Origin of the sequence: Pseudomonas sp. AD21 (genome assembly GCF_002878485.1) — a bacterium.
GTDB lineage: Bacteria > Pseudomonadota > Gammaproteobacteria > Pseudomonadales > Pseudomonadaceae > Aquipseudomonas.
The window spans coordinates 57265-114935 of record NZ_NQYG01000008.1; the positions used below are offsets into that span (position 1 = coordinate 57265).

The 57671-nt window shown below is 62.0% G+C and carries 38 protein-coding genes and 4 pseudogenes (2 of these 42 only partly in view); 12 read left to right on the forward strand and 30 right to left on the reverse strand.

Annotation, left to right across the window (positions count from 1 at the left end):
* The 5 genes from PseAD21_RS07250 to PseAD21_RS07275 all read left to right on the forward strand — a co-directional run.
* On the forward strand, positions 1-3091 hold the 3' portion of the coding sequence (locus tag PseAD21_RS07250; RefSeq protein WP_102355099.1) for an MdtB/MuxB family multidrug efflux RND transporter permease subunit. 11 nt of this gene lie to the left of the window's left edge; only the last 3091 of its 3102 coding nucleotides appear in the window; the start codon falls outside the window, past its left edge; it ends in the stop codon at positions 3089-3091.
* Positions 3092-3233: 142 nt separating this feature from the next.
* Entirely contained in the window at positions 3234-6341 is a 3108-nt protein-coding gene (locus PseAD21_RS07260; protein WP_102355100.1) for an efflux RND transporter permease subunit, read from the forward strand.
* On the forward strand, positions 6338-7807 hold the full coding sequence (locus tag PseAD21_RS07265; RefSeq protein WP_102355101.1) for an efflux transporter outer membrane subunit: 1470 nt from the start codon (positions 6338-6340) through the stop codon (positions 7805-7807). The genes PseAD21_RS07260 and PseAD21_RS07265 overlap by 4 nt, the downstream gene beginning before the upstream one ends.
* Before the next feature lie 306 nt (positions 7808-8113).
* Complete coding sequence (locus tag PseAD21_RS07270) at positions 8114-10192, forward strand: bifunctional diguanylate cyclase/phosphodiesterase (RefSeq protein WP_102355102.1); 2079 nt, start codon at positions 8114-8116, stop codon at positions 10190-10192.
* Between the two features lie 219 nt (positions 10193-10411).
* On the forward strand, positions 10412-11158 hold the full coding sequence (locus tag PseAD21_RS07275; protein ID WP_102355103.1) for an SDR family oxidoreductase: 747 nt from the start codon (positions 10412-10414) through the stop codon (positions 11156-11158).
* Positions 11159-11275: 117 nt separating this feature from the next.
* Here PseAD21_RS07275 and mapR read toward each other — a convergent pair whose 3' ends face one another.
* The 3 genes from mapR to PseAD21_RS07290 all read right to left on the reverse strand — a co-directional run bounded on the left by mapR (position 11276) and on the right by PseAD21_RS07290 (position 14834).
* Entirely contained in the window at positions 11276-12685 is a 1410-nt protein-coding gene (gene mapR / locus PseAD21_RS07280) for a GntR family transcriptional regulator MpaR (protein WP_102355104.1), read from the reverse strand.
* Positions 12686-12959: 274 nt separating this feature from the next.
* Positions 12960-14390: a cytochrome c oxidase accessory protein CcoG gene (ccoG, locus tag PseAD21_RS07285; RefSeq protein WP_102355186.1), complete on the reverse strand. Its 1431-nt coding sequence runs from the start codon at positions 14388-14390 to the stop codon at positions 12960-12962.
* A 195-nt stretch (positions 14391-14585) separates the two neighbouring features.
* Positions 14586-14834, reverse strand: coding sequence for a DUF3203 family protein (locus PseAD21_RS07290; RefSeq protein ID WP_102355105.1), 249 nt, complete (start codon positions 14832-14834; stop codon positions 14586-14588).
* A gap of 121 nt (positions 14835-14955) precedes the next feature.
* Between PseAD21_RS07290 and PseAD21_RS07295 the strand changes: the two genes are divergently transcribed.
* Positions 14956-15468 carry an MgtC/SapB family protein gene (locus PseAD21_RS07295; RefSeq protein ID WP_102355106.1) on the forward strand — a complete coding sequence of 171 codons (513 nt, stop codon included), beginning with the start codon at positions 14956-14958 and terminating at the stop codon, positions 15466-15468.
* A gap of 24 nt (positions 15469-15492) precedes the next feature.
* Here the strand turns inward: PseAD21_RS07295 and PseAD21_RS29735 are convergent, their stop codons facing one another.
* Positions 15493-15651, reverse strand: a complete 159-nt coding sequence (locus tag PseAD21_RS29735) for a hypothetical protein (protein WP_178082101.1) — start codon at positions 15649-15651, stop codon at positions 15493-15495.
* Between the two features lie 217 nt (positions 15652-15868).
* On the opposite strand from PseAD21_RS29735, the gene PseAD21_RS07300 reads away from it, so the two are divergent.
* From PseAD21_RS07300 to glgB, 3 genes are all read left to right on the forward strand, one after another.
* A complete protein-coding gene (locus PseAD21_RS07300) occupies positions 15869-17866 on the forward strand; it encodes an alpha-1,4-glucan--maltose-1-phosphate maltosyltransferase (protein ID WP_102355107.1) in 1998 nt (665 codons plus the stop codon).
* Positions 17867-17937: 71 nt separating this feature from the next.
* Positions 17938-21279, forward strand: coding sequence for a maltose alpha-D-glucosyltransferase (gene treS, locus PseAD21_RS07305; protein WP_102355108.1), 3342 nt, complete (start codon positions 17938-17940; stop codon positions 21277-21279).
* A gap of 2 nt (positions 21280-21281) precedes the next feature.
* On the forward strand, positions 21282-23513 hold the full coding sequence (gene glgB, locus PseAD21_RS07310) for a 1,4-alpha-glucan branching protein GlgB (protein WP_102355109.1): 2232 nt from the start codon (positions 21282-21284) through the stop codon (positions 23511-23513).
* Between the two features lie 193 nt (positions 23514-23706).
* Here the strand turns inward: glgB and PseAD21_RS07315 are convergent.
* Both PseAD21_RS07315 and PseAD21_RS07320 read right to left on the reverse strand, forming a co-directional pair.
* Positions 23707-26261, reverse strand: a pseudogene (locus PseAD21_RS07315) (autotransporter outer membrane beta-barrel domain-containing protein).
* Positions 26262-26455: 194 nt separating this feature from the next.
* A complete protein-coding gene (locus tag PseAD21_RS07320) occupies positions 26456-27238 on the reverse strand; it encodes an endonuclease/exonuclease/phosphatase family protein (RefSeq protein ID WP_102355187.1) in 783 nt (260 codons plus the stop codon).
* Positions 27239-27358: 120 nt separating this feature from the next.
* On the opposite strand from PseAD21_RS07320, the pseudogene PseAD21_RS29965 reads away from it, so the two are divergent.
* Positions 27359-27493 (forward strand): annotated as a pseudogene (locus PseAD21_RS29965) (DUF6124 family protein); the annotation flags it as partial.
* Positions 27494-27686: 193 nt separating this feature from the next.
* Here PseAD21_RS29965 and PseAD21_RS07330 read toward each other — a convergent pair.
* From PseAD21_RS07330 to PseAD21_RS30220, 17 genes and pseudogenes are all read right to left on the reverse strand, one after another.
* Positions 27687-28445: a PIG-L deacetylase family protein gene (locus tag PseAD21_RS07330; protein ID WP_102355111.1), complete on the reverse strand. Its 759-nt coding sequence runs from the start codon at positions 28443-28445 to the stop codon at positions 27687-27689.
* A 157-nt stretch (positions 28446-28602) separates the two neighbouring features.
* Complete coding sequence (locus PseAD21_RS07335; RefSeq protein WP_102355112.1) at positions 28603-29289, reverse strand: glycosyltransferase family 2 protein; 687 nt, start codon at positions 29287-29289, stop codon at positions 28603-28605.
* Entirely contained in the window at positions 29286-29885 is a 600-nt protein-coding gene (locus tag PseAD21_RS07340) for an SAM-dependent methyltransferase (protein ID WP_102355113.1), read from the reverse strand. The genes PseAD21_RS07335 and PseAD21_RS07340 overlap by 4 nt, the downstream gene beginning before the upstream one ends.
* The gene (locus tag PseAD21_RS07345) at positions 29882-30652 is read right to left on the reverse strand and encodes a PIG-L deacetylase family protein (protein WP_102355114.1); all 771 of its coding nucleotides are present in this window, start codon (positions 30650-30652) and stop codon (positions 29882-29884) included. The genes PseAD21_RS07340 and PseAD21_RS07345 overlap by 4 nt, the downstream gene beginning before the upstream one ends.
* The gene (locus PseAD21_RS07350; RefSeq protein ID WP_102355115.1) at positions 30649-31647 is read right to left on the reverse strand and encodes an acyl-CoA dehydrogenase family protein; all 999 of its coding nucleotides are present in this window, start codon (positions 31645-31647) and stop codon (positions 30649-30651) included. The genes PseAD21_RS07345 and PseAD21_RS07350 overlap by 4 nt, the downstream gene beginning before the upstream one ends.
* A 1-nt stretch (position 31648) precedes the next feature.
* A complete protein-coding gene (gene glgX, locus PseAD21_RS07355) occupies positions 31649-33808 on the reverse strand; it encodes a glycogen debranching protein GlgX (RefSeq protein WP_102355116.1) in 2160 nt (719 codons plus the stop codon).
* A 250-nt stretch (positions 33809-34058) separates the two neighbouring features.
* The gene (locus PseAD21_RS07360) at positions 34059-34394 is read right to left on the reverse strand and encodes a DUF2934 domain-containing protein (RefSeq protein WP_102355117.1); all 336 of its coding nucleotides are present in this window, start codon (positions 34392-34394) and stop codon (positions 34059-34061) included.
* 27 nt (positions 34395-34421) lie between these two features.
* Complete coding sequence (locus PseAD21_RS07365) at positions 34422-37190, reverse strand: malto-oligosyltrehalose synthase (protein ID WP_102355118.1); 2769 nt, start codon at positions 37188-37190, stop codon at positions 34422-34424.
* Positions 37187-39265 (reverse strand): 4-alpha-glucanotransferase, encoded by a 2079-nt coding sequence (gene malQ / locus PseAD21_RS07370; protein ID WP_102355119.1) that lies wholly within the window; start codon positions 39263-39265, stop codon positions 37187-37189. The genes PseAD21_RS07365 and malQ overlap by 4 nt, the downstream gene beginning before the upstream one ends.
* Entirely contained in the window at positions 39262-41064 is a 1803-nt protein-coding gene (treZ, locus tag PseAD21_RS07375) for a malto-oligosyltrehalose trehalohydrolase (RefSeq protein ID WP_102355120.1), read from the reverse strand. Before treZ ends, malQ begins: the two co-directional genes overlap by 4 nt.
* Positions 41065-41082: 18 nt before the next feature.
* Complete coding sequence (gene glgA, locus PseAD21_RS07380) at positions 41083-42669, reverse strand: glycogen synthase GlgA (RefSeq protein WP_102355121.1); 1587 nt, start codon at positions 42667-42669, stop codon at positions 41083-41085.
* 650 nt (positions 42670-43319) lie between these two features.
* Positions 43320-44273, reverse strand: coding sequence for a D-2-hydroxyacid dehydrogenase family protein (locus PseAD21_RS07385; RefSeq protein WP_102355122.1), 954 nt, complete (start codon positions 44271-44273; stop codon positions 43320-43322).
* Between the two features lie 13 nt (positions 44274-44286).
* Positions 44287-45339 (reverse strand): alpha/beta fold hydrolase, encoded by a 1053-nt coding sequence (locus PseAD21_RS07390; RefSeq protein WP_102355123.1) that lies wholly within the window; start codon positions 45337-45339, stop codon positions 44287-44289.
* Between the two features lie 86 nt (positions 45340-45425).
* A complete protein-coding gene (locus PseAD21_RS07395) occupies positions 45426-45860 on the reverse strand; it encodes a YqaA family protein (protein ID WP_102355124.1) in 435 nt (144 codons plus the stop codon).
* Positions 45860-46306, reverse strand: coding sequence for a DUF411 domain-containing protein (locus PseAD21_RS07400; RefSeq protein ID WP_102355125.1), 447 nt, complete (start codon positions 46304-46306; stop codon positions 45860-45862). Before PseAD21_RS07400 ends, PseAD21_RS07395 begins: the two co-directional genes overlap by 1 nt.
* A gap of 434 nt (positions 46307-46740) precedes the next feature.
* A pseudogene (locus tag PseAD21_RS30215) lies at positions 46741-47268 on the reverse strand (methyl-accepting chemotaxis protein); the annotation flags it as partial.
* A 333-nt stretch (positions 47269-47601) separates the two neighbouring features.
* Positions 47602-48732, reverse strand: a pseudogene (locus PseAD21_RS30220) (cache domain-containing protein); the annotation flags it as partial.
* Positions 48733-49112: 380 nt separating this feature from the next.
* Between PseAD21_RS30220 and PseAD21_RS07410 the strand changes: the two are divergent.
* Entirely contained in the window at positions 49113-49640 is a 528-nt protein-coding gene (locus tag PseAD21_RS07410; protein WP_102355127.1) for a hypothetical protein, read from the forward strand.
* A gap of 48 nt (positions 49641-49688) precedes the next feature.
* Here the strand turns inward: PseAD21_RS07410 and PseAD21_RS07415 are convergent, their stop codons facing one another.
* From PseAD21_RS07415 to PseAD21_RS29970, 6 genes are all read right to left on the reverse strand, one after another.
* Complete coding sequence (locus PseAD21_RS07415) at positions 49689-50615, reverse strand: GNAT family N-acetyltransferase (protein ID WP_102355188.1); 927 nt, start codon at positions 50613-50615, stop codon at positions 49689-49691.
* On the reverse strand, positions 50615-51904 hold the full coding sequence (locus tag PseAD21_RS07420; protein WP_102355128.1) for a phenylacetate--CoA ligase family protein: 1290 nt from the start codon (positions 51902-51904) through the stop codon (positions 50615-50617). Before PseAD21_RS07420 ends, PseAD21_RS07415 begins: the two co-directional genes overlap by 1 nt.
* 46 nt (positions 51905-51950) lie before the next feature.
* On the reverse strand, positions 51951-54353 hold the full coding sequence (locus PseAD21_RS07425; protein ID WP_102355129.1) for an aldehyde dehydrogenase family protein: 2403 nt from the start codon (positions 54351-54353) through the stop codon (positions 51951-51953).
* A 1-nt stretch (position 54354) separates the two neighbouring features.
* Complete coding sequence (locus PseAD21_RS07430; RefSeq protein ID WP_102355130.1) at positions 54355-55485, reverse strand: acyl-protein synthase; 1131 nt, start codon at positions 55483-55485, stop codon at positions 54355-54357.
* A 9-nt stretch (positions 55486-55494) separates the two neighbouring features.
* The gene (locus tag PseAD21_RS07435; RefSeq protein WP_102355131.1) at positions 55495-56751 is read right to left on the reverse strand and encodes an MdfA family multidrug efflux MFS transporter; all 1257 of its coding nucleotides are present in this window, start codon (positions 56749-56751) and stop codon (positions 55495-55497) included.
* Positions 56752-57013: 262 nt separating this feature from the next.
* Positions 57014-57148 (reverse strand): hypothetical protein, encoded by a 135-nt coding sequence (locus tag PseAD21_RS29970; protein WP_256588101.1) that lies wholly within the window; start codon positions 57146-57148, stop codon positions 57014-57016.
* A gap of 157 nt (positions 57149-57305) precedes the next feature.
* On the opposite strand from PseAD21_RS29970, the gene PseAD21_RS07440 reads away from it, so the two are divergent.
* The gene (locus PseAD21_RS07440; RefSeq protein WP_025109975.1) at positions 57306-57494 is read left to right on the forward strand and encodes a hypothetical protein; all 189 of its coding nucleotides are present in this window, start codon (positions 57306-57308) and stop codon (positions 57492-57494) included.
* 18 nt (positions 57495-57512) lie between these two features.
* Here the strand turns inward: PseAD21_RS07440 and PseAD21_RS07445 are convergent, their stop codons facing one another.
* On the reverse strand, positions 57513-57671 hold the final stretch of the coding sequence (locus tag PseAD21_RS07445) for a fe2+ zn2+ uptake regulation protein (RefSeq protein WP_102355132.1). The gene runs 219 nt beyond the window's last position; the window shows 159 of its 378 coding nt (coding positions 220-378); its start codon lies beyond the right edge, outside the window; the stop codon is at positions 57513-57515.

The window sequence follows — 57671 nt, forward strand, 5'->3', positions numbered from 1 at the left end:
GCGGCTGTTCATCCTCCGTCCGGTAGCCACCACCCTGAGCATGCTGGCCATTGTCCTGGCCGGTCTGATTGCCTATCGCCTGCTGCCGGTCTCGGCATTGCCGCAGGTCGATTACCCGACCATCCGCGTCATGACCCTGTATCCCGGCGCCAGTCCGGACGTGATGACCAGCGCCGTGACCGCACCCCTCGAACGCCAGTTCGGACAGATGCCGGGCCTGACGCAAATGGCCTCGACCAGTTCCGGCGGCGCTTCGGTGCTGACCCTGCGTTTCAGCCTCGACATCAACATGGACGTCGCCGAACAGCAGGTGCAGGCCGCGATCAACGCCGCGACCAACCTGCTGCCAACCGACTTGCCGGCGCCGCCGGTGTACAACAAGGTCAACCCGGCAGACACCCCGGTGCTGACCCTGGCGATCACCTCGAAAACCATGCTGCTGCCCAAGCTCAACGACCTGGTCGATACGCGCATGGCGCAGAAAATCGCCCAGATCAGCGGTGTCGGCATGGTCAGCATTGCCGGCGGTCAACGTCAGGCGGTGCGCATCAAGGTCAACCCGGAAGCGCTGGCCGCGAACAGCCTGAACCTGTCGGACGTGCGCACCTTGATCAGCGCCTCCAACGTCAACCAGCCGAAAGGCAACTTTGACGGCCCGACGCGGGTGTCGATGCTCGACGCCAACGATCAGCTGACCTCGCCCAAGGACTACGCCAACCTGATCCTCGCCTACAAGAACGGCGCGCCGTTGCGGCTCAAGGATGTCGCGGAGATCGTCGACGGTGCCGAGAACGAGCGTCTGGCGGCGTGGGCCAACCAGAATCAGGCGGTGCTGCTGAACATCCAGCGTCAGCCGGGTGCCAACGTGATCGAGGTGGTCGACCGCATCAAGGCGTTGCTGCCGAGCATCACCGACAACCTGCCGGCCGGCCTCGACGTCACCGTACTCACCGACCGCACTCAGACCATCCGCGCCTCGGTTACCGATGTGCAGCACGAACTGCTGATCGCCATTGCATTGGTGGTGATGGTGACGTTCCTGTTCCTGCGCCGCGCCAGTGCGACGATCATTCCGTCGGTGGCCGTGCCGCTGTCGCTGATCGGCACGTTCGGCGTGATGTATCTGGCCGGGTTCTCGGTCAATAACCTGACCCTGATGGCGCTGACCATTGCCACCGGTTTCGTGGTCGACGATGCGATCGTGATGCTGGAGAACATTGCGCGCTTCATCGAGGAGGGCGATAGCCCGATGCAGGCCGCGCTCAAGGGCGCCAAGCAGATCGGCTTCACCCTGATTTCCCTGACTCTGTCGCTGATCGCGGTACTGATTCCGCTGCTGTTCATGGCCGATGTGGTCGGGCGGCTGTTCCGCGAGTTCGCCATCACTCTGGCGGTGGCGATCCTGATTTCCCTGGTGGTCTCGCTGACGTTGACCCCGATGATGTGCGCGCGACTGCTCAAGCGTGAGCCGGAAGCCCACGAGCAGGGTCGTTTCTACCGGGCCAGCGGCGCCTTCATCGACTGGATGATCGCCGCCTACGGGCGCAAGTTGCAGTGGGTACTCAAGCACCAGCCGCTGACCCTGCTGGTGGCCATCGGTACGCTGGCGCTGACTGTGTTCCTGTACATGGTGGTACCCAAGGGTTTCTTCCCGGTGCAGGACACCGGGGTGATCCAGGGCATTTCCGAGGCGCCGCAGTCGATCTCCTTTGCCGCCATGGGCGAGCGTCAGCAGGCGCTGGCCAAGGTGATTCTGGAAGATCCAGCGGTGGAGAGCCTGTCGTCCTACATCGGCGTCGACGGCGACAACGCCACGCTCAACAGCGGGCGCTTGCTGATCAACCTCAAGCCTCACGGTCAGCGTGACCTGAGCGCCACCCAAGTGATCGCGCGTCTGCAGCCACAACTGGACAAACTGGTCGGCATCCGTCTGTTCATGCAGCCGGTGCAGGACCTGACTATTGAAGACCGGGTGAGCCGGACGCAGTACCAGTTCAGCATGTCCTCGCCGGACGCCGAATTGCTTGGCCAGTGGAGCGGGCGGCTGGTCGAGGCACTGGCCGAGCGTCCGGAACTGACCGACGTTGCCAGTGACTTGCAGGACAAGGGCCTGCAGGTCTATCTGGTGATCGACCGCGACGCGGCCTCGCGTCTGGGCGTTTCGGTGCAGAACATCACCGACGCGCTGTACGACGCCTTCGGTCAGCGGCAGATTTCGACCATTTACACCCAGGCCAGCCAGTACCGTGTGGTGCTGCAGGCGCAGGCCGGGGAGAAGATCGGGCCGGCAGCGCTGGACCAGATTCACGTCAAGACCACGGACGGCGCGCAGGTGCGTCTGTCGAGTCTGGCCCACGTCGAGGAGCGTCAGGCGCAACTGGCGATCACTCACATCGGTCAGTTCCCGGCGGTGATGATGTCGTTCAACCTCGCACCCGGTGTGGCGTTGGGGCACGCGGTGGACATCATCGATCAGGTGCAGAAGGACATCGGCATGCCGATTGGCGTTCAGACCCAGTTCCAGGGCGCGGCCGAAGCGTTCCAGGCCTCGCTGTCGAGCACCTTGCTGCTGATTCTGGCGGCGGTGGTGACCATGTACATCGTGCTCGGCGTGCTCTACGAGAGTTATATCCACCCGATCACCATCCTCTCGACCTTGCCGTCGGCGGCGGTCGGCGCCTTGCTGGCCTTGCTGCTCAGCGGCAATGACCTGGGCATGATCGCGATCATCGGCATCATCCTGCTGATCGGTATCGTCAAGAAGAACGCGATCATGATGATCGACTTCGCCCTCGACGCCGAGCGCACCCAGGGCATGGCGCCGGAACAGGCGATCTATCAGGCGGCTCTGCTGCGCTTCCGGCCGATCCTGATGACCACCCTGGCCGCGTTGTTCGGTGCGGTGCCGCTGATGCTGGCTACCGGTTCCGGCGCTGAATTGCGTCAACCGCTGGGTCTGGTGATGGTCGGCGGGCTGCTGGTGAGCCAGGTGTTGACCCTGTTCACCACGCCGGTGATCTACCTGTATTTCGACCGCTTGGGTCGGCGCTTCGGCAAGACCAATGCCGACCGCGAAGAGGTGTCGGTATGACTGCCCTGACACATAACCCCTGTAGGAGTGAGCCTGCTCGCGATGAGGCCGGCACATTCAATATCAGTGGGGGCAGACACACCGCTATCGCGAGCAGGCTCACTCCTACAGGGGAGTGCGGTGAAGTCGGGGACTGCGGTCAATGAACCTCTCCGGTCCTTTCATCAAGCGCCCGGTCGCGACGATGCTTCTGAGCCTGGCGATCATGCTGCTGGGTGGCGTCAGCTTCGGTCTGTTGCCGGTGTCGCCGCTGCCGCAAATGGATTTCCCGGTGATCGTGGTCCAGGCCAGCCTGCCCGGTGCCAGTCCCGAGGTGATGGCGTCCACGGTCGCCACGCCGCTGGAACGTTCGTTCGGCGCGATCGCCGGCGTCAACACCATGAGCAGCCGCTCCAGCCAGGGCTCGACCCGGGTCATTCTGCAGTTTGACCTCGACCGCGACATCAACGGCGCGGCGCGTGAGGTGCAGGCGGCGATCAACGCGTCGCGCAACCTGCTGCCAAGCGGGATGCGCAGCATGCCGACCTACAAGAAGGTCAACCCGTCGCAGGCGCCGATCATGGTGCTGTCGCTGACCTCGGACGTGCTGGAAAAAGGCCAGCTCTACGACCTCGCCTCGACCATCCTGTCCCAGAGCCTGTCCCAGGTGCAGGGCGTGGGTGAAGTGCAGATCGGCGGCAGTTCGCTGCCGGCGGTACGCATCGAACTCGAACCGCAGGCGCTGAATCAGTACGGCGTCGCGCTCGACGATGTGCGCAAGACCATTGCCGGGGCCAACGTGCGCCGGCCCAAGGGTTCGGTCGAAGACGGCGAGCGCCTGTGGCAGATCCAGGCCAACGACCAGTTGGAAAAGGCCAAGGATTACGAATCGCTGATCATCCATTACAACAACGGCGCGGCCCTGCGGCTGAAGGACGTAGCCAAGGTCAGCGACGGCGTCGAAGACCGTTACAACAGCGGCTTCTTCAACGATGACGCGGCGGTGCTGCTGGTGATCAACCGCCAGGCCGGCGCCAACATCATCGAGACGGTCAACGAGATCAAGGCCCAGTTGCCAGCCCTGCAAGCGGTGCTGCCGGCCAGTGTGAAGCTGAACCTGGCGATGGACCGTTCGCCAGTGATCAAGGCTACGCTGCACGAAGCGGAAATGACCCTGCTGATTGCCGTGGCGCTGGTGATTCTGGTGGTGTTCCTGTTTCTCGGTAACTTCCGTGCCTCGCTGATTCCGACGCTGGCGGTACCGGTGTCGCTGGTGGGCACCTTCGCGGTGATGTACCTGTATGGCTTCTCGCTGAACAACCTGTCGCTGATGGCGCTGATTCTGGCCACCGGACTGGTGGTGGACGATGCCATCGTGGTGCTGGAGAACATTTCCCGGCACATCGACGACGGCGTCAAACCGATGAAGGCTGCCTATCTCGGGGCCAAGGAAGTCGGTTTCACCTTGCTCTCGATGAACGTTTCGCTGGTGGCGGTGTTCCTGTCGATCCTGTTCATGGGCGGGATTGTCGAGAGCCTGTTCCGCGAATTCTCCATCACCCTGGCGGCGGCGATCGTGGTCTCGCTGGTGGTCTCGCTGACCCTGACGCCGATGCTCTGCGCGCGCTGGCTCAAGCCGCACACGCCGGGCCAGGAAAACCGCCTGCAACGCTGGAGCCGCAAGACCAACGACTGGATGGTCGGCAAATACGCCAGCAGCCTCGACTGGGTGCTGCGTCATCGGCGTCTGACCCTGCTCAGCCTGATCATCACGGTCGGCGTCAACGTCGCGCTGTATGTGGTGGTGCCCAAGACGTTCATGCCGCAGCAGGACACCGGCCAGTTGATCGGTTTCGTGCGCGGTGATGACGGCCTGTCGTTCAGCGTGATGCAGCCGAAAATGGAAACCTTCCGCCGCGCCGTGCTCAAGGACGAAGCGGTCGAGAGTGTGGCCGGCTTCATTGGCGGCACCAACGGCACCAACAACGCGTTCATGCTGGTGCGCCTGAAACCGATCAAGGAACGCAACCTGTCGGCGCAGAAGGTCATCGAACGCCTGCGCAAGGAAATGCCCAAGGTACCCGGTGCCCAACTGATGTTGATGGCGGACCAGGACCTGCAATTTGGCGGTGGCCGCGAACAGACCACCTCGCAATACAGCTATATCCTGCAAAGCGGCGATCTGGGGGCGTTGCGCGAGTGGTATCCGAAAGTCGTCACTGCCTTGCGCGCTTTGCCTGAGCTGACAGCCATCGATGCCCGCGAAGGGCGCGGTGCACAGCAAGTAACGCTGGTTGTCGACCGCGATCAGGCCAAGCGCCTCGGGGTCGACATGAACATGGTCACGGCGGTGTTGAACAACGCCTACAGCCAGCGGCAGATCTCGACTATCTACGACAGCCTCAACCAATACCAGGTGGTGATGGAGGTCAATCCGAAGTACGCGCAGGATCCGGTAACGCTCAAGCAAGTGCAGGTGATCACTGCTGACGGCGCACGGATTCCGTTGTCGACCATCGCCCACTATGAGAGCAGCCTGGAAGACGACCGGGTCAGCCACGAAGGCCAGTTCGCCTCCGAAAGCATCGCCTTCGACATGGCCGAAGGGGTGACGGTGGAGCAGGGCAGCGCGGCGATCGAGCGGGCGATTGCCAAGGTCGGTTTGCCGGAAGACGTGATTGCGAAAATGGCCGGCACCGCCGACGCCTTTGCCGCGACCCAGAAAAGCCAGCCGTTCATGATTCTTGGCGCGCTGCTGGCGGTGTATCTGGTACTCGGGGTGCTGTATGAAAGCTACATTCACCCGTTGACGATTCTCTCGACGCTGCCGTCGGCCGGGGTCGGCGCATTGCTGTCGATCTATGCGCTGGGTGGCGAGTTCAGCCTGATCTCGTTGCTCGGGCTGTTCCTGCTGATCGGCGTGGTGAAGAAAAACGCGATCCTGATGATCGACCTGGCGCTGCAACTGGAGCGCCATCAGGGGCTGTCGCCGCTGGAGTCGATCCGCAGCGCCTGCCTGCAACGGCTACGCCCGATTCTGATGACTACCCTGGCGGCAATCCTCGGCGCCTTGCCGTTGCTGCTCAGCCGCGCCGAGGGTGCGGAAATGCGCCAACCGCTGGGCCTGACGATTATCGGCGGGCTGATCTTCAGCCAGGTGCTGACCCTTTACACCACCCCGGTGGTTTACCTCTATCTCGACAAGCTGCGCCACCGCTTCAACAAGTGGCGTGGCGTGCGTACTGACGCCGCTCTGGAAACTCCGCTATGACTGACCGTTCGCTTCTCAATCTGGCCACTGCTCGGGGTTCACGTCTGTTGAGCCTGTCGCTGTGCGTGGCGATGCTCAGTGCCTGCGCCGTCGGCCCGGACTATCAGCGTCCGCAGACCGCTGAAGTCGCGCAATACAAAGAAGCCAAGGGCTGGCGTCAGGCCAACCCCAGCGACTCGCTGGCCCGTGGCGCCTGGTGGGAACTGTATGGCGATCAGCAACTCAACGCTCTGGTGGAGAAACTCAACAGCGCCAACCAGACCGTCGCCCAGTCCGAAGCCCAGTACCGTCAGGCCCAGGCCCTGGTGCGCAGTGCCCGTGGGGCGTTTTACCCCAATGTCGACCTGAGCGTGGGCAAGACCCGCTCCAGCCAAGGCACTGGCAGCAGCAGTTCCAGTTTGAGCAGTTCCTCCAGCGGGATTCGCGATACCTATAATGCGCAGTTGGGTGTGAGTTGGGAGGCGGATGTCTGGGGCAAGTTGCGTCGCGGACTTGAAGCCAACGAAGCCAGCGCGCAGGCAAGCTTTGCCGATCTGGCGGCAATGCGCCTGAGCCAGCAGTCGGATCTGGTGCAAAACTACCTGCAACTGCGCGTGATCGATCAACAGAAGCGCTTGCTTGAGTCGACGGTGGCGGCGTACGAGAAGTCGCTGCAAATGACCCAGAACCAATACCGTGCCGGGATCTCCGGGCGCGATGCGGTGGCGCAGGCGCAGACCCAGTTGAAAAGTACCCAGGGCGATCTGGTGGACCTGATCTGGCAACGCGCACAGTTCGAAAACGCTATCGCCGTGCTCACCGGGCAGGCGCCGGCGGAATTCAGCATCGCCGAAACCCAGAACATTCCAAACCTGCCGCAGATTCCACTGAGCCTGCCTTCGCAATTGCTGGAGCGGCGCCCGGACATCGCCTCGGCCGAGCGCTCGGTGATCGCCGCCAACGCCAATATCGGCGTGGCGAAAGCGGCGTACTACCCGGACCTGACCCTGAGCATGAGCGGCGGTTACAGCAGCAGTACCTCGAAAGACCTTTTTACGCTGCCCAACCGCTTCTGGTCGGTCGGTCCGAAACTGGACTTGCCGATATTCGATGGCGGGATCCGTTCCGCCGAAGTCGACCGCACCGAAGCGGTCTATGACCAGACCGTCGCCAAGTACCGTCAAACCGTGCTCGACGGTTTCCGCGAGGTGGAAAACTACCTGGTGCAATTGAAGGTGTATGAAGACGAAGCGGCGGTGCGTCAGGAAGCGCTGGATGCCGCGCGCGATTCGTTGCGCCTGACCCAGAACCAGTACAAGGCCGGGTTGATTGCCTACATCGACGTGGTCGTGGTGCAGGCCACGGCGCTGAACAACGAACGCACAGTGCTCAATATTCTGCAGAGCCGGTTGATTGCCAGCGTGCAGTTGATTGCAGCGCTGGGGGGTGGTTGGGATGGACATCTCGACGTCAGCGACAACCGCTGATTGGCGCTAGCGCAATACCGGTGGCAGCGAGCCTGATCGCGAAGGCATCAGTTCAGTCGACATCTGCGTCGAATCTGCTGGCTTTTTCGCGAGCAGGCCCGCTTTCACATTGATCGCCTCGGACGACAGAAATCTTCCGGTCAAGGCCCGGGCCAGAGCCTTGTAGAGCGATCTCACAAGTCTTTCATCGGGTTGATGGCAAAATGATTACTTTGTCAGTGCGTTCTTCTGCGCAATCAGTACAATCGCCGCATTTGCCCGGCCGAGAACGGCTGCAGTACGGCACGACTGGTCGCGAGAATCCACATGCTCATCGGTAATTATTCCTTCACTCTGGTTTTGATTTCGCTGTGCGTGGCGATTCTGGCGTCGTATACGGCGCTCGATCTGACCGGGCGCATTGCCACCGCCCGTGGGCGTGCAGTGCATTTCTGGACGGCGGGCGGCGCACTGGCGATGGGGGTCGGCGTGTGGTCGATGCACTTCATCGGCATGCTCGCGTTCAAGCTGCCGATCGAGCTGGGCTACGACATCACGATTACTGCGCTGTCGCTGCTGATTGCGGTCCTGTCCTGCGGGTTTGCCTTGTGGCTGGTCAGCCAGCCGAAACTACCTGTTTTGCAATTGGCTTTTGGTGCCTTGATCATGGGCGGCGGGATCAGCGCCATGCATTACACCGGCATGGCGGCGCTGCGCATGACCCCGGGGATCGATTACGACCCGACGCTGTTCGGCGCGTCATTGCTGATCGCGGTCGGTGCGTCGGCGGCGGCATTGTGGATCGCCTTCCGCCTGCGCCAGCACTCGCCCTATGTGCGCCTGATCCGTGGCGGCGCGGCGGTGATCATGGGCATTGCGATTGTCGGCATGCACTACACCGGCATGGCTGCCGCGCAGTTTCCCGATGGCAGTTTCTGTGGCGCGACGCTCAATGGGCTGAAGGGCAACGGCGTCGACAGTCTGGTGCTGATCACTACGCTGGCGGTGCTGTCGATTGCTTTGCTGACCTCGATTCTCGATGCCCGCCTCGAAGCGCGCACCGCCGATCTGGCGAACTCGCTGACCCTGGCCAACCGTGAACTGACGCAACTGGCGCTGCACGACACCCTGACCGGCTTGCCGAACCGCATGCTGCTGGACGACCGGATCAATCAGGCCATGAAGAAGGTCGAGGAGCAGGGCGGTTGTTTCGCGCTGATGTTCATCGATCTGGACGGTTTCAAACCGGTCAACGATGCCTTCGGTCACCACATGGGTGACCAGTTGCTGCGTGAAGTCGGGGGCCGCCTGCGCGAGGACTTGCGCAGTCAGGACACCCTGGCGCGGATCGGCGGCGATGAGTTTGTGCTGCTGGTGCGCCTGACCGAGCCCAACGATGCCCTGAGCCTGGCGGCGCGCCAGGTCGGTCTGATCGGCCAGTCGTTCCGGGTGGCTGAACATGACTTGCATATTTCGGCCAGCGTCGGCATCGCTCTGTACCCGGGCAATGGTCAGAGTGCTCAGGAACTGCTGATGAACGCTGACGCGGCGATGTACCACGCCAAGAATGGCGGTAAAAACGGCTACAGCTTCTTCGACGCCTCGATGAACAGCAACGCCCGCAAGCAACTGCAACTGTTGCAGGATCTGCGCGCGGCGCTGGAGCACAATCAGTTCAGCCTGCATTACCAACCCAAGTTCGATGCCGCCAATGGTCGGCCGGTTGGCGCCGAAGCGCTGCTGCGCTGGCAACATCCGACCCAAGGCATGTTGCTGCCGGACAAGTTCATCGATCTGGCGGAAAAGACCGGCCTGATCATCGCCATCGGCGACTGGGTACTGAATGAGGCCTGCCGGCAGATGCGCGAATGGTACGTGCTCGGCTACACCGACTGGCGTATCGCGGTGAACCTCTCGGCGTTGCAGTTCTGCCACACCGGGCTGGTGCGCAGCGTGGCGAAGGCGCTGGCGACGCACCATCTGCCAGCCAACAGCCTGACCCTGGAAATCACCGAAACCACCGCCATGAGCGACGCCGATGCAAGCATGACCGTGCTGCAGGAGTTGTCGGATATGGGCGTGGATCTGTCGATCGACGACTTCGGCACCGGCTATTCAAGCCTGATGTACCTCAAGCGCTTGCCGGCCAACGAGCTGAAGATCGATCGTGGTTTTGTCCGCGATCTCGAGCATGACAGTGATGATGCGGCCATCGTCTCGGCCATCGTGGCGCTGGGCCAGGCGCTGGGTTTGCGAATAGTCGCCGAGGGCGTGGAGACCGGTGTGCAGCAGGATTTCCTCACGAAGTTGGGGTGCGATTCGTTGCAGGGCTATTTGCTGGGGCACCCGATGCCGGCGGACCGGTTCATGCAGAACATCGTGAGTGCGCAGAAGACAGCGGTCTGAAATCGATGTGGCGAGGGGATTTATCCCCGATGGGCTGCGAAGCGGCCCCGGGATCCTGCTTATCTGATACTCCTGATCCACCGAATTGGCGACTGCTGCGCAGCCGATCGGGGATAAATCCCCTCGCCACAGGGCAATGATCAGACTCCATGCAAAACCGGCCAATGGCGGTTATTCTTCCACCCGACTGTTACGTGTGCATTTGGGGGAAGGGCCAGCATGGATAAAGTCATTGTGATCACCGGTGGCGGGCGCGGAATCGGCGCCGCTACGGCGTTGTTGGCTGCCGAGCAGGGCTATCGGATCTGCATCAACTATCAGTCGGATGAACAGGCCGCGCAAAGTGTGCTGGAGCAAGTACGGGCGCTGGGCGCGCAAGCCATTGCCGTGCGCGCCGATGTCAGCATCGAAGACGAAGTGATCGCGCTGTTTCAGCGGGTCGACACCGAATTGGGGCGGGTCACTGCACTGGTGAACAACGCCGGCACCGTAGGGCACAAGTCGCGTGTCGATGAAATGTCCGAATTTCGCATCCTCAAAATCATGAAAACCAACGTATTGGCGCCGATCCTCTGTGCCAAGCATGCGATCCTGCGCATGTCGCCCAAGCACGGCGGGCAGGGCGGCAGTATCGTCAACGTGTCGTCGGTGGCGTCACGCCTGGGCTCACCGAATGAGTACGTCGATTACGCGGCGTCCAAAGGTGCGCTCGACACCTTCACCATCGGTCTGTCCAAGGAAGTGGCGGGCGAGGGGATTCGCGTCAACGCGGTGCGTCCGGGCTACATCTACACCGATTTCCATGCATTGAGCGGCGATCCGGATCGGGTCAGCAAGCTGGAGTCGGCGATCCCGATGGCCCGGGGCGGACGGCCGGACGAGGTGGCGGAGGCGATTGTCTGGTTGCTGTCGGACAAGGCTTCGTATGCGACGGGGACGTTTGTCGATCTGGGTGGTGGTCGTTAATTCAACGGCGTCTGGTAAGGCCTCATCGCGAGCAGGCTCACTCCTACAGGGTGAACGCATTTCAAATGTAGGAGTGAGCCTGCTCGCGATAGCTATAGTCCGCACAACACAGAGCTGTCAGAACGACCGCACAATCCGCCCCAACGTCTCCATCGCCTTTTCCGAGTCCTCGGTCCACGGGCTGCCGTAATTCAAGCGAATGCAGTTCCGAAAGCGTTGGGTCGGCGAGAAGATCGGCCCCGGCGCAATGCTGATCCCCTGCGCCAATGCCATCTGAAACAACTTCAATGAGTCCATCTGCGGTGGCAGTTCCAGCCACAGAAAGTAGCCGCCCGCCGGCTGGCTGACCCGGGTTTGCGCCGGGAAGTAGCGGGCGATCGCTGCGAGCATCGCGCTCTGCTGTTCTTCCAGGGCGTAGCGCAGTTTGCGCAGGTGGCGATCGTAGCCGCCGTGTTGCAGGTAGTCGGCGATGGCTGCTTGTGCCGGCATCGAGGCGCACAGCGAGGTCATCAGTTTCAGTCGTTCGATTTTCTGCGCGTAGCGCCCGGCGGCGACCCAGCCGATGCGGTAGCCGGGGGCCAGGCTCTTGGCGAACGAGCCGCAGTGCATCACCAGCCCTTCGGTGTCGAAAGCCTTGGCCGGTTTCGGCGCCTGCTGGCCGTAATACAGCTCGGCGTAGACGTCGTCCTCGATCAGCGGCACCTGATGCCGACGCAGCAGTTCGACCAGTTCCTGTTTCTTCGCCTCGGGCATGGTTGCGCCCATCGGGTTCTGGAAACTGGTCATGCACCAGCAGGCCTTGATCGGATGGCGTTCCAGGGTCTGCGCGAGGACGCCGAGGTCGATGCCATCTCGCGGGTGCACGGGGATTTCCACGGCTTTGAGTTTCAAGCGCTCCAGCACTTGCAGGCTGGCGTAGAACGCCGGGGCTTCGATGGCCACCAGATCACCCGGTTCGGTCACTGCTTGCAGGCACAGGTTCAGCGCTTCGAGGGCACCGTTGGTGATCAGCAGTTCTTCCATCGGCAGCATCAGCCCGCCGACCATGTAGCGCAGGGCGATTTGCCGGCGCAGTTGCGGGTTGCCCGGTGACATGTCGGTGACCACCATGCGCGGGTCCATCTCGCGCGCCGCACTGGCCAGTGAGCGCGACAGGCGCTGCAGCGGGAACAGGGTCGGGCTGGGGAACGCCGAGCCGAAGGGTACGGTGCTCGGGTCCTTGATCGATTCGAGGACCGAGAACACCAGTTCGCTGACGTCGACTTCGGTGGAATCGCTGACGTGGCTGCTGATCACCGGCTCCGAAAACGGACTCGGCGCGTGGGTGTTGACGAAGTAGCCGGAGCGCGGCCGGGCGCGGATCAGGCCACGACGTTCCAGCAGGTAATAGGCCTGGAACACCGTGGAAGGGCTGACCCCGTAAGTCTGGCTGGCGTAGCGCACCGACGGCACCCGCTGCCCGGGGCCGAGGACGCCGGAGCGGATCAGTTCAGCGATGTCGTCGGCGAATTTTTCGTAGCGTTTCATCGAGTACCTTGGTGCTGGTGTTATTGAGGTGTGTCAGGGAGGAAGCCCTCACCCTAGCCCTCTCCCAGAGGGAGAGGGGACTGATTGGGGGATGCTTGCGGCATACACCGACCTGAAATTGGTTTGCTGAATCCATAATCGACTCGGTCGGAAAGTGCTTCGCCGAATCCATAATCGACTCGGTCTGTCAGGTCGATGTATAGCGATAGACACCTCGGTCGGCCCCCTCTACCCCTGGGAGAGGGCTGGGGTGAGGGGGGACGATTCTAAGGGATCAACGATTCATCGGCGCAACAAACCTGCTCTTCGCCACGCTATAAACCTCAGGCTCATCGCTGTCGGCGATCTTGAAGCTCAAGGTCTGCGAACTGCTGCTCGGGCGTTCCGTGGTCATCGCCACCGACACCGGCACATCGACAATTTCACCCGGGGCGAGGCTCAGTTCGGTCTTGCCCTGCAACTGGAAGCCGTCGCCATCCACCAGGCTCAGGTTGTAGTCCTGCCGCTGTTGGGTCTTGTTGATGACCTTGAGGGTGTAGATGTTCTCGATCTGGCCCTGACCGTTCTCGCGGAACAGTCCACGGTCCTTGGTCACGTCCAGCGAGACCATCGGCCGTTCGACCAGTGCCAGCGCCAGAGCGCCGATCATCACCAGTAGCACCGCAACGTAACCGATCAGCCGTGGCCGCAGCAGATGGGTCTTGCCGCCCTGCAATTCGCGCTCGGAACTGTAGCGGATCAGGCCGCGCGGGTAGTTCATTTTGTCCATGATCGAGTCACAGGCGTCGATGCACGCGGCGCAGCCAATGCATTCCATCTGCAGGCCGTCACGGATGTCGATGCCGGTCGGGCAGACCTGCACGCACAACTGGCAGTCGATGCAATCGCCCAGTCCCGCTTCGGCAGGTTTCACCTCACGTTTGCGCGGGCCACGGTTTTCGCCACGGGCCACGTCGTAGGAAATCGCCAGAGTGTCCTTGTCGAACATCACGCTCTGAAACCGCGCATACGGGCACATGTGCATGCACACCGCCTCGCGCAGCCAACCGGCGTTGATGTAGGTGGCAGCGGTGAAGAACAGCACCCAGAACAGGCTGACCCCGCCGATCTGCAGGGTGAACAGCTCTTCAGCCAGCGGCCGGATCGGGGTGAAGTAGCCGACGAAGGTCAGCCCGGTCATCACGCTGATCGTCAGCCACAAGGTGTGCTTGGCCGCACGCCGGGCCAGTTTGTTCAGGCCCCAGGGCGCCGCTTGCAGCTTGATCCGCTGGTTGCGCTCGCCTTCAGTGATTTTCTCGCACCACATGAAGATCCACGTCCACGAACTCTGCGGGCAGGTGTAGCCGCACCAGACCCGGCCGGCGAACACGGTGATGGCGAAGAGCCCGAACGCGGCAATGATCAGCAGCGCCGAGAGCAGGATGAAATCCTGTGGCCAGAAGGTCGCGCCGAAGATGTGGAATTTGCTTTCGGCAAGGTCCCACAACACCGCCTGACGGCCGCCCCAGTTCAGCCACACGGTGCCGAAAAACAGCAAAAACAGAAACCCCGCGCCGCTCATCCGCAGGGTGCGGAACAGGCCGGTGAAACTGCGCGTGTGGATGTGATTGTCGGTGGAGCCGGCCTTCGCCTTCATTGGGCGACCAGGCACACTTTTTATGGTTGGCGTTGCTTCTACGGTTCGGACGGGAATTTGTTCGCTCATGGTCATTCGCTCATCAGCCTCCATCAGGCGAATGAACTATGAGCGCCGATCTGTTTGCATAACAGACTCAGGTATTTGAATAAAAAGCGGATCAGATGTGCTTTTGCAGCGTCCCTGCGACAACTTGAAGCAGCCCGCCGATAAAGGCGCAAAGGCCTATCGCAGACGTTTGCGCCGGGTGTTGATCAGGGTCAGTCAAATCACCGAATCACTCTCGTCGGCCTTCAGGTGTTTACGGCCGTCCTTGGCGCCCGCGACAGTCAATGCATCGGCCTCCACTTCGGTGACGTAAACGCGCCGGCCTTCTATTTCCACGAACGACATGGCTTTTTCGCTATCGGTCCTGACTTCCAGGGTGTCGCAAATGCGAATTTCCTCGCCATTTTCGACGGTGAAAAAACACACTTTTGATTCGGGATTGGATTCATCGACTCGAAGGGGCATGAGGCAGTCCTTTTTCAGGGGTATCTAAAAGGTTAGGGCGCTGCGCGGGGGGATCGTTCGACGCAACCGATTAATGGTCGGCGCTGTCCATCGACTAACCACGTATAAGAAGGAGGGAACGATGGACGCCTGGTGGCATGAAGTGTGGGCAACGCTGCAAGCGGAGTTCGCCGACGTCGGCGACGCCTCGCAACTGACGCGCATCACCGTGCGCCTGCTGATGGCGGCGGTGCTGGGCGGAATATTGGGGGTCGAGCGCGAGCACAAGGGCAAGGCTGCCGGGGTACGCACGCACATGCTGGTGGCGCTCGGTGCGGCGCTGTTTGTGCTGGTGCCGCAGACCTCGGGGGCCGAATCCGATGCGATGAGCAGGGTGTTGCAGGGGGTGATTGCCGGGATCGGTTTTCTCGGCGCCGGGACGATCCTGAAGAATCAGCAAGGTGATGAAGGCCATGTCAAAGGCCTGACCACGGCAGCGGGGCTGTGGATGACGGCCGCCATTGGCGTGGCGGCCGGGTTGGGTAAAGAGGCGACTGCGCTGCTCAGCACCTTTCTGGCACTGGCGATCTTCAGCGTGATGCCGCACATCGTGAAGCTCTTTGAAAAAGACCAGCAGCACAATGATCACCTCTGACTGAGCGTCGCTCAGGCGGTGGAGTCAGACGATCACCGGCGGCATCGTGGTCGGCGGTTCTTCCTTCGCCGGCGGCGTGGTGCCAGGCGGCTCCTGCTCGGGAATCGGTTGTGGTTCGGTCTCGGGCAGGGTGGGTTTGTCGATGTTCGGATCAGGCGTTTGCGCCGGGATCGGGATGTTCATCTGTAGACCTCCGTGTGGCACATGGCGTGAGACGTGCTTAAGTGGATTGACCACCTCGTGGCGAATTCGATCCGCTTATTTATCCAGGCAAATCCCTGTGAACTTTTCCCCGCGCGGGTCGCTCGGAACCTAAGTGAGTTCATGTCGGGGCCGGTGCCTCTTTGTGAACACCGATCCGGCACAAGAGCGTCCTTGGGGCGTTAAGGAGAGATGCTCGATGACTGCTGAAAAACCTTCAGAGCAGAGCTACAACCCGCACATGCCGCTGTCGCAGGCGTTGCTGCTGCCGCGCATCGTGATCGAAAGCACCATGCCGACCCTCGACGGCGGGCAGTTCGCCGCCAAGTCGATTGCCGGGCGTGACGTGGTCGTCACCAGCAAAGTGTTTGCCGACGGGCACGACAAGCTCGCGGTGCGCATCCGCTGGCACGAGGAAGGCACTGAAACCTGGCAGAGCGAGGTCATGAACGATCTGGGCAACAACAGCTGGGAAGGGCGCTTTCGTCCTGAGCATCAGGGGCGCTTTGTGTATTGCGTCGAAGCGTGGATCGATCACTTCGCCAGTTTCCAGTACGAACTGGAGAAAAAACACCACGCTGCGGTCCCGGTCTCACTGGAGCTGCAGGAAGGCCGGAGCATGGTGCAACTGGCCGCCGAACGTAGCGAAGGCCAGCTCAGCGAACAACTTGCGGCGCTGCACCATGACCTGTCCGGCCTGCTCGAAACCGAGCAGGTGGCGCTGTTTCTGCACCCGCGCAGTGCGCAATTGATGGCGCAGGCCGATCACCGCGCCTACCTGAGCCTGAGCGCCGAGTTTCCGATGGACGTCGAACGTGAACTGGCTGAATTCGCCAGTTGGTACGAGCTGTTTCCGCGCTCGATCACAGACGATCACAACCGTCACGGCACCTTCAACGACGTACACGCGCGTTTGCCGATGATTCAGGACATGGGCTTCGACGTGCTGTATTTCACCCCGATCCACCCGATCGGCCGCGCCCACCGCAAGGGTCGCAACAATTCCCTGACCGCCGGGCCGGATGATCCGGGCAGCCCCTACGCCATCGGCAGCGAGGAGGGCGGCCACGAGGCGATTCACTCGCAACTAGGGACCCGCGAAGACTTCCGCCGGCTGGTGGCCGCTGCCGCCGAGCATGGCCTGGAAATCGCCCTCGATTTCGCCATCCAGTGCTCCCAGGATCACCCGTGGCTCAAACAGCACCCGGGCTGGTTCAACTGGCGCCCGGACGGCACGATCAAATACGCGGAGAACCCGCCGAAGAAATATCAGGACATCGTCAACGTCGACTTTTATGCGCCGGAGGCGATCCCCAGTCTGTGGGTCGAGCTGCGCGACATCGTGGTTGGCTGGGTTGCCGAAGGCGTGAAGATCTTCCGTGTCGACAATCCGCACACCAAACCGCTGCCGTTCTGGCAATGGTTGATCGCCGATGTGCGCGCACTGCACCCGGAGGTGATCTTCCTCGCGGAAGCCTTCACCACCCCGGCGATGATGGCGCGCCTGGGCAAGGTCGGTTACACCCAGAGCTACACCTATTTCACCTGGCGTAACACCAAGTCGGAGCTGGCGACCTATTTCACCGAACTCAATGAGTCGCCGTGGCGCGAGTGCTACCGGCCGAACTTCTTCGTCAACACGCCGGACATCAACCCGGCGTTCCTGCATGAGTCGGGGCGTCCGGGTTTTCTGATCCGCGCGGCGCTGGCGACCATGGGGTCGGGCCTCTGGGGAATGTATTCGGGGTACGAACTGTGCGAAGCGGCCCCCGTGCCGGGCAAGGAGGAATACCTTGATTCGGAGAAATACGAAATCCGTGTCCGCGACTTCAATGCGCCGGGCAACATCATTGCCGAAATCGCCCAGCTCAACCGCATCCGCCGACAGAACCCGGCGCTGCACACGCATCTGGGCCTGAAGGTCTACAACGCCTGGAACGACAACATTCTGTATTTCGGCAAGCGCAGCTTCGACGGCAGCAACTTCATCCTGGTGGCGGTGAGCCTCGACCCGCACCACGTGCAGGAGGCGAATTTCGAGCTGCCGCTATGGGAGATGGGCTTGCCGGACGACGCGACGACCCACGGTGAGGATTTGATGAATGGGCATCGTTGGGACTGGCATGGCAAGTACCAGTTCATGCGCATTGACCCGGCGTATCAGCCGTTCGGGATCTGGCGAATCACCGCTACGTAATGATCGTTCCCACGCTCTGCGTGGGAACGATCATCGTGGGGCGCTTTTAAAGCATTCAGCAGGAGTTTCACATGGCGAAGAAACCCAAAGCAGCCACCTTCATCAAAGACCCGCTCTGGTACAAGGACGCGGTGATCTATCAAGTACACGTCAAATCCTTTTTCGACTCCAACAACGACGGGATCGGCGACTTTCCCGGCCTGATCGCCAAACTCGACTACATCGCCGAACTCGGCGTCAACACCATCTGGCTGCTGCCGTTCTACCCCTCGCCACGTCGCGACGACGGTTACGACATCGCCGAATACCGTGGCGTGCACAGCGACTACGGGACCATGGCCGACGCCAAGCGCTTTATCGCCGAGGCGCACAAGCGCGGCTTGCGGGTGATCACCGAGCTGGTCATCAACCACACCTCCGACCAGCACCCGTGGTTCCAACGCGCGCGCAAGGCCAAACCAGGCTCGGCGGCGCGGGACTTTTATGTGTGGTCGGATGACGATCAAAAATACGACGGCACGCGGATCATCTTCCTCGACACCGAAAAGTCCAACTGGACCTGGGATCCGGTCGCCGGCCAGTACTTCTGGCACCGTTTCTATTCGCACCAGCCCGACCTGAATTTCGACAACCCGCAGGTGATGAAAGCGGTGCTGTCGGTGATGCGCTACTGGCTGGACATGGGCATTGACGGCCTGCGTCTCGACGCCATTCCATACCTGATCGAACGCGACGGCACCAACAATGAAAACCTGCCGGAGACCCACGACGTCCTCAAGCAGATCCGTGCCGAGATCGACGCCAATTACCCCGACCGTATGCTACTGGCCGAGGCCAACCAATGGCCGGAAGACACCCAGTTGTACTTCGGCGACACCGATGCGGCGGGTGTCAATGGTGACGAATGCCACATGGCGTTTCACTTCCCGCTGATGCCGCGCATGTACATGGCGCTGGCCCAGGAAGATCGCTTCCCGATCACCGATATTCTGCGTCAAACCCCCGAGACTCCTGCCAACTGCCAGTGGGCAATCTTCCTGCGCAACCACGATGAGTTGACGCTGGAGATGGTCACCGACAAGGAGCGCGATTACCTGTGGAATTACTACGCCGCTGACCGTCGCGCGCGGATCAACCTCGGCATTCGCCGGCGTCTGGCGCCGTTGATGGAGCGTGATCGCCGCCGCGTCGAACTGCTCAACAGCCTGCTGTTGTCGATGCCGGGCACGCCGACCTTGTATTACGGCGATGAAATCGGCATGGGCGACAACATCTATCTTGGCGACCGCGACGGCGTGCGGACCCCGATGCAATGGTCGATCGACCGCAACGGTGGTTTCTCCCGCGCCGACCCGGCAAGCCTGGTGTTGCCGCCGATCATGGACCCGCAATACGGCTACCTGTCGGTGAACGTCGAAACCCAGGCTGGCGACCCGCATTCGCTGCTCAACTGGACGCGACGCATGCTCGCCGTGCGCAAGCAGTCCAAGGCCTTCGGGCGCGGTACGCTGAAAATGCTCTCGCCGAGCAACCGGCGGATTCTGGCTTACACCCGGGAATTCACCGACGCCGACGGCAAGCACGAAATCATCCTCTGCGTGGCCAACGTATCGCGCAGCGCGCAGGCGGCGGAACTCGATCTGTCGGCGTACGTCGGCATGGTTCCGGTGGAGATGCTCGGGGGTAATGCGTTCCCGCCGATCGGCCAGTTGAATTTCCTCCTGACCTTGGCGCCCTACGGTTTCTACTGGTTCGCCCTGGCAGCGGAAAACCAGATGCCGAGCTGGCACGTGGAACCGGCGCAGAGCCTGCCGGACTTCACCACGCTGGTGCTGAAAAAACGCATGGAAGAACTGCTCGAAGCGCCGACCCGCAACACCCTGGAGCAGGGCATTCTGCCGAGCTGGCTGCAGAACCGCCGCTGGTTCGCCGGCAAGGACGCGGCCATCGAGCGGGCGCATCTGGCTTACGGCGTGCGCTTCGGCGATGCGCAGCATCCAGTGCTGCTCAGCGAAATCGAAGTCACCAGCGCCGGACAGACCAGCCGCTATCAACTGCCGTTCGGTTTCATCGCGGAAGATCAGGTTGGCCCCGCACTGCCGCAGCAACTGGCATTGTCCCGGGTACGGCGTGGGCGTCAGGTCGGGCTGATCACCGATGCGTTCAGCCTCGAAGCGTTCATTCGCGCGGTGCTGCAAGGCATGCAGAACAACACGGTGCTGAATTGCGAAGAGGGCGAGATTCGTTTCGCACCGACTGCGCAGCTGGAAAAACTCGGCCTCGGCGCCGAGTCGGAAGTGCGTTATCTGTCCGCCGAGCAATCGAACAGTTCGGTGGTGATCGGCAACAGCCTGGTGCTGAAGCTGATACGTAAAGTCGCTTCTGGCGTACACCCGGAACTGGAGATGAGCGCTTACCTGACCGAGGCCGGATTTGCCAATATCTCTCCGCTGCTTGGCTCGGTGATTCGCCGCGACGCCAAGGGCGAAGACAATCTGCTGATGATCGCCCAGGGTTATCTGAGCAATCAGGGCGACGCCTGGGAATGGACGCAGAACAACCTCGAACGGGCGTTGCGAGATGAACTGGCTGACGCCATGTCCGAGCAGGAGCAGCATTACAACGCCCTCGGTGAACTCAAGGATTTTGCCGGCATGCTCGGCCAGCGTCTGGGCGAGATGCACCAGGTGCTGGCGGCGCCGAGCGACAACCCGGATTTCGCCCCGCAAAGCACCAGTGGCAAGGACGCCTTGGCCACTGGCAAGGACGTTGCGGCGCAGGTCGAGCATGCGTTGAAGTTGCTCAAACAGCATCAGGGGCATTTGGGTGCGGCGGATCAAAAACGGGTGACGCGGCTGCTCGACAACAAAAAGATCATCCTCGGTCACGTGCAGGAATTGGCGAAACAAACGGTCGGCGGGTTGCGTATTCGCGTCCACGGCGATCTGCATCTGGGCCAGGTGCTGGTGATCAAGGGCGATGCCTACCTGATCGATTTCGAGGGTGAGCCGGCACGGCCGCTGCACGAGCGTCGTGGCAAACACAGCCCGTACAAGGACGTCAGCGGGGTGCTGCGCTCCTTCGATTACGCCGCAGCGATGACCATCAACGTGCACAACGTCGATCACAGTCCTGAGTCCAAAGCAGCGCGGCATCGGGTGGCCGAGCGCTATTTGCGTGAGGCCCGAGAGGCATTTGTGCAGGCATATCGCCGCGCGGCAGCTAGTCTTGATCATGCCTGGCAGGATCCTGCGGGTGCCGACGCTGCGCTTGCGCTGTTCGGCCTGGAGAAGGCGGCCTATGAAGTGGCCTATGAAGCCGAAAATCGCCCCACGTGGCTGCCCGTGCCGTTGCACGGTTTGTATGGGTTATTGACGGGGCTTAAACCCTTTTCCGATCTTGGTGGAGAGTAGTCATGAGTTTCTCGAACAAGGAACAGGGTCACGCCAAAGAGGCATTGTTGCCGTTGGCGCAGGACATCGATGCCTTGGTGCGCGCCGAACACCACGACCCGTTTTCCATTCTCGGTCCGCACGGCGATGGTGCCGGCGGGCAATTCATCCGGGCTTATCTGCCCGGCGCGTTGAAAGTTGAAGTGCTGGACAAGGACAGCGGTGAAGAGCGCGGCGAACTGACCGCCACCGAAACCCCGGGGCTGTTTGTCGGGCACTTTGCCCAGGCGCGGCCGTATCTGTTGCGCACCCGCTGGTCCGGTGGCGAGCAGGTGGCGGAAGATCCCTACAGCTTCGGCCAGTTGCTCGGGGAAATGGATTTGTATCTGTTCGCCGAAGGCAACCACCGCGACCTGAGCGGTTGCCTCGGCGCACAACTGACAAGCGTTGATGGCGTGGAGGGCGTGCGCTTTGCCGTATGGGCGCCGAATGCCCGCCGGGTGTCGGTGGTCGGTGACTTCAACGTGTGGGACGGGCGCCGCCATCCGATGCGTTTGCGGCATCCGTCCGGGGTCTGGGAGTTGTTCATTCCGCGCCTGCAGGCGGGGGAGTTGTACAAGTACGAAATTCTCGGTGCCCACGGCATTCTGCCGCTCAAGGCCGACCCGATGGCCCTGGCCACCAGCCTGCCACCGGACACCGCCTCGAAAGTCGCCGCGCCGCTGCAGATCAACTGGCAGGATCAGGACTGGATGAGCGGCCGTCGCGAGCGGCAACAGCATTCGCAGCCGCTGTCGATCTACGAATTGCATGCCGGATCGTGGCAGTGCGAACTGGACGATCTGGGCGAAGTAGCCCGCCAGTACACCTGGCCGGAGCTGGCCGAGCGGCTGATTCCTTACGTCAAGGAACTGGGCTTCACCCACATCGAACTGATGCCGATCATGGAACACCCGTTCGGTGGTTCGTGGGGTTATCAGTTGCTCTCGCAATTCGCCCCGAGTGCGCGTTACGGCACGCCGGAGCAGTTCGGCGAATTCGTCAACGCCTGTCACCAGGCCGGTATCGGCGTGATTCTCGACTGGGTGCCGGCGCATTTCCCCACCGATACCCATGGCCTGGCGCAGTTCGACGGCACGGCGCTGTACGAATACGGCAACCCGCTGGAAGGTTTCCATCAGGACTGGGACACGCTGATCTACAACCTCGGGCGCACCGAAGTGCACGGCTACATGCTGGCGTCGGCGCTGCACTGGTTGAAGCATTTTCACGTCGATGGCCTGCGGGTCGACGCGGTGGCCTCGATGCTTTATCGCGATTATTCGCGCAAGGCCGGCGAATGGGTGCCGAACCGCCACGGCGGCCGGGAAAATCTGGAAGCCATCGATTTCCTCCGGCACTTGAATGACGTGGTCGAACTGGAAGCGCCGGGCGCGCTGGTGATTGCCGAAGAGTCCACCGCATGGCCGGGCGTCAGCCAGAGCACCCAGCAGGGCGGCCTCGGTTTTGCCTACAAATGGAACATGGGCTGGATGCACGACTCGCTGCACTACATCCAGCAGGACCCGGTGTACCGCGCGCATCATCACAACGAGCTGAGCTTTGGTCTGGTCTACGCCTGGTCCGAGCGCTTCATCCTGCCGATTTCCCACGACGAAGTGGTGCACGGCAAGCACTCGCTGATCGACAAAATGCCCGGCGATCGCTGGCAGAAGTTCGCCAACCTGCGCGCCTACCTGAGCTTCATGTGGACCCACCCGGGCAAGAAGCTGTTGTTCATGGGTTGCGAGTTCGGCCAGTGGCGCGAGTGGAATCACGATCAGCAACTCGACTGGTATCTGCTGCAGTATTCCGAGCACAAAGGCGTGCAGAAACTGGTCGGCGACCTCAATCGCCTGTACCGCGACGAACCGGCGCTGCACGATCAGGACGACGCGCCGCAGGGATTCCAGTGGCTGATCGGCGATGATGCGATCAACAGCGTGTATGCATGGCTGCGCTGGAGCAAGGACGGCAAACCGGTGCTGGTGGTGGCCAACTTCACCCCTGTGCCACGTCAGTCCTACCGTGTTGGCGTGCCGTTCGCCGGGCGCTGGACCGAGCTGCTCAACAGTGATGCCGACACCTATGCCGGGTCCAATTATGGCAATGGCGGTGGCGCGTTCACCGACGAGGTGGCGAGCCATGGGCAGTCGCTGTCGCTGGAGTTGAATCTGCCGCCGTTGGCGGTGTTGATTCTCAAGCCTGAGGGCTGATCCGGCACCACGTCGATCCTTTCGCGAGCAAGCCCGCTCCCACAAGTACGATGCAAGACCTGTGGGAGCGAGCCTGCTCGCGAAGGCGTTGGTCATGACACCGCAGGCCCCGGCCCTTACCGCTTTGTACTTACAGCGGGCGCGCTATCCTCAGTGATCGCATACAGCGCGAAAAGCGCGCCCGGCTATTGGTCTACCAACTGATGCGAACACCGAGATTTGCGGCCAGGCCACGCAGGTCATTGCTGTCAATATTGCTACTGTAGTCGGTGCTGGCGTAGACGCTCACGGCGCGGTCGAGGGACAGCACGACGCCGAGACCGACATCTGCAGTCGAGGACTTCTGTTCGCTGTCGATGGTATCGGTGTCGTCGAACGTCACTGAGTCGGTACCGGAAAAGGTGTGCCACAGGTTGGCCCGCAGATAAGGCTCCAACGGCAGTCCGTTGACCTGATAACGGCCCATGAGTCGTGCACCGAGGCGACCGGTCCAGGCGCCGTCGGAGTCGAACGACACCCGGGAGATGCCATCATCCTGGCTGTCGAGGGAGAGTGTCTGGTGGATCACTTGCACTTGCGGCTCGATCACCCAGGTCTCGTTGAGGGCGAACGGGTAGCCGGCCTCGGCGGAGAGCGTCAGGGCATGGCCGCGATTGTCCAGTTTCAGCCCGCGGTCGGAGCGGTTGTCGCCGTCGAAACGCGTGCCCATCGCCACGGTATCGATGTACCAGCCGTAGGGATCGGTCAGCGTCCAGTACAGGCCATAGCTGTCGCCCTCGAGCTTGATCTTGCCCGCACTGTTGTGTTCAAAACCTTCGTTAAAGCCATCGACATCACCCTGAATCCGGCTGTGGCCGACCAACAGGCCGATGCGTTGGGTCTGACCGCCGGAGGTTTGCCAGCTGTACAAATCGTTGCCGACTTGAAAACCATTGAGTGAACCGTTCAAGTGCGGCGTGACGGTGCCGGCCCAGGTCTGGTCGAGGTTCTTGCCGTAGACCCGGCCCCAACCGGCACCGAAGGCACCTGTTTCGCTGAGCAGGCGTTGATCGCCCTGACGATCATGAAACGTGCCGAGCGCGCTGAGGGCCAGTTGGGCGGCGGCGGGTGGCAGCACCGACCAGTTCGGCACCTCAGGACGATAGATCGGGATCGGCGCGGCGCCTGCCACGGCGGCAGGCAACACCGGCAGTACCGGCAAATCAGGGCTGGCGATGGGCGGTGCCGGTGCGCCTGGCGCGAGAGCCACTGGAGTAATCTGCGCGACAACTGGCGGCGCGACTACCGGCACCAGAGTCGGCGGCAGCGTCGGATCCGGGTTGGGCACGCTGACCACTTGCGGTGCGACGACGGCGGAGCGCAGGTACCAGCTGTTTTCGGTCCCGGCGGTGACGCCGCCCTTGAACAGGTAGTAATCGTAAGCGCCGACAGACACCGGACCGCTGAAGCTGAAGGCGTTGTTGGTGCTGACCGTGGAACCTTGGGCCTGCACCACTTGAATGCCGTTTTCCTGGGTCAGCCCACCGATCCCGCCGAGGTTGGTGACGGAGATGACAGTGGCACCGCTCAGGTTGCCATTGTTGACCACCAGTTTGTCGCTTGGCGCGCCATCGGCGCCTAGCTCGCTTTGCAGCAACAATTGCCCGCCGTTGCCGACGTAGTTGCCGTTTACCGTCAGCGTGTCATCGGTGCGGCTGTTGTTGCGCGTCAGGTCGATGACCCCGGCGTTGTTGAGCGTCACCGCTTGTCCGGCGACGGCAGGTGATACGGCGCCTTGAGTGGAGAACACGCTGCTGCCGGCATCCACATTCAACACGCCAGTGCCGCTGGTGGCATCGCCGAGCAGCAAGGTGCCGGAGCCCAGATCCAGTTGCGAGGCGTTGTTCAGGTTCACCGTCTCCCAATTGCTGAAGCGCCCGGGCAACGCGGTGCGAGCGTTGTCGAAAGTCAGCACATCGTTGCCGGTGCCGCCATCCACGCTCGGTGTCAGGGCGAGAAGGCTGTCATCCAGATTGCGCAGTGTCGCGCTGTCGTTGCCGTCGCCCATCAGGATTGCTGAACGGATGATCCCTCCGCCGTCCCACAGCAAGGTGTCGTTACCGACGCTGGCGCGGATCTCACCGACAATTTCACCGCCGCTCACGGTGATGCTGTCGTTGCCACCACTGACGCTGATGTTGCCGCCGATGCGCCCGCCGGAAACGGTAATGGTGTCGGTGCCGAAGCCGGTCACCAGATTGCCGAGGATCTGCCCGCCGGACAGATCGAAGATGTTGTTGTCGAGTTTCATGTCGACGCGGCCGATGGTGCCGCCGGTCATGCGCGCAACGTCGCCGTCCTCGAAAGCACCGACGATGGTGCCACCGGTCATCAGGAAGGTATCGCGGCCGTCGCCCTGTGCCAGCGAGCCGATGGAACCGGCGCTCATGACGAAGTCGTCGACGCCGGCGCCCTGGCTGACCGCGCCGGTAATCACGCCAGATTGCATGTTCACCCGGTCGGCGCCGGCGCCGAAGGTTACGCTGCCATTGATCTGGCCAGTGCTATTGGTGGGGAAGGTCAGGCTGTTGTTGCCCGCAAGATCTGTCAGCGAACCGCTGGTGCCGCTGTCACAGGTGAGGCATCGTTGCCGGGGCCCGCTACCAGTGAACAGGCGGCAGAGGCGGGGGGGGTGTTGAGCAACAGGAGCGAGGCAGGCAGCAGCAAAGCCTGCGGCAGCGCCCGCAGGTGTCTGGTGTAATGCTTCATGGCGATTCCCTACGGCCAGATTCGGGGAAATCATCCTTGAGCGAGCCTTGGACCTGCCTCCCGATGTAACTGAGGCAATACGTGAGATCCATGCTCTAACGAATTGAATACGCTGATCTTTGAGCTGCTTTAAGTGTAGAAGGTTTTGCCCGCCGAGCAAACATGACTGACCAACGGTCATGTCAGAACTGCGCTTACAGATGCACTTCAACCGCCAGCGGCAAGTGGTCCGACAGGTGCGTCCAGGGTTTGTTGCCAAGGATTTGCGGGTCGTGGCTGCTGGCGTTGCGCAGGTAGACACGGTCCAGGCGCAGCAACGGGAAACGTGCCGGATAGGTCTTGGCCGGACGACCGTGGTGGCGCTCGAAGGCTTCGTGCAAGTCTTCGCGGCGGGCGAGGGGCAGGTTGCCCTGCAATTGCCAGTCGTTGAAGTCACCGGCAATGATCACCGGTGCGCCGTCGGGCAGCGATTCGAGCAATTGGCAGAGCAGTTGCAACTGCAATTGGCGGTGGCTTTCCAGCAGACTCAAGTGCACGCAGATCGCGTGCACCTCGGCGTGCCCCGGCACGTCCAGCACACAGTGCAATAACCCCCGACGCTCGGGCCCGGTGATCGACACGTCGAGGTTGCGGTATTCGCGGATCGGGTACTTCGACAGCAGAGCATTGCCGTGGTGGCCATCGGGATAGACCGCATTGCGCCCGTAGGCAAAGTCGCTCCACATGCTGTCGGCGAGAAATTCGTACTGCGAGGTTTGCGGCCATTCGTTGTAGCGATTGGAATGTCGCTCGTGTTCGCCCACCACTTCCTGCAGAAACACCAGATCGGCCGAGGTGCTGCGCACCGCTTCGCGCAACTCCGGCAGGATGAAGCGCCGATTGAGGGCGGTAAAGCCCTTGTGGGTATTGACCGTCAGCACACGCAGACGCTGGATGGCGGGGGCGTCGACGGCGTGACGCTTGGGATCGCTGGACACGTTCACTCCTCTGAAAAACGGCTTCCTTCTCATGCGACTGGTCTGTGCGCGGGCAGTTCCTTCCAGATGCCTCAGGCCGGAATACAAATCACCAGAGCCGCCGGGAAACCTGTGGGAGCGAGCTTGCTCGCGAATGCGCTGTGTCAGTCAGCAGAAGGGCCGAGTCGCAATACGGCGCTGGGCATTGCGCAAGCGGTGATGCTGGGGGAGTTGGCGGTGAATCAGGCGCTGGATAACGTTGTGCCAAAGGAATAGGCGCCGGCAGTAATGGCCTCATCGCGAGCAGGCTCACTCCTACAGTGAATCTGCGTTGGTCACAGGTAATGTGCCCTGACAAAAATCCCTTGTGGGAGCGAGCTTGCTCGCGAATGCGCTGTGTCAGTCAGCACTTTAAGTGCCTGACACTGCCTCTTCGCGAGCAAGCCCGCTCCCACAGGGGATGGGTATCTCAGATGAAGACGATTTCGTAGGGCAAGCGCATCCGCTCCAGGATCACCCGCGGCAGCAGGGGCGCAATGCCGATGGCCGGTTCGCCCTTGAGCTGGCTGGCGTAGGCATGGGTGGCGTGGCTTTTGCGCGCCACGGTCCAGGTATCGAGCCTCAATTTACGCGCACGTTCCCAAGGGATCAGGTGCTGATCGCGTTCCGGCCAGTGCCAGGCCCAGACCGGCACGTCATGGAAGGTTGCCCCGACTTGTGCCGCTGCTTTGGCACTGGCATTTCCCACCGCTTCGTGGTCGTCACTGCCATCGTTGTTCCAGGTGCTGAAGACCACGTCACCAGGGCGCAGGTAGCGGGCAATGAAGTGGGTGAGGTCTGCCTCGCGCTCAAGCAGCGCGTTGTCGGTGAACCCGCCGCGTACCCATTTCAGGCTGTGCATCGGCAGTCCGAGGCGGCGCAGGGCCTCGACGCTTTCCTGCGGGCGAAATACGCTCAGGCGTTTTTCCGACCATTGCCGCGAGCCGGGGTGGCTGGCGCTGCCATCGGTGATCGAGAGTAATTGCAGGGGGTGGCCGAGGCTGGAAAGCAGTTGCAGGAGGCCGCCGCAGGTCACCACTTCATCGCCTGGGTGCGGGGCGACCACCACCGCTCGGGCACCGGGGGGTACCAGACTGTGGGTATTGATGACGGGAATGTTGTCCAGTTGCGGGGCGCCGTTCCATATCTGCGCCGGCAGCGGATTGTCGCTGAGGGATAACGGTTTCATGGGTGCTACGTCCTTGTCGTGTCTGGCCCTCAGTCGTACAGACGCCGTGGAAAAACAGGCGTGCGCGACCCGTGAAGGCGGATGGATTGCCGTGCGACGCTCCGAACCCTGGATTGCCGCGCAGCAGAGTATTGCTCAAGACTGCCGATTCGTCGCGTCACAGATCAATCTGATCCGCTTTTTTTTGCTCCAACTGTGCCAGATGTCGAAGATAATCACCGAATCCACCCCGTGCGCGGCTGTTCAGGCGGGCGCTGGTGTGCACTTGTGGGCGATGGCTCCAGGCGATGTCGGCGCCGGACAGTTCCAGTTGTCGTACCAGGTGCACATCCTCGTCGCAGGCCAGCGGCGGGAAGCCGCCGGCCCAGCGATAGGCGTCGGCACTGACCCCGAGGTTGGCGCCGTGGATGTGCCGATGCCCGTCGCGAGCCTGATAGTGGCGGTGATAGCGGATCTGTGCGGCTGCATCGAAGGTCTGATCCCAATGCTCGACAGTCACGGTGCCGCATACCGCGTCGGCGCCAAGCCCAAGCTGCGCCACCAGCCAGTCATCGGCCACCCGGCTGTCGGCGTCGGAACAGGATATCCAGCGCGCACCGCGCTCCAGCAGGACTTGCGCGCCGGCGGCCCGGGCCTGCCCGACGTTGCGTGCGTCGATGTGCAGGCTCTGCACCGGATAGTTGCTGACGATCTGCGCCGAGCGATCGGTGCAGCTGTCGAGCACCACCAGCACTTCCACTGGTTCGCCGGCCAATAGCCCGTGTTTGCTGGCGCGCAGCGCAGCGGTGAGGCATTGCCCAAGCAGGTCTTCCTCGTTGTGCGCAGGAATCACAATACCGATCATCGCAGGCCCTCCAGCGTTGCCACCGAGCGCGGTTCGCGGCTCCAGACTTCAAGAATGAAATCCGCTTCCTGATGCAGCGCCACACGCGGCAGGGGCAGTTGCGCGTGGATCAGGTCGTGGACCTGACGCGCATTGAGCGGGCAGCCTTCGATCGGCGGGCGCCAGTGGCAGGCCAGCAATTGACCGTCGGCGGTCAGCGATTCACTGATGCGCCGGATCACGTCTGTCAGATCCTGGGCGTCGAGGTAGTAGCCGATTTCGCTAAATACAATCAGGTCGAATTTTTCCTCCGGCCAGTCGCCGGGCAAGCGACTTTGGCGCACTTGGGCGTGGTCAAAAAGACTCAGTCGGGTCCGCGCCAGATTCACCGCCGCGCTGGCAGTGTCGCAGCACAACAGACGGTCGCAACGCCCGGCGAGTTCGGCGCTGAGTTCGCCGTTGGCGCAACCGGGTTCGAAGATTGCCCGATAATGCGCGCGGGGCAGGGCGGCGAGGGTGATGGCGCGTTTGCGCTGTTCGTACCAGCGCTCGCGAAAGGCCCAGGGGTCGTCGTTGGCGCTGAACAGGCCTTCGAAGTAGCGATCATCGACGCTCATAGAAACACCACTTCAAAAGGTTGCAGCAGACGATCCAGCACGTAGGGCGCGAGCACCGGTGGCAGTCCGGCATCTGGGTCGCCTTCCAGTTGACTGGCGAACGCGTGCACTGCGTGGCGTTTGCGCGCGACCTGCTCGGCGGACAACAGGATCTTGCGCGCCCGATACCACGGCACCGTGGCGTCTTCGGGATCGGCCCAGTGCCAGGTCCACACCGGCAATTCGTGACAGCTGGCACCGACCCGCCGTGCGGCTTCGATGCTGGCGCGGCCGACGGCCTCGTGATCGCAATGGCCGTCTTCGCACCAGGTGCTGAACACCACGTCACCGGGCTGTAAATGGCGTTCGATGAACTCGACGAGGGTTTGTTCCTGAGCGGCGACCTGGGTGTCGGTGAAGCCTGCGCGCAACCATTTCATCCGGTGCAGCGGCACGCCGAGACGGCGCAGGGCTTCGGCTGACTCCTGTGGGCGAACCACGCTCAGACGCTCCACTGGCCAGCGCTCGGAGCCGGGGTGACTGGCGCTGCCATCGGTGACCGAGATCAATTCCAGAGGGCGACCGGCTGCCGCGAGCAACTGCAGCAGGCCGCCACAACCGAGTACTTCATCGTCCGGGTGCGGGGCGACGATCACGGCGCGGGCACCGGGCGGCACCAGGCTTTGGACATCGATGCTGTCCAGCGCAGCCAGTTGCCGGGAATGTTGCCATTGGTACAGGGAGGTGCCCTGGCCGATGATCGGGTTGGGTTTGCTGGCGGCGTTCATAGTGTCCAGGCCTCCTCGGGGTGTTCGGCAATCTGTTGGCCGAGGGCAGCCAGGTCGCGCTCGGCGTGGCTCTGGCGCAGGAATACCGGAAGATCAGCGCTCAACCGCGCGAAGTGCCGATCCTTGCAAAACGGCCCGGCACCGAGCGCTCGCCCGACTTCGCGCAGTACTTGCTCGGCGGTTTGTTCGACCACGGCGCGAGCACGCCGGGCCAGCAATTCAGCATGGGTCTCGGGGTGCGCGTCGATGTGCAGCGCACTGAAGCGCAGCACGCTGGCCGCCGCGTACAGCGCCGCATCGACCGCGCCGAGATGGGCCAGGGCATGCGGCTCCTGGCGATGTGCGCAGTGTTGGCGCAGGGTCTCGGCAATCTGCTGTGTCGCGCCGTACCAGCACGCGGCGATGCCGATCCCGCCTTGCCAGAAACCGGGGCGTTGCAGGTAATCGCCGGGGTTACCGATGGCCTGCGCTTCGGCGCCGTCGAACAGCACCTCGACGCTGCCGGTGGCGCCCATGCCGACCGCTTGCCAACCCTCATTGGTAATGCTCACGCCCGGTTGATCGAGCGCTACTGCAACCAGTTGCTGGCGCTCATCGGCGTCCCACGCGGTGAGCAGCGCATGGCTGAGCACCGCCGCCCCGGAGCACCAGGCCTTGCGCCCGTCGAGGCGGACCATGTGCCCGGCCGGCGTTATTTGCACCCGCGCCTGTGGCGGTTCGGCAGCCCACATGCCCCAGGTGCTGCCCGGCGTTGGCGAACCGCCGAGTTGTTCGATGATCGCCAGCGCGTCGGTGTGGCCTTCATACAGTTTGCACAAACCCAGATCGTGCCCGCCGACCTCGGCCAGGCGCTGAAAGCGCTCCAGCGTGCGGCCACTGCCGGGTAACGGCAGTTGATCCAGCCCGGCCTCGACCATCGCCCGCAGGCAGTGGCCGAGGGCCGAGGTGTCGCGATAGTCCGGCGGACGGCGCGCCAGATAGCTGTGCAGGTCCATATCAGTCTTCTTCTTCGCGTTGCAGTTCGAACAGCAGTAGCGAACGGCCGGTGACGGAATATTCATGGCCGAACTCGAAACGCTCCTGACCGCGAACTGCCGGTTGATTGGTGTCGACCATGCAGGTCCAGAAACTGCCTTCGGGCACTTCCGGCAGCTTGAAATTGACGATGTCGTGATGCGCGTTGACCACCAGCAGCAACGTCGCATCGCCACCCTTGCGACGGATCCCGGTTTCCTGGGCGCGGCCGTCGAGGAGCATGCCCAGGCAACGGTTATGCGCGTCGTGCCAGTGTTCAGTGGTCATCTCGGTGCCGTCCGGCGCCAGCCAGGTCACGTCCTTGACGCCGATGTCCTCGTTATATTCACCGACCAGAAAACGCCCACGACGCAGGATCGGATAAGCCAGGCGCAACTTGATCAGGCGTTTGACGAATTTGAGCAGCGCCTTGCCGTCCTCGCTCAGGTCCCAGTTGACCCAACCGATCTCGCTGTCCTGGCAGTAGGCGTTGTTGTTGCCGTCCTGGGTGCGGGCGAATTCGTCGCCGGCGACGATCATCGGCGTGCCCTGGGCCAACAGCAGGGTGGCGAAGAAGTTGCGTATCTGCCGGTGACGCAGGGCATTGATCTCGGGATCGTCGGTCGGGCCTTCGACGCCGTGGTTCCACGACAGGTTGTTGTTGCTGCCGTCCTGATTGTTTTCGTCGTTGGCCTCGTTGTGCTTGTCGTTGTACGACACCAGGTCATTGAGGGTGAAGCCGTCGTGGGCGGTGATGAAGTTCACCGACGAATACGGCCGCCGCCCGCGCTGGTTGAACATCTCGCCCGACGCGGTCATGCGGCTGGCGAAGTCGGCGACCTGGCCGTCGTCACCTTTCCAGAACGCGCGCACGGTGTCGCGGAACTTGTCGTTCCACTCGACCCAGCCCGGCGGGAAATTACCCACCTGATAACCGCCGGGGCCGCAGTCCCACGGCTCGGCAATCATTTTCACCTGACGCAGCACCGGGTCCTGACGGCAGGCGACGAGGAAGCTGTGACGCTCGTCGAAACCGTCGTGATAACGCCCGAGAATGGTTGCCAGGTCGAAGCGGAAACCGTCGACATGCATCTCGCTGGCCCAGTAGCGCAGCGAGTCCGTGACCATTTGCAGCACGCACGGGTGACTCAGGTCCAGCGTGTTGCCGGTGCCGGAATCGTTGATGTAGAAGCGCTTGTCGTCGGGCATCAACCGGTAGTACGAGGCATTGTCGATACCGCGCATCGACAGGGTCGGACCTTGCTCGTTGCCCTCGGCGGTGTGGTTGTAGACCACGTCGAGGATCACTTCCAGATTGGCCTCGTGCAGGTGCGCGACCATTTCCTTGAACTCGGCGATCTTGCCGCTGGCCAGGTAACGCGGGTCCGGGGCGAAGAACGCGATGCTGTTGTAGCCCCAGTAATTGGTCATGCCCTTGTGCAGCAGGTGTTGGTCGTTGACGAAGGCGTGGATCGGCAGCAATTCCACCGACGACACGCCGAGTTTGCGAATGTGCTCGAGCACGTCGTCGACCATCAACCCGGCAAATGTGCCACGCACGTTTTCCGGCACCGCTGGATGACGCATGCTGATGCCGCGCACGTGGGTTTCATAAATGATCGTCTTGTCCCACGGCACGCTGACACGGTGGTCGTTGCCCCAGGTGTGGGCCGGGTCGATGACTTTGCATTTGGGCACGAACGGCGCGCTGTCACGTTCGTCGAAACTGAGGTCGGCATCCGGGTGGCCGATGGTGTAGCCGAACAGTGCCTCGGACCATTTCAACTGTCCGACCAGTTGCTTGGCGTAGGGGTCGATGAGCAATTTGTTGTGGTTGAAACGATGACCATTGGCCGGGTCGTAAGGGCCATACACGCGATAGCCGTAGATCAGCCCCGGGTGGGCGTCGGGCAGATAGCCGTGAAAAATCTCGTCGGTGTATTCCGGCAGTTCGATGCGTTCGAGTTCGACTTCGCCGGCATCGTCGAAAATGCACAGTTCAACCTTGGTGGCGTTGGCCGAAAACAGCGCAAAGTTCACCCCCAGGCCATCCCAGGTCGCACCGAGCGGGAAGGGCAGGCCTTCACGGATTCTGGACGGCTCGGCGTGCGCGGCGGGCTCGGCTTGCTTTGGACGGGTCATGATTGCTCCTGCAAAACGGGTTGGTTCGAATAACGGATCAACTGTGGGAACAGAATCTGTGGTGAGGGGATTTATCCCCGATGGGTCGCGCAGCGGCCCTGCGACTGCTTCGCAGCCGATCGGGGATAAATCCCCTCACCACAGACATCTGTCCCTGACAGGGGGTGTTTGAGGTTTCTCGAGGACGAGTTGGCCCTCGGTGGCGAGCGAACCCGCCACACGGTCATTCAGTTCAATAATCCCGGGTGGGTCAGTTGGCCGGGGGCTTGCGCGGGGCGCGCGGCTTTTTTTCGGCGGCTTTTTCGCCCGGTGGAATCACTTTGGCGGCGCTGGATGGCTTGGCTTTGGCGTCCGCAGGCGTCTTGGGTTTGGCCGCCGGCGTCTTGCTTTCGGTGGCTTTGCCGGTCGCAGTCTTGCCGGCAGTTTTGCTGCCAGCGGCCTTTGGCGACTTCTTCGGTGCCAGGGCCTCGGCTTCGGCCAGTTTGCGCGCCATCTCCCAGTGGCGCGCTTCGTGACCTTCAGGCTTACCTTCCGATTCCCAGATCTGATAGGCGAACTCGCGGATGCGTTTATCGTCGGTACTCATCGCAATGCTCCTGAACTGAACTCGTCGTTACGTAAAGAGTTGGATAAAGAGATTGACCGGGATATCCCCCAGCGCGGCGCTGACGTTCAGCTCCCTGTTTTTTGTGACTGCGCTGCTGTGAAAAAGTCCCTTCAGGTTTGTGTCAGAGGCGGCGAACGGTAAAACCACCCGCGTATCGCCCCAGCGCAGCGCATCGACCTGTGGCACGGCACTGTTTTCCAGCAGCGTCGCGCAGCGGATCGGCACGATCACGATGGCGTACGTCCCTGCGTGTTCACGGGCAAACGCGAGCACGTTGTGCGCCTGGCTGCCCAGCACCTCCAGGGCCTGGTACGTGCCTCGCCGAAACAGCTCGGCGTGTTCGGCGCGCAGGTTCAATGCCTGGGCGATCAACGTTTGTTTGATGCGCCCGTCACGCCAGTTCGCCAGCAGATCCTCAAGCAATGCATGTTCGTGCAGGGCCTGCTTGCGAGCGGCGTAATCCACCGGCCGGCGGTTGTCCGGATCGACCAGGCTGAAATCCCAGAACTCGTTGCCCTGATACAGATCCGGCACCCCCGGCACGGTCATGCGCAGCAAGGTTTGCGCCAGGCCATTCAGCGCGCCGGCCGCGGCGATGCTGTTGACGGTCTTGCTCAGCGCCGCGCGCAGCAGTTCGCCCTCGTCCCCGGTGAGCAGGCGTTGGGTGAACGTCTGTGCGGCGTTCTCATAGGCTTCGTTGGGCGCGCTCCAACTGCTTTGCAGCTTGGCTTCGCGCAGGGCTTTCTGTTGCCACTGCCAGATGCGCCGCGCGTAATCGGCAAAGCCTGATTGATCGTCACTGCGCAGTTGCAGCGGCCAACTGCCGAGCAACGCCTGATAAAGGATCAGTTCATCGGCGGACGACGGCAGGTGATCGTCGTCACGCAACGGCCGGGCGAGGGCGCGCCACAGCTCGACCTGTTCGGCGTACCAGTGGCTGCGCTCGCTGAGCACCGCCAGCCGTGCGCGGGTGTCTTCGCCGCGTTTGTGGTCGTGGGTGGCCGTGGCCAGCAGATTGTCGGGAAACGTCTCCAGCCGCTGCTGATTGAGCGCATGAAAGTCACTGACCGGCGCGCTGAATTGCTCGGTGTTGTAGCCGACGTCATTGCGCGACAGCAGCACCGCCGAGCGATACAGCGCGGTGTCTTCGACGGCCTTGGCCGCTGCCGGTGAGGTCAGTTGCTGGAAGCGCACGCAGGCGTGTTTGAGGATCTTGCGCGAGCGCCCACGCGGTTTGTGCCGCCATGGCGTGCCGCCGAGCCAGACCGCCACGCAGTCGAGCACCGGCCAGTCGCCTTCGCCGAGGTTCTGGCGGGCACCGTCCATGGCTTGCTGGAAGAACTGTTCATCCTGCGCCGAGCGGCCCAGTGCGCTGATATAAGTGCGGTAGACCGGGAAGTGCACGATCAGCGCCTGCAACACCCGGCGGATCGCGCCGAGGGTCAGGTCACGGGTCATCAAGTCATCCCGCGCCACTTGCAACAGGGCTTGGGCAACGCTTTCGCAATCACTGGCCAGCGAACCATTGAGGATCTGCTGGCGCGCCAGTTGTGCTTCTTCGATGAACGCTGCCGGGCGCTCGGTGCGCCGTTGCCAGAGGTCGCCGAGCACATATTCGCCATCGGGGTCGTGTTGCAGCAGCGACAGTTGATTCATGAATTCGTAACCGGTGCTGCCATCCACTGCCCAGTCACGGCGCAGGGCTTCGCCGGCGCCGAGAATCTTCTCGACGTAGATCGGCAAGTGCCGGCCCGGCGCGAGCAGGTCGAGGCGCCGGCGCAGTTTGCGGCAGTACCCGCGCGGGTCGGCGAGGCCGTCGATGTGGTCGATGCGCAGGCCGTCGACCAGGCCTTCGGCGATCAACTGGAAGATCTTGCCGTGGGTCGCTTCGAACACGGCAGGGCGTTCGACGCGCAGGCCACCGAGTTCGTTGATGTCGAAAAAGCGCCGCCAATTGATGTCGTCCGCTGCGGTACGCCAACTGGCGAGACGGTAGCTTTGACGTTCGAGCAACGGGTGCAGCTTGTCGAAACCTTCGGCGGTGGTGGAATCGTAATGCGCGAGACTGCTCTCGATTGCCGCGAGGATCTGCGGATCACTGGCCAGCTCGCGCAGTTCTGCCTTGAGTGGCATTGCCAGCGAGTGAGCGTCGGTCTGGTAGCTGAGGGTACTGAAACGATCGGCCAGGGACTTCAGCACTGCGACCGGTTTGAGCAGTTCGCCGTAGTCGTTCGGGCAGATCGGGAAGTGATGCTCGTAATGCTCGACGTGGAAACGGCCTTGCTGCACATCGAAATGCAGTTTCAGCGTACCTTCCTGCAGGGCGATGCCGTAATCGCTGCCGAGAAACGGCAGCAGCAACTGGCCTTCCATCAACGGGTCCGGCGAGTGCCATTGAATGTCGAAAAACTCGCCGTAAGGGCTCAGCCGGCCCCATTCCAGCAGGTCGAGCCACCACGGATTGTCACCGCCGCCGACCGCCATGTGGTTGGAGACGATGTCGAGGATCAGCCCCATGTTGTGTTCGCGCAGAGTGCTGACCAGTCGCCGCAGCGCCGGCTCGCCGCCGAGTTCCGGGTTGACCTGGGTCGGGTCGACCACGTCGTAGCCGTGCATCGAGCCCGCACGGGCCGCGAGCAGTGGCGAGGCATAGATGTGGCTGATGCCCAGGCTGGCAAAGTACGGCACCAGCGGCACTGCTTGTTCCAGGGTAAAACCCTGGTGAAATTGCAGGCGCAGGGTGGCGCGCAATGGCTGGATGAGCGTCTGGTTCATTGGTCACGCTCGGCAGCCTGAAGGCGGGCGCAGGCCAGCAGTTCCAGACGGCGCGCGGCATCGACGCCATCGAGCAAGGCTTCGCTGTTACCGGGCAACCGTCGCGACCAGTTCGGGTGGCTGTCGATGGTGCCGGGCAGGTTGGCCTGTTCGTCGATGCCCAGCGCATCCTCCAGCGGCAGCAATACCAGCGGTGCGCGGGTATGGCCGAGGAAGCGCACGCTGGCGTCCACCACCTGATCGGCTTCGTGGGATTCTTCGCGGAAATTCTGCGGGTCCTGACTCAGGGCGCCGCGCAGGCCTTCGCGCTCACGCTGGCGATGACGCCGCCATTCGATTTCGCCGTTGGCATCGACAAAGCCCAGGCGCGCATTCCAGTCGATATCGCGGCCATGCCACCAGCCGTTGAGCGTCGGCAGGTCATGGGTGCTGGTGGTCGCCAGGGCGTTGTCCGGCCAGTCGAGAATCGGCTTGAAGCGGGTGTTGTCCTGTTCAAACAGCAGCACGCGCATGCCGAGAATCGAGCGGGCACTGAGTTTCTCCCGCAGGCCATCGGCTACGGTGCCGAGGTCCTCGCCGAGGACGATGGCCTGATGGCGATGGGATTCGAGGGTCAGCAGACGCAGCAGATCGTCCACCGGGTAATACAGGTACGCACCGTCGGCCGGTGCGGCGCCGTTTGGAATCACCCACAGGCGTTGCAGGCCCATCACGTGGTCGATGCGCAAGCCCCCGGCATGCGCGAAGTTGGCCCGGAGCATGTCAATGAAGGCACGAAAGCCGTTGCGGATCAGGCCTTCGGGCGAAAACGCGGAAATCCCCCAGCCCTGACCGGAGCGGTTGAGAATGTCCGGCGGCGCGCCGACGGTGAGCGAAGCGAGCAATTCGTCCTGAAAACTCCAGGCTTGACTGCCGGCACCGTCGGCACCGACTGCCAGGTCGGCGATCAGGCCGATGCCCATGCCGGCGCTGCGCGCGGCGGTTTGCGCGCGCTCCAGGCAGCGGTGGATCAGCCATTGGCAGAAAGCGAAGTAGCCGATGCGCTCGGCGTACTCCTCGGCAAACGCTTCGAGGGCGGCGCCGCGCGGGTCGTGCCAGTGTTCCGGCCATTCGCGCCAGTCGAGGCTTTCGCCACGAGCGGCGCGCATTTGCTGGATGGCTTCGAAGCGGCAATGGTTTTCCAGCGCTTCGCCACCGCTGTGGCGGAAACTGGCGAAGTCCGGATGCAATGGATGCTCGCCCGCGACGAAGCCGTCGTACAAGGCTTGCAGGAGCTTTTGTTTGGCATCGGCCGCCGTCGGCCAATCAATAAGCTTCAGGTCTTCCAGTTGCTGGAATTGTTCGGCCAGCCCGCTGGCCTCGATCGCATCACGCAGGGCACGTTCACCGAGGATCGCCCCGGGGGCGGCATACAGCGAGTTGAGGAACAGACGGCTGGACGGCGAATAGGGGCTGTAGCGCCCGGTGTCGGCGCTGAACATCGCGTGCAGCGGGCTGATTGCCAGCGCGTCGGCGCCGCGCTCGCCGGCAACCCGGGCCAGTTCTTCCAGCGCTTGCGTGTCGCCAAACCCGCCATCGCCGGGGCGGCGCAGACCGTACAGTTGCACGCTCAGGCCCCAGACGCGGGGGATCGGGTTGTCCACCGCATCGCCGACGCTGAAGCAGCGCTCCGGCGCTACGGCCAAAGTGAAATATTGATCGTCGATGTGCACCTGTTGATAGCCGACCGGGATCAGCCCGGGCAGCACCGCTTCGGCATCGAGTCTGAGGTTCAGTCGCGAGCCGTCTTCAAGGTGGATTTCACACGGGGTTTCAGGTTCGAAATAACGCGCCAGATCCACGCCGACACCTACGTCGGCGGTGAGCAGCGGCGGCAAGTGGCGGTCTTGCTGGACTTGTTGCAGCTCCAGCAGGCTGGCGTCGATTTCCTGCGCGGTATTGGCCGGATGGCCCAGTCCGGTGAGGACATTGCGCAGCACCGCCGGGGCGACTTTTTGCGGGCGGCCATTAGCGTCGATCCAGTCGACGGCGAGGCCGGCTCTGCTGGCGAGAATTTCCAGTTGCGCATCGCTCATAGGCGCTCTCCATCCAAAGGTTGCAAGGGGGTTGCGGCCGTGAGGCTGACAAGCGCGCAATACGCGGGCAGTTGGCCCGGTTCCGACAGGGCAACGGCCGGCGGCTGTTGAAACAGCCACACGGCGTTGGTCTGTGCAGGGTTGACCACTGGCGTGTCGCTGAGGTTCAGGTCAATTCGCAGCTCACTGCCATCGCCCAGGCGCCAGCGCGCACTGACCGCGCCATGGCCGAGCATGTGCGCGCCGAGCGCCTGGGTGCCGGACAGGTGGGGAATGATGTGTTGATGGCGCAATTGCAGCAGTTGCCGGTACAAGGTGAGGGTTTCCTGCTGTTTCGCGGTGCCGCTGCCGATCAGTCGCGGCTGTGAGGCGTGGAAGGTCTGTTCGGCATTCGGGTCGGGAATCTTTTCGCGCTGATGCGGATCGGTGAAAGCGCTGAACCCGGCGAATTCATTGCGCCGGCCTTCGCGCACCAGCTCCGCCAGTTCGCCGTGGTGGCTGGTGAAAAACAGGAACGGCTGCTCGGCCGCGAACTCGTCGCCCATGAACATCAGCGGAATCATCGGCGACAGTAGCAACAGCACGGTGGCCGCCTGCACCGCCCGAGGCTCGGCCAGTTGATGCAGACGCTCGCCGAGGGCGCGGTTACCGATCTGGTCGTGGTTCTGCAGGAACAGAATGAAAGCGGTGGAAGGCAGGTGTTCGCTCGGCTCGCCGCGCGGTTCACCGTGACGGGTGATATGGCCCTGGAACACGAAGCCCTGGCTCAGGCAACGGGCCAATTGTTCGGTGGGTTGCAGCGCATAGTCAGCGTAGTACGCGTCGGTTTCGCCGGTCAGCAGCACGTGCAAGGCGTTGTGGCCGTCGTCGTTCCACTGCGCGTCGTAGTCTTCTTCGAGCAGGCTCGACTGGTTGAGCTCGTTCTCCACGGTCAGCCAGACGTGGCGGGTCGGGTCGATCTGTTGGCGGATGCGTTGCGCCAGTTCGGGCAGGAAATCCGGACTTTCAATCGCGTGAACCGCGTCCAGCCGCAGGCCATCGAAGCGGTATTCCAGTAACCACATCAGCGCGTTTTCGATGAAGAAATCCCGCACCTCACGGCGGCGGAAGTCGATCGCCGCGCCCCAGGGCGTGTGCTTGTCTTCGCGAAAGAAGCCTTTGGCGTAACGGTTGAGGTAGTTGCCGTCGGGGCCGAAGTGGTTGTAGACCACATCGAGAATCACCGCCAGACCATGGCCGTGGGCGCTGTCGATCAGATGTTTGAGTTGTTCCGGGGTCCCGTAAGAGGCTTGCGGTGCGTAGGGCAGCACGCCGTCGTAGCCCCAGTTTCGGCTGCCGGGAAACTGCGCCAGCGGCATCAACTCGATGGCGGTAATGCCCAGTTCGGCCAGACGCGCCAGGTGCTGCTCGACTTCGGCAAAGCCACCGAGTGCGCCAACGTGCAGCTCGTAGATCACCGCTTCGCTCCACGGCCGACCATGCCAGGTGGTGTGGCGCCACTGATAGGCCAGTGGATCGACCACCACGCTGTGGTGGTCAAGGTCACCGTCCTGGGCGCGGGAAGCCGGGTCGGGCACGTCCAGTTCGCCATCGATGTTGTAGCGGTAGCGAGTGCCCGCCGGGCACCGGGTCTTGATCACGAACCAGCCATCGCCCTGCGGCAGCATCGGCAGGGACTGGCCGTTTGCGAGCTCGACACTGACGTAAAACGCATCCGGTGCCCACAGCGCAAATTGTGTGTGTTCGGCGTCCTGCATGATCGCGCCGTGGGGCCAGTTTTCTTGGGTCCGTAACGGCATCGTGGAAAACTCCCTGATTTATTTGTGGCCGGCTTTACCCAGCGCCTTGGCGACCAGTTGTTCGTAGAGTTCAGCGTAGGGTTCGACCGCTTTGCACCAGTTGAACGGCGCGGCCATCGCCCGGCAACGCATGGCATTGAGCAGTTCGGGGAAGGCGAACACCTTGAACGCGCGGCTCAGGGCTTCGCGGTAGCTGTCGGCAGTGGACTCGTCGAAGAGGAAGCCGGTGACGCCGTTCTCGATGGTGTCTGCCAGCCCGCCGGTGTTGCGTGCCACCGGCAACGAGCCGAAGCGCTGGGCGTACATCTGGCTCAGGCCGCAGGGTTCATAACGCGACGGCATCAGCAGAAAATCGCTGCCGGCAAACATGCGCCGGGCGTCGGTTTCATTGAAGCCGATGCGCACGCCGATCTGCCCGGGGAAGCGCAGCGCCAGTTCGCGCATGGCCTGTTCTTCTTCCGGCTCGCCGCGACCGATGATTGCGATCTGGCCGCCGTTGCGCACGATGTATTCGGACACCGCCTGCGTCAGGTCCAGACCTTTTTGATAGACCAGACGCGAAACCACGGCGAACAGCGGCCCGGTGGAATCGTTCAGGCCGAACAGTTCTCGCACATGGGCGGCGTTGACCGCTTTGCCTTCCCAGTCGCCAATGGCGAATGGCGCGAACAGGTGCGGGTCGGTGGCTGCGTCCCAGCTCTCGTCGATGCCGTTGGGGATGCCGCTGAGCAAGCCTTGCTGGGTCTTGGCGGCGAGAAAACCGTCGAGGCCGCAGCCGAAGTCCGGGGTGGTGATTTCCTGCGCGTAAGTCGCGCTGACCGTGGTGATGTGGCTCGAATACGCCATGCCGGCCTTGAGGAACGACATCTTGCCGTAGAACTCCATGCCTTCCTGTTGCAGGGCATGGTTCGGAATGCCGAGCTCCGGGCATGAGCCGAGGCTGGTCACGCCTTGGTAGGCGAGGTTGTGAATGGTGAACAGGGTCGGCGTGCGCTGCCCGCGCCAGTGCATATAGGCAGGCGCGAGGCCGGCGGGCCAGTCATGGGCGTGCACCAGATCCGGGCACCAGTGAATTTGCGCCAGGTTGGCGGCGATGTCGGCAGCGGCCAGGCCTAGGCGGGCGAAACGAATGTGGTTGTCCGGCCAGTCGCGGCCATTGTTGGCGCCGTAGGGCGACCCTTCGCGCTCATACAGTTCGGGGCAGATCAGGACGTAGATCACCAGCCCGTCGGGCATGTCCATGCGGCCGATCTTGCACGGTGGCAGCGCGGCGTGGCCACCGAGTTCGCCGATGATGTGGATCGGGTTTTCGCTGTGCATCACCTGCGGGTAACCGGGGATCAATACCCGCACATCGTGCAGGTGCGCCATGGCGCGGGGCAGGGCGGCGGAAACGTCACCCAGACCGCCGGTCTTCACCAGGTCGGCGATTTCCGAGGTCACGAACAACACTTTCTTCTTGTTGGGATTCTGGCTGGCGACCGGCGTCAGCGTTTTGGTGCTTGGGACGCTGATCGACCGGCTGCCGGGAAGACTCACGCTGCTCGATTCGCCAACGGCCTGCTGAGCACGCTCTCCCTGAATATCCAATGCCGCACTGATCATATGAATCTCCCGTGTCGTTGATCTGATTCTTGTCTTGAACAAGCGATGTCCTTGGCCAAGTCCTGTGGCCGGGCGCAAACGCGCCACGCATCGGTGAGCAAACGCTACCCAACACGCGCAAGCAGAATGGGTGGAGGGGCCGTTGCAAGGATTGCACCAGTCGCGTTGCCCCTGTGTTTCAGATGACCCGTCGCTTCGCGCAAAAGTTTCGACTTTTTTTCCGCATTGTGACCGGCAGGTCGAGCCCCGCGAAAATCAGTCTAGGCCAGATCCTAGAGCGGGCCAGAGCAAATGGGTAAATTGTTCGACAATCGGTTTGTCAGCGGTGAAAGGCAGGGTTTGCAGGGGCGAACGCACCGACGAAGTGCAGGTTTTTTTGCTGGAGAGGGCCAAAACGGTGACTGTCCGGTCACGTTTCTGTGCTAGCGGGAAGGGAGGGTGCACTGTTGTGGTGCGGGCAGTTTGTTGATTTGTTGTCTGTCCGGGCCCCTTCGCGAGCAAGCCCGTTCCCACACTGGAAATGCGTCGTACACCAATCAATTGTGGGATGGCCCCTTTGCTCCCACATTTGACCGGTGTACGCAGTTCCCTGTGGAAGCGGGCTTGCTCGCGAAGGCATCAGTCGGTCCACCGCCCTCCAAAAATTGCGATCAGTTCAACAGGCGAAGCGGGCTCCCCGCCGCCCAAGCCTGAATATCCTCGATCATCTGCGCAAAGAACTGCTCGTAGTTCTGCCGGCTGACGTACCCCACATGCGGCGTGGCCAGCACATTGTCCAGCGTGCGAAACGGGTGCAGTGCCGGCAGCGGTTCCTGATCGAACACGTCCAGTGCTGCCCCGGCGATCTTCTGTTTCTGCAAGGCCTTGATCAGCGCCGCTTCATCGACAATCGGCCCGCGGGCGGTGTTGACCAGCAGCGCGGTGGGTTTCATCCAGTCCAGCGCCTGCGCATCGACCAGTGCGCGACTGCGCTCGCTGAGCACCAGGTGCACCGACAGCACATCGGCCTGTTCGAACAATTGCTGCTTGCTGACCCAGGTCACGCCGGATGCTTCGGCGCGTTCGGCGGTGAGGTTTTCGCTCCAGGCGATTACGCGCATACCGAACACCTGGCCGAATTGCGCCACCTTCTGGCCAATGCTGCCAAGACCGAGGATGCCCAGCGTCTTGCCGTGCAGGTCGCCGCCCAGCCCTTGCTGCCAGCGGCCGGCACGCAGGGAATTGGCTTCATTCACCAGATTGCGCGTGGCGGCCATGATCAATGCCCAGGTCAGCTCCGGCGCCGCGTGCTTGTAGCTATCGCTGCCGCAGACCTTGATCCCGAGGCTGGCGGCCGCCTGCATGTCCAGCGCTGCGTTGCGCATGCCGCCAGTGACCAATAGCTTGAGGTTGGGCAAGCGCTGCAGCAGGTCCTGGTCGAACCGCGTGCGCTCGCGCATCACGCAGATCACCTGGTACCGGCCCAGTCGCTCGGCCAGGGTGGCGTTGTCCGCCGGGTAATCATGCTCAAACGTCACTTCGCCAATGCTGTCGAGCACCGACCAGTCGACCACATCCCGTGCCACGTCCTGCCAGTCATCAATCACTGCAATCTGCATCGCCATCAGCCTTACCTCATCAACGAACGGGATTGGTATTGTTCAGCCAGCCAAGCAACGCTTTATGAAATTGCTCCGGTTCTTCCATCTGCGGCGCGTGGCCCATGCCGGGGAATTCGACCAGCGTCGACTGGGGAATCAGCTTGGCGACCTGCTTGCCGAGCACATCATAGTGGCCGATTTTTGCCTTGACCTCTGGAGAGGCGAGGTCCTTGCCGATGGCCGTGGTGTCGGACGTACCGATCAGCAACAGGGTCGGCATCTTCAGGTCCTTGAACTCGTAGTACACCGGCTGGGTGAAGATCATGTCGTAGATCAGCGCCGAGTTCCATGCCACCTGGGCTTTGCCCGGGCCATTGCTCAGACCGGCGAGCATGTCGACCCAACGGTCGAATTCGGGCTTCCAGCGGCCGTCGTAATAAGTGTTGCGTTCGTAGTCGCGAATGCCTTGGGCGGTGACTTTGAGTTCGCGCTGATACCACTGATCAACGGTGCGATACGGCACGCCGAGGGCCTTCCAGTCTTCCAGGCCGATCGGGTTGACCAGTGCCAGTTGTTCGACCTGATCGGGAAACAGCAAGGCGTAGCGGGTGGCGAGCATGCCGCCGGTGGAGTGGCCGAGCAGGGTGGCTTTCTGGATGCCCAGCGCCTTGAGCAGTTGCTGGGTGTTGGTTGCCAGTTGCTGGAAGCTGTATTGATAGTGATCGGGTTTGCTGGAGGTGCAGAAACCGATCTGATCCGGCGCGACGACCCGGTATCCAGCCTCGCTCAAGGCCTTGATCGAACTGTCCCAGGTGGCGGCGCAAAAGTTCTTGCCGTGCATCAGCACCACGGTGCGGCCGTTGGCCTTGCCGTGGGCGGCGACGTCCATGTAACCCATCTGCAGGGATTTACCCTGGGACTGAAAGGCAAAGTGCTTGAGTGTGTAGGGGTACTGGAAGCCTTGCAGCTGCGCACCATAAGTGGGGCCTGCGCCGGGCGCCGCTTCAGTGGGTTCGGCAGCATGCGCAAACAGCGGCAGCGCAGCAGTCAGGAACAGGCCGGGCAGCCAGCGGGTTAGCGTGACGGACATAAGGGCAAACTCCATTGAAATCGGCTGATGCTGGAGCGTCCGGATTAGGGCGATGTTAACCACAGGCAACGGCAACGGCGGAATGTTCAATCGAGCCAGCCCAGCGTCAACATCGCCACCACGGCGTAACGCGCGCCCTTGGCGAAGGTGACAATCAACAGAAAGCGCCCGAGCGGCTCACGCATGACACCGGCGATCAGGGTCAGCGGATCGCCAATGACCGGCAGCCAGCTGAGCAGCAGCGACCAGTGCCCATAACGCTCGTAGTGTTTGCGTGCCGTGGTCATGTGGTTGCGGCTGACGGGAAACCAGCGTCGACCCTGAAAGCGTTCGAGGCCACGTCCCAGCCACCAATTGACCAGCGAACCGAGCACGTTGCCCAGCGTCGCCACGCCCAGCAGCCCCCACAGCCAGTAGCGGTCGCTGGCGATCAGGCCGACCAGCAGCGCTTCGGATTGCAATGGCAACAGCGTTGCAGCGCCGAACGCGGCTGCGAACAGCCCGACGTAACCGGCGGCCATCAGTGGGCCGGGTAGTCCGCCACCACCACGTCCGTGCCGTCCTTTTTCAGGCCGATCACTTGATAGGCATCGCTCATGCCATCCATTTCCATGCCCGGAGAACCCATCGGCATGCCCGGTGCGGCCACGCCCAGCAGGTCGTCGCGTTTGCTCAGGGCCAGCACTTGCTCAGCCGGCACATGGCCCTCGACGAACTTGCCGTTGATCAGCGCGGTATGGCAGGAACCCAGGCGCGGTGGCACGCCGTGTTGCTGCTTGAAGCTGCTCATGTCGGATTCGACGTGGTCTTCGACTTTGAAACCGTTGGCTTCGAGGTGGCTGATCCATTTTTTGCAGCAGCCGCAGTTGGCGTCGCGATGGACTTCGATCGGGATCAGGTCGGCAGCCTGGGCCAGGGAGGACAGGAGCAGGGCGCTCAGGGCGGCCAGTCGCAAAGGATTTCGCATGAGGGGCGGTCTCGACTCGGAGGTAAAGCACTGATGGACACCTGTGGCGAGGGGATTTATCCCCGATGGCCTGCGCAGCGGGCCCGAAAAGAAGGGACGCTCCGCGCCCATCGGGGATAAACCCCCTCACCACAGGGGGGGCATTTTCAGGCGGCCATTTTGACCGGATTATCTTGCCCGGCATCAACGGAGTGTTTCAAGTTGATACAAGGCAGACTGGCAGGATGATCGTCGATCAAGGCTGACAGCCTGCTGAGTGAGACATTACAAATCTGTCAGGTGGCCAGATCTGGCGTCCCCCTGTGGGAGCGAGCCTGCTCGCGAAGGCAGTGGGTCAGGCACTGGAGGCAGCGACTGAAACCAGGCTTTCGCGAGCAGGCTCGCTCCCACATTGGTTATCTGTAGGGCAGAAAACCAATGTGGAAAGACAGGGGTCAACGGACCTTGAACCGCCCCATAATCGCGCTGACCCGGCTGTTGGCTTCCAGCAACTGGCGGGTGTTGAGTTCGCTGGCCTGGCCGCTGTGCACCAGTTCCTCGACCATGTGGCGGATCTGCACCATGCTGCGGTTGATCTCTTCGGTCACCGCACTTTGCTGTTCGGCAGCGGTGGCAATCTGCGTGCTGAGGCTGTTGATGTGGCTGACCGAGCCGGCCATTTCGTCCAGGCCCGAGTTGACCCGCGCCGTGGCGTCGGCGGCGGACTGGCAGCTGGCCTGAGTATTCTCCATGGCGCTGACCGAGGAACTCACGCCTTGGGTCAGGCGGATCAACATTTCATTGATTTGCGAGGTACTGGCCTGAGTACGGGCGGCGAGGGCGCGCACTTCATCGGCAACCACGGCAAAACCGCGTCCTTGTTCACCCGCGCGGGCCGCTTCAATGGCGGCGTTGAGTGCCAACAGGTTGGTCTGCCCGGCAATCGCACCGATCACCCCGAGAATCTCGGTGATGCGTTGCGCGTCCTGCTGCATGTTCTCGACTTTCTGGGTGGCACTGGCCACTTCGTCGATCAAGGCCACCACACTGTTGGTCGCTTCACCCACCACCACTCGCGAACGGTCGGCGTTTTCGTTGGCGCGCTGAGTGAAGGCCGCGGTTTCAGCGGCGTTCTGCGCCACGCTGTCGGCGGTCGAGCTCATTTCGGTGATGGCCGTCACGGTCTGATCGGTTTCTGAAGCATGACGTAGCAGGATCTGGCTGGTGTGCGCCGACGTCCGTTGCAGGTCGTCGAGGCTGGTGGCCATGGCGCCGGTGGCCTGGGTCACTTCTCCGATCATGTTTTGCAGGTAGGCAATGAAGGTGTTGACCGAATGGCCGATGGCCCCGAGTTCATCTTCGGCACGGATGGTGATGCGCCGGGTCAGGTCGGCATCGCCGCTGGACAACAAGTCGATGTTGGCTTTCAGCGCTTTCATCCGCGAAACCAGTTGGCGGATTGCATAGACCTGCAACAACACCAGCAGGATCACCAGTGGAATCTGCAACAGGCTCAGGCTGCTGAGTACGTCATCGCGCTGGGCGGTGAGCATCTTGGTCGGCAGGGCGGTGGCGAGGAACCACGGCGTGCCCTCGATCGGGCGCATGAAGAAGGTGCTGGCCTCGCCGTTGTTGTCGAACTCGACGCGTTGCGCCTGATCGCGATGCTGCAGGCCGGCCTTGACCTGGCTGGCGAAGGTTGAGCCGGCGGCCAGCTCGCTGATGTTCTTGAGCACGATCGGGCCACTGATGCGCGAGCTGTTGCTGATGATCTTGCCGTCGGCCTCGACGATCAGCATTTCGGCATTCAGGTCTTTTTCCTTGCGCGCGACCAGGTCGTTGAAGAAGCCCAGTGTCACGTCGATGGTCGAAACGCCCCAGGCCGCGCCGTTTTTCTGGATCGCCATGGCGCAGTTGGTGCGCGGCTCGGCACTCGCGTCGTCTTTATAGGCCGCGGCCCAGGCGCACTGGCCGCGCGGGGTCTGCATGCCGCCCTTGTACCAGCTCTGGTCGTAGTAGTTGGGGGCGGCGTCGCTGTTCCAGAAGGTATTCACCGCCAGTTTGCCCGAGGCGTCGCGGTGCCAGAAGGTACTGAATTTGTTGCGCCCGGCCTCACGCTGGCCCGGCAATGGCCAGATCCCGCCACCAAATACTTTCAGCTCGCCGTATTGATCCACCAGTCCCGGCAACACCGTGTCGATGGCCGCGCTGTCGAGCAGGGGAATGGTTTGGGTGATGCTGCGTTGCTGTGACTGCACTTTGTTCAGTTCGCCCTGGATCTGCTCGGCGACTTCGGCGATGCGATTGAGCACGACTTGCTCTTCGGTATGCCGCAGCTTGGGCGCGACCAGTTGGCTGATACCGACCACGGTCAACACCGACAGCAGCAGGATGAACAGAACCAGAAACAGCGTGTAGCGAGCCTGAATGGTGCGGAATGCGGGCATGGATACCGGTCCTTGAGCTGCAAATTTTTATTGTGGAGTCGGGGGAAAGCGGCGGGGGTACATCAGCGTATCGTCGGCGAGCGGGGAAGCTTTAGGTACTTTCGTGCAAGAACGCGCAAGGCAGGCCAAAAGCGCGTATCGGCCTTGATACAAATAAATTGAGCGGCTTTTGCAAGAACCCCAAAAACCCTCAACAAGGTTCGCGCAATCAGCAGAAATGCCCGAGATAGCGCATCTGTGGCGATTTGTATCGAGAATGTACAAAAATTGTAAGCGACTGCACTAAAAGGGTTGGTGCCACTAGTTGGCCGGTAGATACTTCCCGGCATTCGAGTGGTCCAGCAAGGACATTTCATGGTTTTTTCACAGGGAGTCTTCTCATGACGATCGGCATTGTCGGCGGCTGGGAGAGCAAGGCAGGGGTGCTGGTTCGCAACACGGGTGCGAAAAAGCAGGTGAATCAGAGCGTCAAGGTGCAGCAGATGCTGAGCATGGTCGGTAATGACCCGAACGCGCTGAACACCGCCGAAATGGACAAGCAGGGCCTGCGCAAGAACATCAAGGGCTTCGATCCGGCGAACGTCTCGGTCAAGCAACTGGGCAATCTGAGTGTTTTCCTGCGCAGCCGCGGCCTGATCTCCGAGATCACTTCGTTCACGTTGCTCAATGCTGGCGACAAGTTCGACCGGTTCGGCGTGACCAAAGACGTTGATGCCAAATTCAACGCGCTGGAGTACTTCGCGACCCAGCTCGACGCTATCCAGAGCAATGGCCTCAATGGCAACGCTTACGGCAAGAATCTGATCCCCGAATATAAAAAGGCGATCTACGTGCTGCAGAACCTGAAAACCTACGGTGAAGGCAACGCGCCCAAACCTGTGGATCAAGGCATCAAAGCCAAGGCATAAGCCGACCCTCTACGGCCCGTCCATCCTGTGGACGGGCCGTTTTCATGTCTACTGCGGATTGATTTCACCGCTCTGTCGAGCCTGATCCTGCAGGTGTTGCATGTGCGGGCAGTGCAACGTCAGCGCAGATGCCTGATACCCGCGATGAAACAACGCCAGCCAGCCTTCGCTGCGGTCATCGGGGATAACTCCGGTGAAGGCGAAACCCACTGCAGCCAGTTTGTGCAAGGCGCTGGCAAACCCCTCGGCGAGCCTGAGCCGGAGCGAAATCAGCCACTGCGTCGGCAGTTGTTCCAACTGCTGGAACAGGTCGTCCTCGAGTACTTTCAACACCATGTCATAACGCCCCGATGCATGTTCGAAATGCACCTTCGGGCCCTTCCAGGGCGCGGCGTTGTCTGCGGTGCCAAACGCTGTTTCCAGGTGCAGCATCAACTCGCGACAAGCTTCTGGCCAGAACAGCGCCGGCAGTGGACGTCGATAGCCGTCGATGCAGCAGTGGCCGACTATGATCGTCTCGCGTCCCGGGCCGCCAAAGGGCGTGGGCACGTAGTCCGGCAACAACCCGCAACTGTGAAAGCCGAGACCGGCGGCCATGCGTTGTGTGTACGGGTGTTGCGTCACCTGCTTGATGGTCACGCCCCGGCAATCAAGCGCCTGAGCATGAATCAGCAACTGCTGGCCCAATTGCGTGGCAATGTTCTGTCCGCGAGTTTCCGGGTGCACCACGCTCAATGCCAGTTCTGCCGTCAGTGAGTGGCTGGCGGCCTGGCGAAACAAAGTGGCGTGCCCGCAGATTTCGCCGTTCATCAGAGCCACCATCGAGTGCCAGCGGCCATCGCGGTGGTTTTGGCTGATCATGCAGGGCAAATAGACGTGCGGTTGCACGTAATGGTCGCCGTAGATTTTCCGGAACAGACAGCTGACCGCCGCTGCATCGCCGATCCGATAGCGTCGCAGGATTACCGTATCCATCATCCTCGCCTCAGGCACGGGGTGCCATATTCGCGCCGGTCGACGACCCGCTGACGTTTGCCGGAGCGCGGATGACAAGCCAGTTCGTCATTAGCGCAGTCGATCACGTGCAGGTCCAGCAGATGATCGGCGTGCAACTGCTCGATCAACGGGTATTGGCCAATCAGCGCGCGTCGCAGCCTTGTGGTCGCCAGGGCAACGTCAGACGTTTGCGTGCCCGCTACCCAGCGCAGACTCAGCAGGTCTTTCTTTCCCTGCTGTTCGATGAGCAGTTGCCAATCGTCGCTGTTGCCGATGGCTCGCACCAGATCGGCAATATCACCCGTGTCCAGGCTCAATACGCCCACCCGCACACGCTGGCTGTGCATGCTGCGGCCTGCCAGGGCGAATTTGCGCATCGGCGTCCCGGCGGGTTCGCGCCAGCAGGCCAGGTCGCCGACAGGGTAACGGATCACCGGCATCAGGCGCCGCGTCAGGTTGGTCAAGACCAGCCGTCCATTGCGGTTGCATTCTTCGATGACCTCACCGGTCACTTCATCGATGATCTCCAGCACACTGTGTGTTTCCAGCATCCGGTGCTCGCCCAGGGCGCAATCGCGGGCACTGATGCCGATGAGACCGGCGTCGACGCTGGCATAGCCGATCGAGGCGATGCGTGCGTTCGGGAACACCCGGTCGAGCAATTGCAGTTGCGCGGGGAACAGGCTCTCACCGCCGTAGAGCAGCGTTTCGACACCTTCCAGCGTCCGTGACTGACGCTCAAGCCAGGCGGCGAACTTCAGCAGTTGGGCGGGTACGCCCGCCAGTACGTTGATCCGGTAGGCACCGATCGAGTCGGCCAGCACGCCGCTGTCGGCCTCTCCGGTAAACGGGAACTCGCAGACGGGCGTCTCGACATGGCTCAGGGCGTCGTGGATGAAGATGAAACTCGCATATAGGTCGCCGACGAAAAACAGGTTCGCAACCCGGTCACCGGGGTTCAGTTGCGCCGTGAGATGGCGTCCGAAATCACGCACCAGGGTTTGCCATTCGGCGCGGGTGAACAGCGACAGTTTGCCGGAGCCGGTGGTGCCCCCGGTCTTGAAGATCAGTGCATCGTGCGGGGTTGCGGTCAGCACCGGCCATTGGTCTGGATGCTGGCTGTCGCGCCAATAATGCACAGGGTCGATCAAGGGCAGTTCGGCCAAAGTGCTGATGGGCGCTGCGACGTCCTTGAAATGCTCGCGGTAATAAGCCGAATGTTGGCGGGTGAAACTGAGCAGGGTGGTCAATTCAACGGTTGTGTTCATGATCTTTTCTTATAAAAGGGCGGGGGCCGCGTGCAGGTGTCTGCGGTCAGCGGCGTTGGTCAATCAGTAACGGCGTCTTGCCGCTGTGTCTGTTCCGGGCGAACTGCTCGACGGCACATTGCTCGACGTCCACGGTGAGCAGGCCGGTCTGCACCAACGAAGTCAGCTTCTGGTAGTCCTGCAGTTGTCGATGGGTTTCCTGCGGTGCCTGAGGGCTGCGCAAACGCATGCGCTCCAGGCCATCAGGGCCGTGATCGAGGATCAGTTGAAAGGGCGTTTGCAGGTGGTGCGCCAGTGTCGTCAGCGAAATGAAGTCGGTACCGATACGCAGCAATTTGCCGTGGCGCCCCAGCAGCTCGAAGCGCGGAGAAGGCAGACCGCATTCACACGGACCGGGCAGCCAGCGCCCGCTGTCGCCGATGTCATAGCGCTGCACGGATTGGCCCTGGCGTGCCCGGGAGGTCACCAGCAGACGGCCGGACTCGCCGTCTCCGGCCGGCGTGTCATGCGCAAAATCGACGATCTCCAGATGCTGGATATCGCTCATCACGTGGAAAACGCCGTCTGCCGTAGCCTGGCAAGCGTGGCCCAGGGGACCCGCATCGACGCTGCCGTAGATCGCCGAACGAATCAGCTTGACGCCGCAGCTGTGCAGTAACTCGCGGGTGTGCTCACTCAGGTGTTCGCCGCCGAGAAAGACTTTGCTGATGGCGCCATAGCGACGCAAAGTCGGTTGCTCGTTGAGGAATAGCCGGTGCAGGGTGCCGGGCATGCCGATCAGCACGGTGATCTGCTGTTCGATGATGATTTGCGCGATTTCCTGGTAATCGTCGTCCGCCGGAGCGCCCATCGGCCAATGCCTGACCTGCAGTTGTTCCAGTACTTTGGTGAAGCTGGAAAAACCACCGTATAGCCCACCGCTGAAGAACAGGTTCATGACCCTGTCCCGCGCCGGGTCCAGACCCGCTGCAAACAGACCATCGGCAGTTGCACGCATCTGGCGCTGGAAATCGTCGTGACTGAAGCCCGAAAGGACCGGCGTGCCGCTGCTGCCCCCGGAGCGAAAATACAGCTGCGCCGCCGGGTCGGGTGGCTGATTGACGAAGGTTTGCTTGTCCATGAGCGGAACGCCGGCCAGCGCGGGCGGCAAAGGCAGGCGATCAAGGGCGGCACGGCTCGCGAGCATCGACGGCGGCAAGCTGACCGACACCCGTCGGCTCAGGCGCTGCAAGGCGTAGACACCGTCATGCGGTTCGCCGTCGTAGCCGTCGTGGATAGCGCCGATCGGGGCAATGCGGGTGACACCGGCGGCAATCAGCGTCTGTGCCAGTTCGCCGATCTGCGCCTCCGGACACAACAAGGCACAGCTCTGCAACACATTGCGCCAGGGTTGCAGCGTACCGGTAAGCAACTCGCGGGGTACCGGCTTGAGCAGCAGGCTGCGAAACAGCGCCGAGGGCTCAAGCTGGCGGTCGTGGCTCCAGATCACTCGCCAGCCCGGCGTATTCCAGACCTGGCCGGTTTGCCCGGTAAAACTCTGCCTCAACTGTGCCATCGCCGTGCAGGTGGTGACTTGCGAGGCTTCCTCAAGGGTGGGGGTGAGGGCTGGCCATTGTCCGACGCGGCGTTCAAACGCCTCGGCCAGTTGCGCGCCGATGTCGCTCATTACGACCGCGTCGTCACTGTCCACCAGCAGCCATTGCGGACTGGAACAGGCTTGCTGATCGAGGCGACAGACTTCGTCCACGATGGCATCGAATACCGTGGGCGACGCCGCATCCGGGGTCAGATAGGCGAAACTGATTCGGTGCCCCCAATCGATCCAGCGGCAGCCCGGCGCAAGCTGTTGGCGGATTGCGTGCAATGCACTTTCGCCGCCCCAGGCCGCGACACCGTTGGCGTGTTTGCACAGTTGGCCGATTTGTCCGGTGGTTGTCGGCAGCACGGCCACGTAGCCAGCGAGTTGCCCGCTTGCGTCGGCTTCGAGCAAGGCCTGGAGCAGTTGTGCGGTGAAGCCGCCGTCGCTGCTGCTGGGACGCAACCAGTTGACATTGCCGCTCAACAGGCTCTCCAGCACCGCACAGAACGCCAGCAGCGGAGCGTTGGCCGGCGTGATGTGCACGACCAGGCCCAGCGGGCTCCAGCGCTCGAAGCGCGGCTGGCGATAATCGATGCGGCGTAGCGAATCGGGTTGCAGACCGAGTTCGCGATCAAGCTTGGCCTGCAACGCGGCAGGTTGGCAGAAATCGATCAGTGCCTGACGTTGCCCGGCATCGAGCGCCAGCGCCGACGTCTGATGCAACAGGCGTTCCGCGAAGGCTTCGGTGGCTGCCAGCAGCGTGCTGGTTTCAAGCGGTGTCTGCAGCCGTAGTGGCAGCTCCAGGAGTAGTTGCTGCACGGCATTATCGAGGTTGATGTCGCTGTGCAGTTGTCCGTTGATCAAGAACATGTCAGTGCCTCCCCAACAGTTCGGAGGCGGCCATGGCGCAGCTCCTGGCGGCTGTGGTGCCGGCGCGGCCATGCAGTTCGAACCAGTCGCTGGGCAGTCCGCAGTCGCAGCTGGAGCCGGGATGCAACGTGGCGAGGTCGCTCATGACCACCGCGTGTGCCGGACTTGAAGAAATGTACGGTGAGACCAGGTTCAGCAAACCACGTTGCCCATAGGGCAGGACGGAAAAATCCAGCGCGCTGCGCACGTAGACTTTCGAATAGACCGGTACGTGAAAGCGATGATGGGCGCATTCGATGTAGGGCACCGCATGCTCGACCGCACCATAGCCATCGCGACAGTCACGGGCATCGATGCCCAGTTGTTGCTGGATCCGCGCGTACAGCTGTTGTTTGGGGACTTCTTCGGCAGCGCGGGTTTTCCAGCCGCCGCCGAAAAATGCCAGTGATCCCGCCGGCAGTTGCAGCTGCGCCACGCCGGTGGCGCGCATGCGTTGCAGGGTTTCCCAGAGAAACGCCGGGAAGCCGAAAATGCGTACCGGCAAGCCTTCTTCGGCAAACGCCTGCAGGGCCGAGATCACACCGAACAGATCAAACTGGTGGCCATCGCCATTGGCGCGCAGCGCGTACACCACTCGATTGACGGGGGCAAAGCGACACAGAAATTGATCGGTGAAGGAGGTGCCCAAGGTGATCGTCTGCTCTGGCTCGTAGCTCAACAGCAGATAATTGCAGGGCGTGTGCGGAGTGATCCAGCCGTATTGCGCGAAAATCCGTTCGACCATGTACTGCGCCGCCCCGAGGCTGCGCGAGTCGTAGCGCATGCGGCTCTTCTGGCCGCTGGTGCCGGAGGAGGTCAGTTCCAGTGCGTCTTCCCCCGTGGGGCTGAGCAGCAAATGTTGCTTGAAGAAACTGGCGAAAATCGGCGGCAGTTGCGACCAGTCATCCAGCGTGTCCAGTGCATCGATATCGATAGAGTGGGCGCTCAACCAATGGCTGTAACCGGGCGTATGGCTGGCGTGGAATCGGCTGACTTCAGCCATGGCCTGATTGAACAGCCCCGTGGGTACGGACTCCGGGCAATAGGGTTGCGGCAACGCGCAAAGCGCGTCGCTGTGGGGGAATCGAGTCATCGAATGTCCTTATTGATGGGTATTTGGCGTGGCGGGCGCCGCAGGTTTTTTGCGCAGAAGGCGCTGGAGCAGGGGCAGGCACAGCAGGCCGCCGAGGGCTGCCCACAGGGAGAACGACTGAAGGCTATCGCCACCGCCAATGACGGCGATCAGCGATCCGCCGGCGCCCATTACGGCAATCGACAGCATGCCGATCATGGCCGAGACCAGACCTTTGCCTTCATCGCTGGAAAACAGTGCCAGCCGGTACAGCGCGGCGTTGCTCATGCCCAGCCCGAGCGCGTACACGGCAAGACCGGCGACAGCCCATGGCAGGGAAGTCGACAGCAGGGCGGCGGCGATCAACATCAGCAGACCGAGGCAGAACGGCCACAATGACAGGCTGATCACCCACCAAAGCGTGTGCGTGCTCAGCAGTCGGTCCAGCAGCAGATTGCCAATGATTACCGCCGAGAACACCGGGATCTGCCACAGACCATATTCCAGCGCAGACAGCTCCAGGCGCTGCATCAGCAGTACCGGTGCCAGTCCGATCCAGGCAATCAGGGGCAAACTCATCAAGCCCAGCGCCAGGCTGCTGCCGACGAATCGGCGATTGCGCAGCAGTGTCAGGTAACCGCGGCGGATTTGCCTGAACGAGAACGCTACAGGCGCCTGTCGTTGCCCGTCGCGTCGCACCACACCAATGGTTTCCGGCATCCAGACCAACAGACCGAGCCAGACCACGGCACTCGCCGCCCCCAGGCCGAGAAACAGCTGCCGCCAGCTCAACCATTCCAGCAGCAAACTGCCGAGCAACGGCCCGAGCAGCGGCGACAACAGCGCGACATTGCCCAGCAAGGCCATGAGCCGCACCGCGTCGGCTTCGCAGAACACTTCCTGCAGCGTCGGATAGCTGACGGCAACCACGAAGCCCAGGCCCATGCCTTGAATCAGGCGCAACGCATTGAACGCTTCAATGCGCTGCGTCATGACCGCCGCGCCGCAGGCCAGGCCGAACAGCGCACAGCCGAGCAACAACAAGCGGCGTCTGCCGTAACGGTCGGAGAGGGGACCGATCAGCCACTGCAGGCAGACGCCGCCGATCAGGTACAAATTGAAGGCGTTTGGTACATGCCGGGCATCGGCGTTGAATTCGTCGGTCACCGTCAGCATGGCGGGCATGATCATGTCGCTCGCCATGTACGTGATCAATTCAAAAGCGGTAATGGCCAGGCAGAATCCAATTATCTGCACCGGTCCCATTACGATCAAAGTTCTCTGCATGACATCCCTGTTCCATTGATCGAGAAAGTCCGCAGAGACTAGAGGCAGAGTCGTCGCAGCCTCTAATGCTTTGCTGCGACATGAGATTTCAAATACTTACAACGTATTTAAGTGAGTCGGCGCCCGTCTCGTACCGGTGCTGTTCAGGGGACGGCGCGCCAATAAAAATGCCCGCCGGGCGGCGGGCATGGTAGTTGCTGAAAAGACTTGTGGTGTTTCTCGACCGGTAGTTCAGACGTACCGGCAGGCGAACAATCCTGTTCTATCGATGGTAATAACCGGAGCCTTCCTGGTAGCGATGGTGGTCGTCATGCCAGCCTCCGTGGGGAAAAATGATGCAGCCACTCAAGGTCAGTACGGCAAGGACGGGAATCAGCCAGGTGATTCGACGGAACATTTCAGAAATCCTCATGGTTACGCCGTCATGAAGCCAAAACTCTTCATCGGCTGTAACATGAGACCGCGTTTGCCCCGGCCCATCCCCGTGACACGGTATGTGCATGGCATGCAATCGGATACAAACCGGATACATTTGAAAGTTTCAGGAACCCGCAATGACTCAGAAGCAACGTTTGAAATACTCGATACTGATCGCCCTGTCGGTGCTGGCGATCATGCTCGGCCTGTCCTGGCTGCAGAACGCCGGGATGATCAGCGAGAAGATGTTCCAGTACATCGCCATCGGTGTGGCGGTGGTCGTGGTGGTGATCAACGGGGTGATGCGCCGCAAGGTCAAGCCCTGACGGCGATCGCGGGGCGCTTCAATCGTGATTGAGCACTGCAGCAGCCTGTGGATGCAGGCTGTAACTCTTGTCCGGGTTGAAGGTGACGACACCTTCGGCGCACAGGCGCTTCAATACTTCGCGCACACTGAGAAACGACAGCGGGACGTCCAGGTCCAGCAGTTGGCTGTGCACGCC

Bases quoted from the DNA above. Each gene is read 5' to 3' on its own strand.
- PseAD21_RS07390 (WP_102355123.1), bottom strand. From the start codon at position 45,339: ATGTCCGTCACGCTAACCCGCTGGCTGCCCGGCCTGTTCCTGACTGCT.
- PseAD21_RS07435 (WP_102355131.1), bottom strand. From the start codon at position 56,751: ATGCAGAGAACTTTGATCGTAATGGGACCGGTGCAGATAATTGGATTC.
- PseAD21_RS07425 (WP_102355129.1), bottom strand. From the start codon at position 54,353: ATGTTCTTGATCAACGGACAACTGCACAGCGACATCAACCTCGATAAT.
- PseAD21_RS07350 (WP_102355115.1), bottom strand. From the start codon at position 31,647: ATGGACCTGCACAGCTATCTGGCGCGCCGTCCGCCGGACTATCGCGAC.
- PseAD21_RS07415 (WP_102355188.1), bottom strand. From the start codon at position 50,615: ATGGATACGGTAATCCTGCGACGCTATCGGATCGGCGATGCAGCGGCG.
- PseAD21_RS07400 (WP_102355125.1), bottom strand. From the start codon at position 46,306: ATGCGAAATCCTTTGCGACTGGCCGCCCTGAGCGCCCTGCTCCTGTCC.
- PseAD21_RS07260 (WP_102355100.1), top strand. From the start codon at position 3,234: ATGAACCTCTCCGGTCCTTTCATCAAGCGCCCGGTCGCGACGATGCTT.
- mapR (WP_102355104.1), bottom strand. From the start codon at position 12,685: ATGAAACGCTACGAAAAATTCGCCGACGACATCGCTGAACTGATCCGC.
- PseAD21_RS07295 (WP_102355106.1), top strand. From the start codon at position 14,956: ATGGACGCCTGGTGGCATGAAGTGTGGGCAACGCTGCAAGCGGAGTTC.
- PseAD21_RS07300 (WP_102355107.1), top strand. From the start codon at position 15,869: ATGACTGCTGAAAAACCTTCAGAGCAGAGCTACAACCCGCACATGCCG.
- malQ (WP_102355119.1), bottom strand. From the start codon at position 39,265: ATGAGCGATGCGCAACTGGAAATTCTCGCCAGCAGAGCCGGCCTCGCC.
- PseAD21_RS07275 (WP_102355103.1), top strand. From the start codon at position 10,412: ATGGATAAAGTCATTGTGATCACCGGTGGCGGGCGCGGAATCGGCGCC.
- PseAD21_RS29735 (WP_178082101.1), bottom strand. From the start codon at position 15,651: ATGAACATCCCGATCCCGGCGCAAACGCCTGATCCGAACATCGACAAA.
- PseAD21_RS07290 (WP_102355105.1), bottom strand. From the start codon at position 14,834: ATGCCCCTTCGAGTCGATGAATCCAATCCCGAATCAAAAGTGTGTTTT.
- PseAD21_RS07420 (WP_102355128.1), bottom strand. From the start codon at position 51,904: ATGAACACAACCGTTGAATTGACCACCCTGCTCAGTTTCACCCGCCAA.
- PseAD21_RS07410 (WP_102355127.1), top strand. From the start codon at position 49,113: ATGACGATCGGCATTGTCGGCGGCTGGGAGAGCAAGGCAGGGGTGCTG.
- ccoG (WP_102355186.1), bottom strand. From the start codon at position 14,390: ATGAGCGAACAAATTCCCGTCCGAACCGTAGAAGCAACGCCAACCATA.
- PseAD21_RS29970 (WP_256588101.1), bottom strand. From the start codon at position 57,148: ATGTTCCGTCGAATCACCTGGCTGATTCCCGTCCTTGCCGTACTGACC.
- PseAD21_RS07270 (WP_102355102.1), top strand. From the start codon at position 8,114: ATGCTCATCGGTAATTATTCCTTCACTCTGGTTTTGATTTCGCTGTGC.
- PseAD21_RS07360 (WP_102355117.1), bottom strand. From the start codon at position 34,394: ATGAGTACCGACGATAAACGCATCCGCGAGTTCGCCTATCAGATCTGG.
- PseAD21_RS07385 (WP_102355122.1), bottom strand. From the start codon at position 44,273: ATGGCGATGCAGATTGCAGTGATTGATGACTGGCAGGACGTGGCACGG.
- glgX (WP_102355116.1), bottom strand. From the start codon at position 33,808: ATGACCCGTCCAAAGCAAGCCGAGCCCGCCGCGCACGCCGAGCCGTCC.
- PseAD21_RS07395 (WP_102355124.1), bottom strand. From the start codon at position 45,860: ATGGCCGCCGGTTACGTCGGGCTGTTCGCAGCCGCGTTCGGCGCTGCA.
- PseAD21_RS07365 (WP_102355118.1), bottom strand. From the start codon at position 37,190: ATGAACCAGACGCTCATCCAGCCATTGCGCGCCACCCTGCGCCTGCAA.
- PseAD21_RS07430 (WP_102355130.1), bottom strand. From the start codon at position 55,485: ATGACTCGATTCCCCCACAGCGACGCGCTTTGCGCGTTGCCGCAACCC.
- treZ (WP_102355120.1), bottom strand. From the start codon at position 41,064: ATGCCGTTACGGACCCAAGAAAACTGGCCCCACGGCGCGATCATGCAG.
- PseAD21_RS07265 (WP_102355101.1), top strand. From the start codon at position 6,338: ATGACTGACCGTTCGCTTCTCAATCTGGCCACTGCTCGGGGTTCACGT.
- PseAD21_RS07440 (WP_025109975.1), top strand. From the start codon at position 57,306: ATGACTCAGAAGCAACGTTTGAAATACTCGATACTGATCGCCCTGTCG.
- treS (WP_102355108.1), top strand. From the start codon at position 17,938: ATGGCGAAGAAACCCAAAGCAGCCACCTTCATCAAAGACCCGCTCTGG.
- PseAD21_RS07335 (WP_102355112.1), bottom strand. From the start codon at position 29,289: ATGATCGGTATTGTGATTCCTGCGCACAACGAGGAAGACCTGCTTGGG.
- PseAD21_RS07340 (WP_102355113.1), bottom strand. From the start codon at position 29,885: ATGAGCGTCGATGATCGCTACTTCGAAGGCCTGTTCAGCGCCAACGAC.
- glgA (WP_102355121.1), bottom strand. From the start codon at position 42,669: ATGATCAGTGCGGCATTGGATATTCAGGGAGAGCGTGCTCAGCAGGCC.
- PseAD21_RS07330 (WP_102355111.1), bottom strand. From the start codon at position 28,445: ATGAAACCGTTATCCCTCAGCGACAATCCGCTGCCGGCGCAGATATGG.
- glgB (WP_102355109.1), top strand. From the start codon at position 21,282: ATGAGTTTCTCGAACAAGGAACAGGGTCACGCCAAAGAGGCATTGTTG.
- PseAD21_RS07345 (WP_102355114.1), bottom strand. From the start codon at position 30,652: ATGAACGCCGCCAGCAAACCCAACCCGATCATCGGCCAGGGCACCTCC.